The organism is Streptomyces sp. NPDC057099 (assembly GCF_042671245.1).
GTDB classification, from domain to species: domain Bacteria; phylum Actinomycetota; class Actinomycetes; order Streptomycetales; family Streptomycetaceae; genus Streptomyces; species Streptomyces purpurascens.
In genome coordinates this window covers 1-56,704 of the sequence record NZ_JBHUTX010000031.1, presented here as the reverse complement: position 1 = coordinate 56,704, position 56,704 = coordinate 1, and the positions used below count along the sequence as shown (strand labels likewise).

At 72.3% G+C, this 56,704-nt stretch carries 48 protein-coding genes, 2 pseudogenes and 1 riboswitch (1 of these 51 cut by a window edge); of the genes and pseudogenes, 21 read left to right on the top strand and 29 right to left on the bottom strand.

The window, feature by feature from the left end:
- The 3 genes in view from ACFT4A_RS29330 to ACFT4A_RS29320 are tightly spaced (at most 32 nt apart) and all read left to right on the top strand, a layout consistent with a single transcriptional unit that may run on beyond the window.
- Positions 1-71, top strand: the end of a protein-coding gene (locus tag ACFT4A_RS29330; protein ID WP_215119183.1) for a hypothetical protein. The gene continues 337 nt to the left of window position 1, outside the view; 71 of the gene's 408 nt are visible here — the last part of the coding sequence; the start codon falls outside the window, past its left edge; its stop codon occupies positions 69-71.
- A gap of 12 nt (positions 72-83) precedes the next feature.
- The gene (locus ACFT4A_RS29325; protein ID WP_382835717.1) at positions 84-563 is read left to right on the top strand and encodes a thiol-disulfide oxidoreductase DCC family protein; all 480 of its coding nucleotides are present in this window, start codon (positions 84-86) and stop codon (positions 561-563) included.
- Between the two features lie 32 nt (positions 564-595).
- The gene (locus ACFT4A_RS29320) at positions 596-1,339 is read left to right on the top strand and encodes a TetR/AcrR family transcriptional regulator (RefSeq protein ID WP_382835714.1); all 744 of its coding nucleotides are present in this window, start codon (positions 596-598) and stop codon (positions 1,337-1,339) included.
- 25 nt (positions 1,340-1,364) lie between these two features.
- Here the strand turns inward: ACFT4A_RS29320 and ACFT4A_RS29315 are convergent, their stop codons facing one another.
- The 3 genes from ACFT4A_RS29315 to ACFT4A_RS29305 all read right to left on the bottom strand — a co-directional run bounded on the left by ACFT4A_RS29315 (position 1,365) and on the right by ACFT4A_RS29305 (position 4,786).
- Complete coding sequence (locus ACFT4A_RS29315) at positions 1,365-2,906, bottom strand: ABC transporter substrate-binding protein (RefSeq protein ID WP_382835711.1); 1,542 nt, start codon at positions 2,904-2,906, stop codon at positions 1,365-1,367.
- A gap of 162 nt (positions 2,907-3,068) precedes the next feature.
- Positions 3,069-4,523, bottom strand: coding sequence for a metallophosphoesterase (locus ACFT4A_RS29310; protein WP_382835708.1), 1,455 nt, complete (start codon positions 4,521-4,523; stop codon positions 3,069-3,071).
- Between the two features lie 23 nt (positions 4,524-4,546).
- On the bottom strand, positions 4,547-4,786 hold the full coding sequence (locus ACFT4A_RS29305; protein WP_184591218.1) for an SCO4848 family membrane protein: 240 nt from the start codon (positions 4,784-4,786) through the stop codon (positions 4,547-4,549).
- Between the two features lie 91 nt (positions 4,787-4,877).
- Here ACFT4A_RS29305 and ACFT4A_RS29300 point away from each other — a divergent pair, with 91 nt between their 5' ends.
- A complete protein-coding gene (locus ACFT4A_RS29300) occupies positions 4,878-6,200 on the top strand; it encodes a D-alanyl-D-alanine carboxypeptidase family protein (RefSeq protein WP_382835704.1) in 1,323 nt (440 codons plus the stop codon).
- 843 nt (positions 6,201-7,043) lie between these two features.
- Here ACFT4A_RS29300 and ACFT4A_RS29295 read toward each other — a convergent pair.
- The 4 genes from ACFT4A_RS29295 to ACFT4A_RS29280 are packed head-to-tail and all read right to left on the bottom strand — an operon-like array spanning position 7,044 to position 9,871.
- Positions 7,044-7,973 (bottom strand): YihY/virulence factor BrkB family protein, encoded by a 930-nt coding sequence (locus ACFT4A_RS29295; RefSeq protein ID WP_382835701.1) that lies wholly within the window; start codon positions 7,971-7,973, stop codon positions 7,044-7,046.
- Entirely contained in the window at positions 7,961-8,416 is a 456-nt protein-coding gene (locus ACFT4A_RS29290) for a GtrA family protein (RefSeq protein WP_382835698.1), read from the bottom strand. The genes ACFT4A_RS29295 and ACFT4A_RS29290 overlap by 13 nt, the downstream gene beginning before the upstream one ends.
- A complete protein-coding gene (locus ACFT4A_RS29285; RefSeq protein WP_382835695.1) occupies positions 8,413-9,357 on the bottom strand; it encodes a decaprenyl-phosphate phosphoribosyltransferase in 945 nt (314 codons plus the stop codon). Before ACFT4A_RS29285 ends, ACFT4A_RS29290 begins: the two co-directional genes overlap by 4 nt.
- Positions 9,350-9,871 carry a phosphatase PAP2 family protein gene (locus tag ACFT4A_RS29280; protein ID WP_382835692.1) on the bottom strand — a complete coding sequence of 174 codons (522 nt, stop codon included), beginning with the start codon at positions 9,869-9,871 and terminating at the stop codon, positions 9,350-9,352. The genes ACFT4A_RS29285 and ACFT4A_RS29280 overlap by 8 nt, the downstream gene beginning before the upstream one ends.
- Before the next feature lie 133 nt (positions 9,872-10,004).
- Between ACFT4A_RS29280 and ACFT4A_RS29275 the strand changes: the two genes are divergently transcribed.
- On the top strand, positions 10,005-11,387 hold the full coding sequence (locus ACFT4A_RS29275; RefSeq protein WP_382835689.1) for an FAD-binding protein: 1,383 nt from the start codon (positions 10,005-10,007) through the stop codon (positions 11,385-11,387).
- Positions 11,388-11,413: 26 nt separating this feature from the next.
- Positions 11,414-12,169 carry a decaprenylphospho-beta-D-erythro-pentofuranosid-2-ulose 2-reductase gene (locus tag ACFT4A_RS29270; protein WP_382835686.1) on the top strand — a complete coding sequence of 252 codons (756 nt, stop codon included), beginning with the start codon at positions 11,414-11,416 and terminating at the stop codon, positions 12,167-12,169.
- 24 nt (positions 12,170-12,193) lie between these two features.
- Here ACFT4A_RS29270 and ACFT4A_RS29265 read toward each other — a convergent pair whose 3' ends face one another.
- The 5 genes from ACFT4A_RS29265 to ACFT4A_RS29245 all read right to left on the bottom strand — a co-directional run bounded on the left by ACFT4A_RS29265 (position 12,194) and on the right by ACFT4A_RS29245 (position 17,269).
- Positions 12,194-12,772: a 2'-5' RNA ligase family protein gene (locus ACFT4A_RS29265; protein WP_382835683.1), complete on the bottom strand. Its 579-nt coding sequence runs from the start codon at positions 12,770-12,772 to the stop codon at positions 12,194-12,196.
- Positions 12,773-12,913: 141 nt separating this feature from the next.
- The gene (trpS, locus tag ACFT4A_RS29260) at positions 12,914-13,927 is read right to left on the bottom strand and encodes a tryptophan--tRNA ligase (RefSeq protein WP_382835680.1); all 1,014 of its coding nucleotides are present in this window, start codon (positions 13,925-13,927) and stop codon (positions 12,914-12,916) included.
- 127 nt (positions 13,928-14,054) lie between these two features.
- The gene (locus ACFT4A_RS29255; protein ID WP_382835677.1) at positions 14,055-15,551 is read right to left on the bottom strand and encodes a glycine hydroxymethyltransferase; all 1,497 of its coding nucleotides are present in this window, start codon (positions 15,549-15,551) and stop codon (positions 14,055-14,057) included.
- A riboswitch (ZMP/ZTP riboswitch) is annotated at positions 15,533-15,618 on the bottom strand. It overlaps the preceding gene by 19 nt.
- An 86-nt stretch (positions 15,619-15,704) precedes the next feature.
- Entirely contained in the window at positions 15,705-16,886 is a 1,182-nt protein-coding gene (locus ACFT4A_RS29250; protein WP_382835674.1) for a glutathionylspermidine synthase family protein, read from the bottom strand.
- Between the two features lie 14 nt (positions 16,887-16,900).
- Positions 16,901-17,269 (bottom strand): hypothetical protein, encoded by a 369-nt coding sequence (locus tag ACFT4A_RS29245; protein WP_382835672.1) that lies wholly within the window; start codon positions 17,267-17,269, stop codon positions 16,901-16,903.
- 163 nt (positions 17,270-17,432) lie between these two features.
- Between ACFT4A_RS29245 and ACFT4A_RS29240 the strand changes: the two genes are divergently transcribed.
- The 7 genes from ACFT4A_RS29240 to ACFT4A_RS29210 all read left to right on the top strand — a co-directional run bounded on the left by ACFT4A_RS29240 (position 17,433) and on the right by ACFT4A_RS29210 (position 27,152).
- Entirely contained in the window at positions 17,433-18,278 is an 846-nt protein-coding gene (locus ACFT4A_RS29240; protein ID WP_382835799.1) for a DMT family transporter, read from the top strand.
- 134 nt (positions 18,279-18,412) lie between these two features.
- The gene (locus tag ACFT4A_RS29235; protein ID WP_382835669.1) at positions 18,413-18,991 is read left to right on the top strand and encodes an antibiotic biosynthesis monooxygenase; all 579 of its coding nucleotides are present in this window, start codon (positions 18,413-18,415) and stop codon (positions 18,989-18,991) included.
- A 30-nt stretch (positions 18,992-19,021) separates the two neighbouring features.
- On the top strand, positions 19,022-21,853 hold the full coding sequence (gene pabB / locus ACFT4A_RS29230) for an aminodeoxychorismate synthase component I (protein ID WP_382835666.1): 2,832 nt from the start codon (positions 19,022-19,024) through the stop codon (positions 21,851-21,853).
- Between the two features lie 218 nt (positions 21,854-22,071).
- A complete protein-coding gene (locus ACFT4A_RS29225) occupies positions 22,072-23,541 on the top strand; it encodes an AMP-binding protein (RefSeq protein WP_382835796.1) in 1,470 nt (489 codons plus the stop codon).
- Between the two features lie 23 nt (positions 23,542-23,564).
- The gene (locus tag ACFT4A_RS29220; RefSeq protein ID WP_382835663.1) at positions 23,565-25,166 is read left to right on the top strand and encodes a class I adenylate-forming enzyme family protein; all 1,602 of its coding nucleotides are present in this window, start codon (positions 23,565-23,567) and stop codon (positions 25,164-25,166) included.
- Positions 25,163-26,341, top strand: coding sequence for an FAD-dependent monooxygenase (locus tag ACFT4A_RS29215; protein ID WP_382835660.1), 1,179 nt, complete (start codon positions 25,163-25,165; stop codon positions 26,339-26,341). The genes ACFT4A_RS29220 and ACFT4A_RS29215 overlap by 4 nt, the downstream gene beginning before the upstream one ends.
- Positions 26,342-26,354: 13 nt before the next feature.
- On the top strand, positions 26,355-27,152 hold the full coding sequence (locus ACFT4A_RS29210) for an aminotransferase class IV (RefSeq protein WP_382835795.1): 798 nt from the start codon (positions 26,355-26,357) through the stop codon (positions 27,150-27,152).
- 65 nt (positions 27,153-27,217) lie between these two features.
- Here the strand turns inward: ACFT4A_RS29210 and ACFT4A_RS29205 are convergent, their stop codons facing one another.
- The 3 genes and pseudogenes from ACFT4A_RS29205 to ACFT4A_RS29195 form a co-directional block, all read right to left on the bottom strand.
- Positions 27,218-27,685 (bottom strand): carboxymuconolactone decarboxylase family protein, encoded by a 468-nt coding sequence (locus ACFT4A_RS29205; protein ID WP_382835657.1) that lies wholly within the window; start codon positions 27,683-27,685, stop codon positions 27,218-27,220.
- Positions 27,686-27,734: 49 nt separating this feature from the next.
- Positions 27,735-28,049, bottom strand: a pseudogene (locus ACFT4A_RS29200) (PLP-dependent aminotransferase family protein); the annotation flags it as partial.
- Between the two features lie 221 nt (positions 28,050-28,270).
- A complete protein-coding gene (locus ACFT4A_RS29195; protein WP_382835654.1) occupies positions 28,271-29,491 on the bottom strand; it encodes an RNA-guided endonuclease InsQ/TnpB family protein in 1,221 nt (406 codons plus the stop codon).
- Positions 29,492-29,748: 257 nt separating this feature from the next.
- Here ACFT4A_RS29195 and ACFT4A_RS29190 point away from each other — a divergent pair.
- A pseudogene (locus ACFT4A_RS29190) lies at positions 29,749-30,093 on the top strand (carboxymuconolactone decarboxylase family protein); the annotation flags it as partial.
- Positions 30,090-30,806, top strand: coding sequence for an isocitrate lyase/phosphoenolpyruvate mutase family protein (locus ACFT4A_RS29185; RefSeq protein ID WP_382835651.1), 717 nt, complete (start codon positions 30,090-30,092; stop codon positions 30,804-30,806). The pseudogene ACFT4A_RS29190 and the gene ACFT4A_RS29185, both read left to right, overlap by 4 nt.
- Before the next feature lie 6 nt (positions 30,807-30,812).
- Here the strand turns inward: ACFT4A_RS29185 and ACFT4A_RS29180 are convergent, their stop codons facing one another.
- The 9 genes from ACFT4A_RS29180 to ACFT4A_RS29140 form a co-directional block, all read right to left on the bottom strand.
- Positions 30,813-31,769, bottom strand: a complete 957-nt coding sequence (locus tag ACFT4A_RS29180) for an ABC transporter substrate-binding protein (protein WP_382835648.1) — start codon at positions 31,767-31,769, stop codon at positions 30,813-30,815.
- Between the two features lies 1 nt (position 31,770).
- Complete coding sequence (locus ACFT4A_RS29175) at positions 31,771-33,720, bottom strand: ABC transporter permease (protein WP_382835645.1); 1,950 nt, start codon at positions 33,718-33,720, stop codon at positions 31,771-31,773.
- The gene (locus ACFT4A_RS29170; protein ID WP_382835792.1) at positions 33,720-34,832 is read right to left on the bottom strand and encodes a glycine betaine/L-proline ABC transporter ATP-binding protein; all 1,113 of its coding nucleotides are present in this window, start codon (positions 34,830-34,832) and stop codon (positions 33,720-33,722) included. The genes ACFT4A_RS29175 and ACFT4A_RS29170 overlap by 1 nt, the downstream gene beginning before the upstream one ends.
- A 5-nt stretch (positions 34,833-34,837) precedes the next feature.
- Entirely contained in the window at positions 34,838-36,370 is a 1,533-nt protein-coding gene (locus tag ACFT4A_RS29165) for a GMC family oxidoreductase (protein WP_382835642.1), read from the bottom strand.
- Positions 36,371-36,437: 67 nt separating this feature from the next.
- Entirely contained in the window at positions 36,438-37,958 is a 1,521-nt protein-coding gene (locus tag ACFT4A_RS29160; RefSeq protein ID WP_382835639.1) for an aldehyde dehydrogenase family protein, read from the bottom strand.
- Between the two features lie 219 nt (positions 37,959-38,177).
- The gene (locus tag ACFT4A_RS29155) at positions 38,178-39,167 is read right to left on the bottom strand and encodes a malate dehydrogenase (RefSeq protein WP_261683108.1); all 990 of its coding nucleotides are present in this window, start codon (positions 39,165-39,167) and stop codon (positions 38,178-38,180) included.
- A gap of 1,077 nt (positions 39,168-40,244) precedes the next feature.
- The gene (locus tag ACFT4A_RS29150; protein WP_382835637.1) at positions 40,245-41,546 is read right to left on the bottom strand and encodes a DUF2690 domain-containing protein; all 1,302 of its coding nucleotides are present in this window, start codon (positions 41,544-41,546) and stop codon (positions 40,245-40,247) included.
- 385 nt (positions 41,547-41,931) lie between these two features.
- Positions 41,932-42,483, bottom strand: a complete 552-nt coding sequence (locus ACFT4A_RS29145) for a DUF3017 domain-containing protein (RefSeq protein WP_382835634.1) — start codon at positions 42,481-42,483, stop codon at positions 41,932-41,934.
- 412 nt (positions 42,484-42,895) lie between these two features.
- Positions 42,896-43,750, bottom strand: coding sequence for a bifunctional methylenetetrahydrofolate dehydrogenase/methenyltetrahydrofolate cyclohydrolase (locus tag ACFT4A_RS29140; RefSeq protein WP_382835631.1), 855 nt, complete (start codon positions 43,748-43,750; stop codon positions 42,896-42,898).
- A 278-nt stretch (positions 43,751-44,028) separates the two neighbouring features.
- Here ACFT4A_RS29140 and ACFT4A_RS29135 point away from each other — a divergent pair, with 278 nt between their 5' ends.
- From ACFT4A_RS29135 to ACFT4A_RS29120, 4 genes are all read left to right on the top strand, one after another.
- Positions 44,029-44,610: a hypothetical protein gene (locus tag ACFT4A_RS29135; protein WP_382835628.1), complete on the top strand. Its 582-nt coding sequence runs from the start codon at positions 44,029-44,031 to the stop codon at positions 44,608-44,610.
- 133 nt (positions 44,611-44,743) lie between these two features.
- A complete protein-coding gene (locus ACFT4A_RS29130) occupies positions 44,744-45,490 on the top strand; it encodes an FHA domain-containing protein (protein WP_382835626.1) in 747 nt (248 codons plus the stop codon).
- On the top strand, positions 45,487-47,043 hold the full coding sequence (locus tag ACFT4A_RS29125) for a protein kinase (protein WP_382835623.1): 1,557 nt from the start codon (positions 45,487-45,489) through the stop codon (positions 47,041-47,043). The genes ACFT4A_RS29130 and ACFT4A_RS29125 overlap by 4 nt, the downstream gene beginning before the upstream one ends.
- A gap of 104 nt (positions 47,044-47,147) precedes the next feature.
- Complete coding sequence (locus tag ACFT4A_RS29120; protein WP_382835620.1) at positions 47,148-47,888, top strand: ALF repeat-containing protein; 741 nt, start codon at positions 47,148-47,150, stop codon at positions 47,886-47,888.
- A 49-nt stretch (positions 47,889-47,937) separates the two neighbouring features.
- Here ACFT4A_RS29120 and purH read toward each other — a convergent pair whose 3' ends face one another.
- Together purH and purN are read right to left on the bottom strand one after the other, a co-directional pair.
- Complete coding sequence (gene purH, locus ACFT4A_RS29115; protein ID WP_382835617.1) at positions 47,938-49,503, bottom strand: bifunctional phosphoribosylaminoimidazolecarboxamide formyltransferase/IMP cyclohydrolase; 1,566 nt, start codon at positions 49,501-49,503, stop codon at positions 47,938-47,940.
- Complete coding sequence (purN, locus tag ACFT4A_RS29110) at positions 49,500-50,138, bottom strand: phosphoribosylglycinamide formyltransferase (protein ID WP_382835614.1); 639 nt, start codon at positions 50,136-50,138, stop codon at positions 49,500-49,502. Before purN ends, purH begins: the two co-directional genes overlap by 4 nt.
- A 333-nt stretch (positions 50,139-50,471) precedes the next feature.
- Here purN and ACFT4A_RS29105 point away from each other — a divergent pair, with 333 nt between their 5' ends.
- On the top strand, positions 50,472-51,248 hold the full coding sequence (locus tag ACFT4A_RS29105) for a hypothetical protein (RefSeq protein WP_382835611.1): 777 nt from the start codon (positions 50,472-50,474) through the stop codon (positions 51,246-51,248).
- Positions 51,249-51,348: 100 nt separating this feature from the next.
- On the opposite strand, the gene ACFT4A_RS29100 is transcribed toward ACFT4A_RS29105, so the two are convergent.
- Positions 51,349-53,394, bottom strand: coding sequence for a DUF6350 family protein (locus tag ACFT4A_RS29100; protein ID WP_382835789.1), 2,046 nt, complete (start codon positions 53,392-53,394; stop codon positions 51,349-51,351).
- Positions 53,395-53,508: 114 nt separating this feature from the next.
- Here ACFT4A_RS29100 and ACFT4A_RS29095 point away from each other — a divergent pair, with 114 nt between their 5' ends.
- Positions 53,509-54,747: a helix-turn-helix domain-containing protein gene (locus ACFT4A_RS29095; RefSeq protein ID WP_382835608.1), complete on the top strand. Its 1,239-nt coding sequence runs from the start codon at positions 53,509-53,511 to the stop codon at positions 54,745-54,747.
- A 75-nt stretch (positions 54,748-54,822) separates the two neighbouring features.
- Here the strand turns inward: ACFT4A_RS29095 and sucD are convergent, their stop codons facing one another.
- Together sucD and sucC are read right to left on the bottom strand one after the other, a co-directional pair.
- Positions 54,823-55,707, bottom strand: a complete 885-nt coding sequence (gene sucD, locus ACFT4A_RS29090; protein WP_359887117.1) for a succinate--CoA ligase subunit alpha — start codon at positions 55,705-55,707, stop codon at positions 54,823-54,825.
- A gap of 21 nt (positions 55,708-55,728) precedes the next feature.
- Positions 55,729-56,704: ADP-forming succinate--CoA ligase subunit beta (sucC, locus tag ACFT4A_RS29085; RefSeq protein WP_382835604.1), on the bottom strand; the 976-nt coding region annotated here is incomplete at its 5' end.

Genomic DNA, 56,704 nt, shown 5'->3' with positions numbered 1-56,704 from the left:
GTGTGATGGAGCGGGAGCAGGTGCCGCCCGTGCCGCCGCAGGGCTGGGCGGCTCCGTCGGCCCGGGCCTGAGCGGAGGACCGGGTGAACGCCACCGCACCGGTCCGCCGGCTCACCGTCCTGTACGACGCCGAGTGCTCCCTGTGCGCGTTCGTGCGCGACTGGCTCCTGCGGCAGCCGCAGCTGGTGCCGCTGGAGCTGGTCCCGGCCGCTTCCGAGGAGGCCCGGCGGCGGTTTCCCGGACTCGATCACGGCGCCACCCTCGACGAGATCACCGTCGTCGGCGACGCCGGGCAGGTCTACCGGGGGCCCGCCGCCTGGATCGTCACCCTGTGGGCGCTGCGCGAGCACCGGCCGCTCGCCCACCGGCTGAGCACCCCGTCCGGCGCCGTGCTCGCCAAGGGCGCGGTGCTGGCCGCCGCGAAATGGCGCGGGACGCAGTGGGGCGGGACGCGGTGGGGCGGCCGGGTGTACCGGCGGGCGGACGGGTGGGCGTACGCCCCGGATGCCGGCTGGACCTACAGCGCGCCGGGCTGCGCCGACGGCACCTGCGCCCCTCGGTAGCCGCACCGGTGCTGACGTTAGGCTCTCTTCCCGTGCCCGCGAAGAACGACGGCCCCGACGACGGCGCCACCCCCACGAAGTCCGAGCAGACCCGCGCCCTGATCCTGGAGACGGCCATGCGGCTGTTCCAGGAGCGCGGCTACGACAAGACGACGATGCGGGCCATCGCCCAGGAGGCCGGGGTCTCCGTCGGCAACGCGTACTACTACTTCGCGGGCAAGGAGCACCTGATCCAGGGCTTCTACGACCGGATCGCCGCCGAGCACCAGGTGGCGGTCCGGGAGATCCTGGACCGGGAGACCGATCTGGAGACGCGTCTGGCGGGTGTGCTGCGGACCTGGCTGGACATCGCCGCGCCCTACCACGAGTTCGCGGTGCAGTTCTTCAAGAACGCCGCCGACCCGGACAGCCCGCTCAGCCCCTTCTCCCCCGAGTCGGAGCACGCGCGCGTGGAGGCCATCAGCGTCCACAAGGAGGTGCTGGCCGGGGCGACGAAGACGAAGGTGCCCGAGGAACTGCGCGACATCCTTCCCGAGTTGATGTGGCTGTCCCAGATGGGGCTCGTCCTGTACTGGATCTTCGACCGTACGGAGGGACGGGAGCGCAGTTACCGGCTCGCCGAGCGCGGTGCCCGGCTCACCTCCAGGGGCGTCGCCCTGGCCCGCTTCCGGGTGCTGCGGCCCCTGGTGCGGGAGGTGCACGAGCTGTTCACGGACTTCCTGCCGGGGATGACCCGGGCGATCCCCGACCCGGCGGCGCGGCGCACCGAGTCCTAGGGCCACGCGGGGCGCCTCGGAGCCTTCAGAGCCTTGTGAGGCTCCAGAGGCGGAACACGCCCGTGCCGTCCGAGAGGTACTGGCCGCCGCCGATGTCCTCGGTGGTGACGACGTACTCCTTCGCCTGCCACAGCGGGAGCACCGGCACGTCCCGCGCGACGGTCTGCTGCACCTCGCGGAAGTCCCGGTCGGCCTCGCCGCGGTCGGCGTAGCGCTGGCTGTCCTTGATGAGCCGGTCCACGGTCTTGCTGCTGTAGCCGGTGTTCATGGCGCTGCCGGTGCCGACGAGCGCGGCGCCGAAGGTGTCCGGGTCGGGGAAGTCGGCGACCCAGCCGACGGCGTACGCGTCGAGCTTGCCGTCCGCCCACCGCTTCTGGAAGGCGGTCCACTCGTAGCCCTGGAGGGTGACCTTGAAGAGTCCGCTCGCCTCCAGCTCCCGTTTGATCTCGGCGCCCTCCTGGGCCCCGGCGCCGCGGCCCTTGGCGTAGCCGTAGGTGATGCGGACCGGCAGGGTGACACCGGCCTTGGTGAGCAACTGCCGTGCCTTCTTCGCGTCCTGCGCGGGATAGTCGTCGAAGAACGAGGCGGTGTGGCCGGTGAGGCCCGCCGGGATCAGGGAGTACAAGGGGTCCACGGTGCCGTCGTAGACGGTGGCGGCCAGCCGTTCGCGGTCGATCAGCCACGCCATGGCCTGGCGGACCTTGGCGTTGTGCAGGGGCTTGCCCGCACGGGTGTTGAAGTACAGGTTGCGGGTCTCGGAGCCGTCCGCCTCGAAGACGCGCTGGGCCGGGTCGCTGGGGTTCAGGCCGGCGAGGACCTCGGGCGGCAGCCGGCGGGTCGCGACCTCGACCTGTCTGTCCTTCCAGGCGGTGTCGAGGGCGCCGGGGCTGTCGTAGTAGCGCAGCTCGACGGGGCGGTCCGCGCCGCCCTTGACGGCGCCCTCATAGCCGGTGTCGGGCGTGAGGACCGCCTTGTCGTTCTTCGTGTAGGAGGTGAGGGTGTACGGGCCGGTGCCGTCGACACCGTTGTCGGTACGCAGGCCTGCGGCCGGGTACGCGGTGTGGTCGACGATCGAGCCGGCGCCGGTGGCGACCTTGAACGGGAAGGTCGCGTCGGGCGAGGACAGGTGGAAGGTGACGGTCAGCCGGTCGGCGCTCACGGAACCGAGGGTGTCGAACAGGGGTGCCGGGCCGACGGGCGACTTGATCCTCAGAATCCGGTCGAAGGAGTACTTCACGTCCTCGGCGGTCATCGTCCGGCCGCTCGGGAAGGTGAGGCCGGAGCGCAGGTCGCAGCGGTACGTCGTCAGGTCGCCGCCGGTGAACGCGCAGCTCTTCGCCGCGTCCGGCACGGGTGCGGTGCCGCCGGGCGTGAAGGTGAGCAGCGACTGGAAGACGTTGCTGAACAGCGCCCAGGAGCCGGCGTCGTAGGCTCCGGCCGGGTCGAGTGAGGTGACGGCGTCCGTCGTACCCACCGTGACGGTCCTGCCGTCGCTCCTCGACGGCAGGAACTGCCAGGCGCCCACGCCCACGGCGGCCAGCACGAGCAGCCCCGCGAGTATCCGCATGCGAACCGATCGCATCGGCCTTGCCCTCCCCAGGCCCTTTGGGCCCTTGTGCCGGTGCCACACCCCTTCGTGGCGGCCTCACACAATCACAGGCTTTTGAGCCCGGGGAAGGGAGATCTGACGACTTGGGAAAGAACTTACCGATGGGCGGATCGGTCCGGATCAGGCCTGCTTCGACGCCAGCTCGATCAGCGTGATGTCCGACGGTGCGCCGACCCGGGTGGGCGGGCCCCAGGCGCCCGCGCCGCGCGAGACGTAGAGCTGGGTGTCGCCGTAGCGCTCCAGGCCCGCGAGGGTCGGGTTGGCGGCGGAGGCGATGAGGTTGCCGGGCCAGAGCTGGCCGCCGTGGGTGTGGCCGGAGAGCTGGAGGTCCACGCCGTGCTCGACGGCGTCGTGGATCTGGACGGGCTGATGGGCGAGCAGTACGCAGGCGCGTGCGGTGTCCCGGTCGCCGAGCGCCCGGGCGAAGTCGGGGCCCTGGCCCTCCTCCTCGCCGGCAATGTCGTTGACTCCGGCCAGGTCGAAGTACGGGAGTTCCCTGCGAGCGTTCTCCAGGGGGTTGATGCCGAGGCTCCGGACCTCCTCGACCCACTGTTCGGCGCCGGAGAAGTACTCGTGGTTGCCGGTGACGAAGTAGGACCCGTGACGGGCCCTCAGCCGGGCCAGCGGGGCTGCGGCGGGGCCGAGGTCCTTGACGCTGCCGTCGACCAGGTCGCCGACGACCGCGATCAGGTCGGGCTGGGTCGTGTTGATCGTGTCGACGACCGTCTGCGCGAAGCCGCGGCCCAGGACCGGGCCGAGGTGGACGTCGCTGACCACCGCGATCCGGAACCCGTGCGCCGCGCGCGGCAGCTTGGCCAGGGGGACGGTGACCCGCCTGACCTTCGGCCCGCGCAGCACGCCGTACGTGCCGTACCCCACGGTCCCGACAGCGGCGGCCGCGGCGGCTCCGGCGACGACCCGGGAGACGAAGAGGCGGCGGGAGGGGCCGGTGGGGGGAGCGGGGGTGGTGTCAGTGGTGCCGGTGGGGGTGAGGGGCTGGGGGGTGACTTCCGGGGTGTCCGGGGTGGGGTCCGTCCGGGGGTGGGACTCGGTGGCGGAGGCGGTCGCCCCGCCGCGGGAGGCGGCCTGTGCGGCGGCTGCCGCCGCTACGCCGGGTGCGGCGGCGCCGACGCCCGTCTGCGGCGGGGCGGTCGCTTCGTCGGGGGTGGCGGGGGTGTGCGGGGTCTTCTCGGTGTTCAGGGGTGCCGCGGTCGGGGCGGTCGGGGTCGTCCCGGGGTCGGTCCTCGATCTGTCCCGGCGTTCCAGGAACCGTCGCAGCAGGGGGCGTACGACCTCGCCCGCCACGACCGCCAGCAGCAGGTATATCGACAGGGCCAGCCACAGGAAGCCCGGCCAGGCGAGGGTCTGCTGGAGCCAGAAGGGGGCGCCGGAGCGTTCGGCGACCAGGGCCGCGATCGCCAGGATCCAGCCGCCGGCGATCAGGACCGCGCCCGCGCGGCGGGTGAGGCCCGGGCCGCGGGTCGTGTCGCGGAACAGGCGGCGCCACACGTACCAGTTGGCCGTCACGATGACGGCCAGGACCAGCAGTGCGACGAGTACGAAGACGATGGCCACGGTGTCGTGTCTCCTGATTGCCGTTATGACGTCCGGCGCAGTGCGCGCAGACCACGCAACCCGATGGCCCCGACGACCGTCCCCAATACGAAGGACACGACGGCGAGCAACAGGTGCACCCAGAAGTACGCCGTGGGATGACCGTCGTCGAAGGCGAGCCCGCTGCCGTCCTTGACAAGGTTTTTGACGAAAGTGATCCAGATGACCCAGCTCCACACCCCGAAGGCGAGCAGGAACCAGGAGACGGGGCGGCTGAGCTTCATGAGTCCAGTATCGCCAGAGCGTGTCCTGTTCCGTTCCCGGGGTGGGGGTGGAAGCGGGACTTCCCTGCGTACGGCATGTACGTTTCCGACCGTGCCCGCACCGAAGAAGACCACCAGGGGATCCCTGCTGGTCACCGCCGCCGTCCTGTCGTCCCTCGCCCTGGCCGCGCCCGTCGCCGTCGCGGCCCCGAAGGCCCCGAAGCCCTCGGGCAGTCCGTCGGCGAGCCCCTCGGCCACTCCCCCGGCCTCGATGTCGTCCGTGGGCGGCGCCCGGCTCGGGCGGCCGGGTACGCAGGTGAACCTGGCGAGCGGTGTGCCGGTGCTGCCGAAGGACCTGAGCGCCCGCTCCTGGATCGTCTCGGACGCCGAGACCGGTGACGTCCTCGCCGCGCACAACGCGCACTGGCGGCTGGCCCCGGCGAGCACGCTGAAGATGCTGTTCGCGGACACGCTGCTGCCGAAGTTCCCGAGTACGACGGAGCACAAGGTCGTGCCCTCCGACCTGGCGGGTATCGGCGCGGGGTCCAGCATGGTCGGGATAAAGGAGGAGGAGACGTACACCGTCCACGATCTGTGGCTCGGGGTCTTCCTGCAGTCCGGCAACGACGCGGTGCATGTGCTGTCCGCGATGAACAAGGGCGTCGAGAACACCGTCAAGGAGATGAACGCGCACGCCGAGGAGCTCCAGGCCCTCGACACGTACGTCGTCAGCCCGGACGGCTACGACGCCGAGAGGCAGGTGTCGTCGGCGTACGACCTGACGCTGATCGCCCGCTCGGGGCTGCAGAAGAAGGACTTCCGGGAGTACAGCTCGACGGTCAGCGCGAAGTTCCCCGGCGAGACGAAGAAGGACAAGAAGGGGAAGTCCGTCCGCAAGTCCTTCGAGATCCGCAACACCAACCGGCTGCTGAGCGGTGACTCGGACGTGCCCGTCTACGAGGGCATCGCGGGCGTGAAGAACGGCAACACCACCAACGCGGGTGCCACCTTCACCGGGGTCGCCGAGCGGAACGGCAAGGTGCTGCTGGTGACGGTGATGAACCCGGAGAAGCCCGAGCACAACGAGGTCTACAAGGAGACCGCCCGGCTGTTCGACTGGGGGTTCAAGGCGGCCGGGAAGGTGCAGCCGGTCGGTGAGCTGGTGCCGCCGAAGAGCGCCGCGCAGGGCAAAGACCGGCCCGGCGCGAACCCCTCCGGCGAGGCCGGTGGCTCAGGCGACGGCGGCAAGGCCGGAACCGGCTCGAAGCCGGTGGCCAGCGCCTCCGCCGCGGACGGCACCAGCGGCATCGGAACCGCACTCGGCATCACCGGCGGGGTGCTGGTCCTCCTCGCGGCCGGCGCCTTCCTCATCAACCGCCGCTGGCCCCTGCCGGACCTGGTCCGCCGCCGGACCCGCTCGACCGACGACAGCTGACGCCCACACCCCGGACGGGCATCACTGCACGGCTACCGGGGCCGGTCGGGCGGCGCCTTCCAAGCCAACCGCCCCCGGCCACTAGCGGACCTCGCACACCGCCGAGCCCACCCCGGCGACCACGCCCGACACCCAAGAACCACCACCGCGCCAGGGCGCCACGGCACGACCACCCGGGGGGGCCGGTCCGGCAGCCCCTCCCAGGCCAACCGCCCCCGGCCGAGGGACCCGGTATGCCCGGGCGACGACGACTTATGCTCAGGAGCCACCACCGCGCTCGGGGGTGGGGGCGGCACGACACCGAGGCCGGTCGGGCAGCGCCTTCCAGGCGAACCGCCCCCGGCCACGACCACGCCTCGCACACCACCCGAGCCGACCCGGGCGACGACAGCCGACGCCCAGGGGCCGACTCCGCCCTCGGGCGTCAGCGCAACCACCAGGCCCGACCCGGCAGCCCCTTCCAGGCCAACCGCCCCCGGCCACGGACCCGGTAGGCCACCCGGCCCGCCCGGGCGACGACCACTGACGCCCAGAAGCCACCACCGCGCCGGGTGCCACGGCACGACCACCGGAGCCCGTCCGGCAGCGCCTCCCAGGCCGACCGCCCCCGGCCACGACCACGCCTCGCACACCGCCCGAGCCGACCCGGGCGACGACAGCCGACGCCCAGGGGCCGACTCCGCCCTCGGGCGTCAGCGCAACCACCAGGCCCGGCCCGGCAGCCCCTTCCAGGCCAACCGCCTCCGACCACCCGCCGGATCGCTAGCGGACCTGGTAGGCCGCCCGACCGGCCCCGGGGCGCCTGTCCGCCAAGAGCCCGCAGCGCTGTCGGCGCTCGCGCCGTCAGCCGCCTCCCGCCACCGCCGCGTCCGCCGCGCCGCCCGAGCTCTCCGGGCGGCCACCGCCCGTGGCCGGGAGTTCGTCCTGCTTGCTCTGTGTTGCCGTCCAGGACGCGCAGAACAGGACCAGCTTCGAGGTGAAGTTGATCCACAGGAGCAGGGCCACGGGTACGCCGAACGCGCCGTACATGCTCTTCGCGGCGACGCCCTGGAGGTAGCCGCTGAGGAGGAGCTTCAGGAGTTCGAAGCCGACCGCGCCGGTCAGTGCGGCGACGAACAGGCGGTGGCGGGTGGGCTCTACGCCGGGCAGGAGTGTCAGGACGTAGAGGAGGAGCAGGAAGTCGGCGAGGACGGCGACGAGGAACGCGGCGATCCGCAACAGCACCCCGCCCCAGCCGCCCTCGTCGATGCCGAGCTGCCGGATGATCCAGCCGACCATCGCGGAGGCGACCGCGGAGGCGGCGAGCGTGACGAGGATGGCGCCGCCGAGGCCGACCAGGACGCCCGCGTCCTTGGCCTTGCGCAGGACCGGGTTCTCGTCCTCCTCGGGCAGCTCCCACACCGCGCGCAGACACTCGCGCATGGAGCCGGCCCAGCTGATGCCGGTGAAGAACAGCAGCGCGCCCGCGATGAGGCCGATGGCGCCGGCATTGTCCACCAGGCCGGAGATGTCGAGCTGGTCGGAGATGCCGGGCACCTGCTCGGCGATCTTGTCCTGCAGCTTGTCCTGCTGGTCCGTGCTGAGCGTGGCGGCGGCGATCGCGGCGGCCACGGTCAGCAGCGGGAACAGCGCGACGAAGCTGATGAAGGTCATCGCGGCGGCCAGCCGCGTCCACGCCACGCGGTCCAGCCGCTCGTACGACCGCCACGCGTGCGTGATCATCAGCCGTGTTACCCATGGCCCGACGACCGGGAGCTTTTTCAGCCAGTCCATGATCCGCTTCTGCCCTCCGCCCGGAACACCCATGTACGGGTACCCCAGAACCGCAGAATCGTGGCCAGGGCCATGCCGACGACCGCACCGGAGACCGTGTCGGCGCGCTGGGAGGTGAGCCCGAGGCCGTAGTGGCTGACGATGAGGCAGAGGAGTTGGACGGCGGCACCCGCGAGGTTCACCGCGCAGAAGACGGCGTACGGCCGCCAGCCCCGGCCCCGCGCGGATCTGTAGGTGCCGAGGGCATTGCCCGCGTAGGCCACCGAGCAGGCGGCCACGAAGGACAGGGCCTTGGCGGTGAGCGGGCCGAGTCCGGCGGGGCCGCGCAGGCAGGTGAACAGGGCCAGGTCGACGGCGTAGGCGAGGAGCCCGGCGGTGGCGAAGCCGGTCAGTTCCCGGCGCGAGGGGAGGGCTGACCGGCTTCGCCACGCGCGCGTGGTCACCAATTGGCCACCGCCAGGCCGTACATCGCCATCCACACCAGGCCGATGAGGGCGAGCGCCCGGTCGCGCAGGACGACGTCCTCGGGTTCGCCGGCCGTGCCGCGGTCGGCGAAGACGGCGTATCTGAGGATGGCGAGGATGAAGGCGACCATGGACAGCTGCCGCCAGGGCAGCACGCTGGTGTGCGGGACGCCGCCCTCCTCCATGGCCCACAGGCAGTAGCCGAGGACGGCGACCCCGGCCGCGAGCTGCCAGACGAAGCGGAGGTAGTCGCTGGTGTACTCGGTGAGCAACGCGCGCGTGGCGCCCGCCTTCCCGGCCATCTGCACGGCTTCGGAGTAGCGCTTGGCCGAGACCATGAACAGCGCGCCGAAGCCGGTGGTGATCAGGAACCAGCGGGACAGCGGGATGCCGAGGGCGAGGCCGCCGATCATCGCCCGCATCAGGAAGCCGGTCGTGACGACGGCGAGGTCGACGACGAGGACGTGCTTGAGGCTGATGCAGTAGGCCAGTTGCATGCCGAGGTAGGCGGCCAGCAGGGCGGCGACGGCCGGGGAGCAGAGCCAGGACGCGGCGGCGGGCGCGAGGACGGCCAGGACGCCGCCGACGGCGTAGGCGACGGGTACGGGGACCTGTCCGGCGGCGACGGGGCGGTGCCGTTTGGTGGGGTGGGCCCGGTCGGCTTCGGCGTCGCGGGCGTCGTTGACGAGGTAGACGGCGGCGGCGCAGGCGGTGAAGAGGGCGAAGACGAGGGCGAGTTGCACGACAGCGTGCCGGGAGAAGAGCTCGCCCGCGGCCGCCGGGGCGGCGACCACCAGGATGTTCTTGATCCACTGCCGGGGGCGCGCGGTCCTGAGGAGACCGGCAAGGAGACCGCCCTCGCGGGGTGGCGCGGGCCGCTCCTCACCGGCGCGCTGCCGCAGTACGGCCGTCTCAGTCATGTCGGGCGCCTCCCTTGACCCAGCGGGCGCCGAGCCGGGCGGTGAGCGCTCCGAGGGCGGCGCCGGCCGCGACGTCCGAGGGGTAGTGGACGCCGGCCACCAGCCGCGAGACGCACACGGCGGCGGCGAGGGGCGGTACCGCGCGCGCTCCCAGGGCGCCGAAGGCGACGGCGGCGGCCGTGGCGGAGGCGGCGTGCGAGCTGGGGAAGGAGTGCCGGCCGACGGTGCGCACCAGGGGCTCGACATGCGCGGGGCGCGGTCGGCGCACGACCCGTTTCACGCCCATGCTCACGAGATGCGCCCCCGCGGTCAGCGCCGTGCCGCGCAGCCAGGCGCCGCGCCGCCCGCCGTCCACGGCGGCTCCGGCGAGCCCCGCCGCCAGCCACAGCGCCGCGTGCTCCCCGGCCCAGGACAGGGCACGCGCGGCGCCTGCCACGCGCGGGTCGGTGCCGCACGCCCTGAGCGCCGAAACGATCCGGTGGTCCATGTCGTGGAGATCGTCGAGGTCGTCCATGTGGACTCACTGTTCACGCCCGTGTGGCCCGAACTCCGGCAATATTGAGCGACATCCCATTAATCACCCATTTCGGGGAGGGATGCCATGTTCCCTAACTAATCGCCCACAAGAGGGCGATACGGTCAAGGACATGTCTGCCGACACCGATTCCGCCCCGGACGTCATGGGCCCGGACCACACCACCGTCACCGGCTGGGGCCGCACCGCTCCCACCGCGGGCTGGCTGATCCGTCCGAGGACGTACGAGGAGGCCGCGGCGGCCGTCCGGGAGTGCGGGGCGCGGGGCGGGATCCCCCGGGGCCTGGGGCGGGCGTACGGGGACGCGGCGCAGAACGCGGGCGGGTCCGTGCTCGACATGACGGGCCTGGACCGCGTCCACGCGATCGACGCCGCCGGCGGGACCGTGCTGTGCGACGCGGGCGTCTCCCTGCACCGGCTGATGCAGGTGCTGCTGCCGCTCGGCTGGTTCGTGCCGGTCACCCCCGGCACGCGCTACGTCACCGTCGGCGGGGCGATCGGCGCCGACATCCACGGCAAGAACCACCATGTCTCGGGCTCGTTCGCGCGGCACGTGCTGTCCTTCGAACTGCTCACCGCCGACGGCGAGATCCGTACGGTGGTCCCCGGCACGCCCCTGTTCGACGCCACCGCGGGCGGCATGGGGCTGACCGGCGTGATCCTCACCGCGACGATCCGCCTCCAGCCGGTCGAGACCTCGCTGATGTCGGTCGACACCGAACGGGCGGCGGACCTCGACGACCTGATGGCCCGGCTGGCGGCGACCGACCACCGCTACCGCTACTCGGTCGCCTGGATCGATCTGCTGGCCCGCGGCGCCGCCACCGGCCGGGCGGTCCTCACCCGCGGCGACCACGCGCCGCTGGACGCGCTGCCCGCCCGGCTGCGCACGGACCCGCTCGCCTTCCGCACCGCCCGCCTCCCGGCCGCCCCGGCCGTCGTCCCCGAGGGCCTGCTCAGCCGGACCACCGTGGGCCTCTTCAACGAGCTCTGGTACCGCAAGTCCCCCCGCGCGCGGATCGGCCGACTCCAGCGCCTCTCCGCGTTCTTCCACCCCCTGGACGGCGTGCCCCACTGGAACCGGGTCTACGGCCGCGGCGGCTTCGTGCAGTACCAGTTCGTCGTCGGCCACGGCCGGGAGGACGCGCTGCGCCGCATCGTGCGCCGTATCTCGGAGCGCCGCTGCCCGTCCTTCCTGGCCGTCCTCAAGCGGTTCGGGGAGTCCGACCCGGGCTGGCTGTCGTTCCCCGTGCCGGGCTGGACGCTGGCGCTGGACATCCCGGCGGGGCTGCCCGGCCTCGGGGCGTTCCTCGACGAACTCGACGCGGAGGTCGCCGACGCGGGCGGGCGCGTCTACCTCGCCAAGGACGCCCGGCTGCGTCCGGAGCTGCTCGCGGCCATGTACCCGCGCCTGGACGACTTCCGCGCACTGCGCGCCGAACTGGACCCGCACGGGGTGTTCGTGTCCGACCTGGCCCGCCGCCTCCATCTCTAGAAGCCCTCTAGGCACTAGGAGCTGTCATGAAGGACGCCTTCGGTCTCCCCCAGTCCCTGCTCGTCCTCGGCGGTACGTCGGAGATCGCGCTGGCGACCGCCCGCCGTCTGATCGCCCGCCGCACCCGCACGGTCTGGCTCGCGGGCCGCCCCTCGGCCGCCCTGGAGGAGGCCGCCGGGCGGCTGCGCGGGCTCGGGGCCGATGTGCACACCATCGCGTTCGACGCGCTCGACCCCGGCTCGCACGAGGCCGTGCTCGGCAAGGTCTTCGCCGAGGGCGACATCGACATGGTGCTGCTCGCCTTCGGCCTGCTCGGCGACCAGGCCCGTGACGAGCGGGAGCCGGAGGCGGCGGTGCGGGTCGCGCAGACCAACTACACCGGCGCGGTCTCGGCGAGCCTGGTGTGCGCCCGCGCGCTCCAGGCCCAGGGGCACGGCTCCCTGGTCGTCATGTCCTCCGTCGCGGGGGAGCGGGCCCGCCGGGCGAACTTCATCTACGGCTCCAGCAAGGCCGGCCTCGACGCCTTCGCACAGGGCCTGGGCGACGCGCTGCACGGCACGGGCGTGCACGTCATGGTCGTACGCCCCGGCTTCGTGCGTACGCGGATGACCGCCGGTCTGCCCGAGGCGCCCCTGGCGACCACGCCCGAGGCGGTCGCGACAGCGGTGGAGCTGGGTCTGCGCCGCCGCTCGGAGACGGTGTGGGTGCCGGGCGCCCTGCGCGTGGTGATGGCGGCACTGCGCCACCTGCCGCGCGGGGTGTTCCGGCGGCTGCCGATCTGATGCGGCCGCCGATCTGAGTCCGTGTCAGCGCGTGGGGACCGAGCCGCGTTCCGCGGGGCCCGCCTGGGTCGGGACGACCGCGCCGCCGAAGGGGAAGTCGCGGAGCTTGCGCCAGACGCCGTCGGCGCCCTGTTCGTAGAGGGCGAAGCCGGTGCAGGGCCACTCGGCGTCGTAGCCGGCGAGTTCCTCGAAGGCGCGGTCCATCGCCGCCTCGTCGATGCCGTGCGCCACCGTGACATGCGGGTGGTACGGGAACTGCAGTTCGCGCGGGACCGGCCCGGCGGGGTCGCGGACCTGCTGCTGGAGCCCTGTGCAGGCCTCCGCTCCCGAGGCGACCTGGACGAAGACGACCGGCGACACGGGCCGGAACGTGCCCGTGCCGGACAGCCGCATGGGGAACGGCCGACCGGCCGCGGCGACCTCGGTCAGATGCGCCTCGACGGCCGGCAGGGCGTCCTCGTCGATCTCCGTCGGCGGCAGCAGGGTGACGTGGGTGGGGATGCCGTGAGCCGAGGCGTCGCCGAAGCCCGCGCGCAGCTGCTGGAGCTCGCTGCCGTGAGGCTCCGGGACCGCGATCGAGACACCGATCGTTACGGTCCCCACGTCGTCTCCTGTCGTTCAGTTGGCGGGTCGCTGATACGACCACCCGGTTATCGACTGTACGGCCATGACCGGGTTACGGGCAGGCGCAACCAGAGTGATGTACAGCGCTGTCGGGTGGTACGGCTGTGCGCGGGGGCGGGTTCAGTGCTTGGCGGGCAGGAAACCGACCCTGTCGTACGCCTGGGAAAGGGTCTCCGCGGCGACCGCGCGTGCCTTCTCGGCGCCCTTGGCGAGGATCGAGTCGAGCGTCTCGGGGTCGTCCAGGTACTGCTGGGTGCGCTCCCGGAACGGCGTCACGAAATCGACCATGACCTCCGCGAGGTCCGTCTTGAGCGCGCCGTAGCCCTTGCCCTCGTACTTCTGCTCCAGCTCGGCGACGGTCTCGCCGGTGAGGGTCGAGTAGATGCCGAGGAGGTTGCTGATGCCGGGCTTCTCCGCCGCGTCGAAGCGGATGACGGTGTCGGTGTCCGTGACCGCGCTCTTGACCTTCTTCGCGGTGGCCTTCGGCTCGTCGAGCAGGTTGATGAGGCCCTTCGGCGTGGACGCCGACTTGCTCATCTTGATCGACGGGTCCTGAAGATCGTAGATCTTCGCCGTCTCCTTGAGGATGTACGGCTTCGGCACGGTGAAGGTCGGGCCGAAACGGCCGTTGAAGCGCTCGGCGAGGTCGCGGGTGAGCTCGATGTGCTGGCGCTGGTCCTCGCCGACCGGGACCTCGTGGGCCTGGTAGAGCAGGATGTCCGCGACCTGGAGGATCGGGTACGTGAACAGGCCGACGGACGCGCGCTCGGCGCCCTGCTTGGCGGACTTGTCCTTGAACTGGGTCATCCGGCCGGCCTCGCCGAAGCCGGTGAGGCAGTTCATGATCCAGGCGAGCTGGGCGTGCTCGGGGACGTGGCTCTGGACGAAGAGCGTGCAGCGGTCCGGGTCGAGACCGGCCGCGAGGAGCTGGGCTGCGGCCAGGCGCGTGTTCGCGCGCAGGTCCTTCGGGTCCTGCGGGATGGTGATCGCGTGCAGGTCGACGACCATGTAGAACGCGTCGTGGGTCTCCTGGAGGGCCACCCACTGGCGGACGGCGCCGAGGTAGTTGCCGAGGTGGAACGAGCCGGCGGTGGGCTGGATGCCGGAGAGCACGCGGGGTCGGTCAGAGGCCATGTTCTTTATTGTCTCAGAGGGGTGTGGGTGGTTTCGGCGGGTGGGGAACTGCGGACCGTTTGTGGTTGATCGCGCCCCGCGGCGGAGCCGCACATCAATGCGGCCCCGCGCCCCTTGCGGGGCGCTTTCAGCCGAGGTCGATCTCCGGGTACAGCGGGAAGCCCGCGACCAGGTCCGTGGCCCTCTGGGAGATCTCGTCGGCGATCTTGGCGTCCAGGACGTGCTGGGCCTTGGAGGGGGCGCCCGACTTGGTCGTGCCCGCTTCCGTGCTGGTGAGGACGCGGTCGATCAGGGCGGCGACCTCGTCCATCTCCGCCGTGCCGAGGCCGCGGGTGGTCAGGGCCGGGGTGCCGATGCGGATGCCGGAGGTGTACCAGGCGCCGTTCGGGTCGGCGGGGATCGCGTTGCGGTTGGTGACGATGCCCGAGTCGAGCAGGGCGGCCTCGGCCTGGCGGCCGGTGAGGCCGTAGGAGGAGGCGACGTCGATCAGGTTCAGGTGGTTGTCCGTGCCGCCCGTGACCAGCGTGGCGCCGCGGCGCATCAGGCCCTCGGCGAGGGCGCGGGAGTTGTCGACGATGCGCTGGGCGTAGTCGCGGAAGGAGTCCTGGCGGGCCTCCGCGAGGGCGACGGCCTTGGCGGCCATGACGTGCGGGAGCGGGCCGCCGAGGACCATCGGGCAGCCGCGGTCGACCTGGTCCTTGAGCGAGTCGTCGCACAGGACCATGCCGCCGCGCGGGCCGCGCAGGGACTTGTGGGTGGTCGTCGTCACGATCTGGGCGTGCGGGACCGGGTCGAAGTCGCCGGTCAGGACCTTGCCCGCGACCAGGCCGGCGAAGTGCGCCATGTCGACCATCAGCGTCGCGCCGACCTCGTCGGCGATCTCGCGCATGATCCGGAAGTTCACCAGGCGGGGGTAGGCCGAGTAGCCCGCGACGATGATCAGCGGCTTGAACTCGCGGGCGGTGGCGCGCACGGCCTCGTAGTCCAGCAGGCCCGTGGCCGAGTCCGTGCCGTAGGCGCGCTGGTCGAACATCTTGCCGGAGATGTTGGGGCGGAAGCCGTGGGTGAGGTGGCCGCCGGCGTCCAGGGACATGCCCAGCATGCGCTGGTTGCCGAAGGCCTGGCGCAGCTCGGCCCAGTCGGCGTCCGTGAGGTCGTTGATCTGGCGGACGCCGGTCTTCTCCAGGAAGGGCACCTCGACGCGGGCGCCGAGGACGGCCCAGAAGGCGACGAGGTTGGCGTCGATGCCGGAGTGCGGCTGGACGTAGGCGTGGCGGGCGCCGAAGAGCTCCTTGGCGTGCTCGGCGGCCAGCGACTCGACGGTGTCGACGTTGCGGCAGCCGGCGTAGAAGCGGCGGCCGATGGTGCCCTCGGCGTACTTGTCGCTGAACCAGTTGCCCATGGTCAGGAGCGTGGCCGGGGAGGCGTAGTTCTCGGAGGCGATCAGCTTGAGCATCTCGCGCTGGTCGGCGACCTCCTGGCCGATGGCGTCCGCCACGCGGGGTTCCACGGTGCGGATGACGTCCAGCGCGGCGCGGTAGGCGGTGGAAGCGGGGGAGAGTTGCTCGGGCATGGGGGACCTCCGGACGTTGCGTTCAGCGTTCACGGTACGGCCCAGGCGCACGGCTCTTGTCGTTCGGGCCGCTCCCCGATGGTTTGTCCATCCCAGCGCGCCAGTCACGGCCCGTGGGCAGCCTACCGGACGGCGTCTGCGGGTCTCGTTGTGGTTGATCGCGCAGTTCCCCGCGCCCCTGAGGGACATGCCCCTGACCCCCGTCTAAAGGATCACGTGGGGCAGGAAGCGGGCGTACTCGTCTGTGATCAAGCCCGAGGACTCTCTGATGCCCAGGCCCGCCGATTCGTTCTCCACCACCCACGCGCCCAGGACCACCCGGTTGCCGTCGAAGTCGGGCAGGGGGGCCAGTTGCTGGTAGACGCAGGGTTCGTCGCGGAGGGTGGGTTCGGAGCCCGGGGTGTGGATCGTGACGCCCGCGCCCTCTCGGCCGAGGAGGGGCTTGGCGACCCAGCCCTGGGCGGGCAGGTCGCGGGGGCCGTCCAGGTGGGCCGGGAGGAGGTTGAGGTGGCCGGGGTAGAGCTCCCAGAGGATGGCGAGCAGGGCCTTGTTGCTGAGGAGCATCTTCCAGGCCGGTTCGATCCACAGGGTGGAGCCCGTGCCGCCGCCGTTGTCGAGGGTGTCCAGGACGTGGCCGGCGAAGCGGTCGGTGGTGAGCCACTCCCAGGGGTAGAGCTTGAAGGCGCTGCGGATGAAGCGCAGGCGCTGGTCGACGAAGCGGCCGGAGAGGCGGTCCCAGCCGATCTCCTCCATGGAGATCCAGTCGGTCTCCAGACCCGCCTGCTCGGCCGTCTCCTTGAGGTAGGCGACCGTCATCATGTCCTCGCCGAGTTCATCGGCGGAGGAGTACGCGAAGTACAGGGGGCTGCCGGGCGGGAGGAGGGTCGCCTGCTTCTTCCAGGCGTCGATCAGGCGTTCGTGGAGGGAGTTCCACTGGTCGGCGCCGGGGAAGCGCTCCTCCATCCAGAACCACTGGGGTGACGCGGCCTCCACCAGCGAGGTGGGGGTGTCGGCGTTGTACTCCAGGAGCTTGGCCGGGCCGGTGCCGTCGTAGCGGAGGTCGAAACGGCCGTAGAGGGAGGGGAGTTCGGCGCGGCGGCGCCAGGACTCGGCGACCGCCTCGGCGACGCGGGGGTCGGTGATGCCCAGGTCGGCGAAACGGTCCTCGGCGACGATGTGGGCGGCCGCCTCCAGGCACATGCGGTGGAGTTCCTCGACGACCTCTTCCAGGGCCTCGATCTCCGGCAGGCCGAAGACGTAGTACGCGCTCTCGTCCCAGTAGGGGCGCAGGGAGTCGTCGGGGTAGCGGGTGAGGGGGTAGATCAGGCCCTGTTCCTCGACGGTCTGCTGCCAGCCGGGGCGGGGCTCCATGGTGCGGCGTTCCATCTGCCCGGGCCCGTTCAGCCGCCGCCGCTGCCGGAGCCCGAGCAGCCGAAGCCGCCCCGGTCGACGGCCTCGCTGCGGCTGAAGGTGCCGTAGTCGGCGTAGCCGCCGCTGACGTCGGCGTCGTAGTACCAGTCGGCGTCCGTGGTCGTGGTCTTGCCGGTCTTCTTGCCGCCCTTGCCCTTGCCGTAGGAGGAGCCGGACGAGGAGGACGCGCTGCAGTTCTTGTCGGCGACGATCTTGTAGCCGTTGATGTAGTCGTAGCTGTCCCGGTCCACACAACGGCGGTCCGGTTCGGAGCCGCAGGCGGACAGGGCCGCCGCGAGGACACCCATGCCGCCCAGCACCACCGTGCTGGAGCGCAGCCGTCGACGAGTTTCGGCCATCTTCGTCTCTCCCCCGTGTTCTTCGTGTCGTGCACGGCGTCGGGTACCGCTTCGTGTACCGCGCCGTGTGCTGCCGAGCGGTCAGCCTAGAGAGGGGGGTGAGCGGGCGCGCATGCCCCCCTGCCCGCACCCCCTCCCCTACTGTCGTTTTGTGATCTTTGGAATGGTGTGCGCCCTTGGTGCGGCCGTCTGTTTCGGTACGGCGACGGTGTTGCAGGCGATGGCCGCGCGGTCGGTCGCGGCGACCGGCCCGGTCGGGGACGTGGCGCTGCTGTGGCGGGCGCTGCGGCAGTGGCGGTATCTGGTGGGGCTCGCGCTGGACGGGCTCGGCTTCCTGCTGCAGATCGTGGCGCTGCGGTCGGTGCCGATCTATGCCGTGGGAGCGGCGCTGGCCGCGAGCCTCGCGGTGACGGCCGTGGTCGCGGCGCGGCTGCTCAAGGTGCGGCTGAGCCGTATGGAGTGGGGCGCGGTGGGGGTGGTGTGCGCCGGGCTCGCGCTCCTGGGTCTCGCGGCCAGGGCGGAGGGCGACGAGTCCGGGCCGGCCTGGCTGAAGTGGGCGATGCTCGGGGCGGCGGGCGGGGTGCTGCTGCTCGGGGCGGTGGGCGGGCGGCTGCCGGAGCGGGGGCGGGCGCTCGCGCTCGGTCTGGGGGCCGGCTGCGGGTTCGGGGTGGTGGAGGTGGCGGTCCGGCTCATCGACGGGCTGTCGCCCGGGGAGCTCTTCACGAACCCGGCGGCGTACGCGCTGGTGCTCGGGGGCGGGGCCGCGTTCCTGCTGCTGACCTCGGCCCTGCAGCGCGGGTCCGTGACCACGGCGACCGCCGGTCTGGTGCTCGGGGAGACGGTCGCGCCCGCGCTGATCGGCGTGGTGTGGCTCGGGGACCGTACGCGGGAGGGGCTGGGCTGGCTTGCGGTGCTCGGTTTCGCGGTGGCGGTGGCAGGGGCGCTGGCGCTGTCGCGGTTCGGGGAGGCGCCGGTGGAGTCCGGGGAGGACGCCGTCACGCCGAAGTGAGCTGGGCTTTTATGCAGGGGGCGCGCGTGCGGTAAGGCGTCACGCTCCGGACGACATCCGGGCGGCATCCGGGCGGCCGGAAAATTGTTTGTTGAAACTTGAACGCGCGGGAACCGCTTTCCGTATGGGACGGCGTGACCAGTAATCCCGTCACGGTCACCGTGGCCTATCGCGTGACGCCGGGCCGTGCGGCCGACTTCCACTCCTGGGGGTGGGCCATGCTGGGCGCGACCGCGCGGCAGCCGGGTTTTCTGGGGGGTGGGGTACTTGTCGACGGAGGGGCGGAGTGGCATGTCGTCTATCGCTTCGCCAGCGAGGGGTCGGCCCTGGCCTGGGAGCAATCGCTTTCCCGGACACAATGGGACGCCCGGCTTGAGGGGGTCGCCCGGGAGGCGGAGCGCCGGAGGGTGCCGGGCGCCCGGGCCTGGTTCGAAGCGCAGACTCTGACGCCCGCGCCGCCGGCCCCGCCGAAGAAATGGAAACTGTGGTTCGTGAATATGAGCGCGGTTTTCCCGCCGGTGCTCCTGTTCAATCTGACGGTGCTTCCGTATCTCGGTGATCTCAATGCACTGATACGCACGCTGTTGTTATGTCTGTGTGTGACCGCCCTTGTCACCTGGATTCTCATGCCGCGCCTGCAGCGTTTCTTCAAGAAATGGCTGTACCCGTCGCTCCAGGCGCTTCGTGGGCGGCACAAACGCCGGGCCACGTAGGTCCGCGAACGAACAGAGGGAGGTGGGCGGGTGAAGACCCTGCTCATCGACAATTACGACTCGTACACGTACAACCTGTTCCAGCTGATCGCCGAGGTCAATGGCGAGGAGCCGGTGGTGGTGCGTAACGACGCCCCCGTCGACGGGATTCCGGATCTCCGGGAGTTCGACAATCTGGTGGTGTCCCCGGGCCCCGGGCACCCGGGCGACGCGCGTGATTTCGGCATCGGGACCAGGCTGCTCGCGACCTCCCCGGTTCCCGTGCTCGGCGTGTGCCTCGGCCATCAGGGCATCGCGCTCGGGGAGCGGGGTCTGGTGGGGCCGGCTCCGGAGCCGCGGCACGGGCACCTCTCCACGGTCCGGCATGACGAACGGGATCTGTTCCAGGGCCTGCCGCAGCATTTCACCGCCGTCCGCTATCACTCGCTGGCCGTGCGCGAGCCGTTGCCTCCGGCGCTCGAGGCCACGGCCTGGGCGGAGGACGGCGTCCTCATGGGCCTGCGGCACCGCAGCCGGCCGCTGTGGGGCGTGCAGTTCCACCCGGAGTCCGTCCTCACGGAGTACGGCCACCGCATGCTCGTGAACTTCCGCAACCTGACCGCCGAGCGCGCCGGCAAACTGCGCACGAAGAACACGGCGGTGCCGTCACATCAGGTGTCCTCTCGACGCCGGCCGGTAGTGCCGGAGTGCGACGCGGGGGTGCGGCGGGCGACGGCGAGGGGCAGGGGAGCGGCTGCCGCCGGGGCTGGCTCCCGGACTGCGGCGGGTTCCGGGGCCGGGGCGGGTTCCGGGGCCGGGGCGGGTTCCGGGGCCGGGGCGGGTTCCGGGGCCGGGGCGGGTTCCGGGGCCGGGGCGGGTTTCGGAGCCGGGGCGGCTCCCAAGGCAGGAGCGGCTTTCGAAGCCTCAGCTCCTTCCGACACCGGGGCAGCTTCCAGGCCCACGGCCGCTTCCGAACCCACGGCTGCTGCCAGGGCCGGAGCGGCTTCCGGGCCCACGGCTGCTTCCGGGGCCGGAGCGGCTTCCGGAGCCGGAGCGGCTTTGGAAGCCTCAGCTCCTTCCGACGCCGGGACAGCTTCCAGGCCCACGGCCGCTTCCGAACCCACGGCTGCTGCCAGGGCCGGAGCGGCTTTCGAAGCCTCGGCCGCTTCCAAGGCCGGAGCGGCTTCCGGGCCCACGGCCGCTTCCGACGCCGGGGCCGCTTCTCGGCCCGCTGCCGTCTTTCAGGTTGAGGCGGTCTCCCGGGCTGGGGGCAACCCGGGCGGGAAGGCCGGAGCGGTCGGTGATGGCGTTGCTGCCGGTGGCGGGGTGGTCGTGGGGAGCGCGTCGTCCGGCGTCGCCATTCCCCGGCCACGGCGGCCCGGAAGGGTGGGATATCGGCTGCACACGCGCCGGGTCACCGGGGCGGTCGACACCGAGGCGGCCTTCACCCGGATGTTCGCCGGGTCGGCCCGGTCGTTCTGGCTGGACAGTTCGCTGGTCGAGCCCGGGCGGTCGCGGTTCTCGTTTCTGGGGGACGACAGCGGGCCGCTCGCCGAGTTCGTGCGGTACGACGTCACCACCGGGCGCTGTGAGATCGAGCGGGCCGGGCGGCCGGTGCGGAAGGTCGCGGCGAGTGTCTTCGACTATCTGAAGCGGCAGTTGACGAACCGGCGGGTGGACGCGACCGGGTTGCCGTTCGACTTCACCGGGGGCTACGTCGGCTACCTCGGCTACGAGGTGAAGGCCGACTGCGGGTCGCCCAACCGGCACCGCTCCCCCGCCCCGGACGCCGCCTGGCTGTTCGCCGACCGGGTGATCGCGGTGGACCACGAGGAGGGCTTCACCTACGCCGTATGCCTGGCGGAGGACACCCCGCACGCGGCCCGGGAGGCCGCCGACTGGCTGGAGAGCGCGCTGGCGGACCTCAGCTGCGTGGCGACGGAGCGGGCACCCCTGCCCGGGTCGTCCGCCCCGGCCGACCCCGGCGCCGCCGAGCCGTGGCTCGTACGCGACCGGGCGACGTATCTCGCGGACATCGAGGCGTGTCAACGGGAGCTGCGGGCCGGTACCAGCTACGAGGTCTGCCTCACGAACGCCGCCCGTTTACCCGCTCCGCCCGATGCGCTCGAGTTCTACCGGACGCTGCGCCGCGACAACCCGGCCCCGTACGCGGCGTTCCTGAGATTCGGGGAGCTGGAGGTGGCCGGCTCCTCGCCCGAGCGGTTCCTGAGGATCGGCCGGGACGGTACCGCCGAGGCCAGGCCCATCAAGGGGACCGCGCCCCGGGGCGACGGACCGGAGGAGGACGCCCGGCTGCGGGACGCGCTCGCGTCGGACGACAAGACCCGGGCCGAGAACCTGATGATCGTCGATCTGCTCCGCAACGACCTGGGGCAGGTCTGCCGGACCGGGTCGGTGCGGGTGTCGAAGCTGATGGCCACGGAGACGTACGCCACGGTGCACCAGCTCGTCTCGACCGTGGTGGGACGGCTGCGGCCGGGCACGGACGCGGTGGACTGCGTCCGGGCCTGTTTCCCCGGCGGGTCGATGACCGGCGCGCCGAAGCTGCGCACGCTGGAGATCATCGACTCGCTGGAGACCGAGGCCCGGGGCGTGTACTCCGGCGCCCTCGGCTACTTCGGGTGCGGCGGCGGCGCGGATCTCAGCATCGTCATCCGTACCGCCGTGTTCGCCGACGGCCAGATGCATCTGGGGGCGGGCGGCGCGATCGTGCTCGGCTCCGATCCGGAGGCGGAGTACGACGAGATGCTGCTGAAGACCGCGGCCCCGATGCGCGCCCTGCACCAGCACACGGCCGACCGGATACGCCGGCAGGCCCCGCCGGGGGACAGAGCCGGGGCGGCCGGGGAGGCCCTGCGATGACCGGTTCCCAGGTCGAGATGACCAGTGCTCAGCCCGAGACGACCAGGCCGCAGGCCGACGTGACCGGTGCTCAGGCCGCGATGACCAGGTCTCATGCCGAAGTGCCCAGGCCCCAGGCCGAAACGACCAGGCCCCAGACCGATACGGCCGGCGCACACGCCGAGTCGACCACGCCTCAGGCCGAGTTCAGCCCGGCCGAGACCGAGGTGCCCGGGAACATGGCGGCCCAGCTCGCGGAGCTCGCCGAGCGGCGCGGGTGGGGCGGGCGGACCGCGTTTCACCAGGGGCACCGGGCCTGGACCCACGGGGAGGTGCACGACCTCGCGGCCCGTGCGGCCACCGTGCTCGCCGAGCACGGGGTGCGCCCCGGGGACCGTGTGCTGCTGGCGCTGCCCGACTCGCTCGCCTGGGTGACGGCGTTCCTCGCCACCGCCCGGCTCGGCGCCGTCGCGGTCCTGGTCAACCCCGAACTCCCCGCGGCCGACCATGTGTTCCTGGCCGAGGACACCGGGGCCCTGCTGTGCGTGACGGGGCCGGGCCTTGAGGAGCGGTTCGCCCGCCGGTCCTGCCTGGGAGCGGATCAGCTGATGGCGCTCGCCCCCGCCGCCGAGCCCGCGCCCGCCCACCAGGTCGACGCGCACGCCCCGCTCTACGTCCAGTACACCTCCGGCACCACGGGCCGCCCCAAGGGCGTCGTGCACACGCACGGCGATCCGCGGACGTACCACGACCTGGTCGGCCGGCGGGTGCTGCGGATCACCGCGGACGACGTCACCCTGTCGGTGTCGAAGCTGTACTTCGCCTACGGCTTCGGCAACGCCTTCGTCTTCCCGCTGTTCTCCGGTTCGTCCGCGGTGCTGGTGGACCGGCGTCCGACCCCGGCCGGCATCGACGAGCTGGTCGCCCGGCACCGGGTGACGCTGCTCTACTCGGTGCCGTCCGCGTACGCGGCGCTGGTCGCCGAGCGGGGCCACGGGCACGAGGGCTGCTTCGCCTCGGTGCGGGCCGCGGTGTCGGCCGGCGAGGGGCTGCCGGACGGGCTCGCACGGCAGCTGACCGCGCTGCTCGGGGCGCCGGTGCTGGAGCAGATCGGCTCCACCGAGGCCGGTCACGCCTTCTGCGCCAACGGCTTCGCCCACGACCACCCGGGCACCGTCGGTCGTCCCGTGCCCGGCTTCGAGGTGGAGCTGCGGGACCGCGACGGGCACCCGGTGCCGGACGGCGAGGAGGGCGAGATGTGGGTGCGCGGGCCGACGGTCACACCGGGCTACCTGAACCGGCCCGAGGAGACCGCGCGGACCCTGGTCGGCGGCTGGCTGGCCACCCACGACCGGGCGTGCCGCGAACCGGACGGCTCCTACCGGCATCTGGGCCGCGCCGACGACATGGAGATGGTGGGCGGCATCACCGTCTCCCCGCTGGAGGTGGAGGCCGTGCTGCGCGGCCATCCGGCGGTGCGGGAGGTGGCCGTCGCGGCGGTCGCGGACGGGCGGGGCGCGAGCCGGCTGCGGGCTTTCGTGGTGCCGGTCGCGGCCGTACGGGACGGCCTGTCGGACGAGCTGATCGGTCTGGCGCGGGAGAGCCTCGCCGCCTTCAAGGTCCCCCGCAGCGTCAGCTTCGTCCCGTCGCTGCCGCGCACCCCGACCGGGAAGCTCCGCCGCCATCTGGTGCGCGGGGGCGCCTGGTGAACACCACGGAAAGGAACGGCCTCATGCGACCGTCGCAGGCCCAGCCCTTGTCCCTGCCCTTGCCCTCGCTCGCCGATCGCGGCTTCTGTCTGGGACCGCTCTTCCGGCGTGCCGCCGACCGCCACGGGGCCGTCTTCGTCACCCTGGACCGGCCGCTGGACGTCAACCCCTCCCTCGGGGTCGACCTGAGCTACACCGTGCTCGCGGACGTGGTCGAGGAACTGTCCGGCCGGCTGTGGGAGGCCGGGGTGCGGCCCTCGGAGCAGGTCGTCGTGCACAAGGCCGACAACGTCGACATCATGCTGCTGACCTGCGCCGCCGCCAGGATCGGCGCCGTGCCCGTGCTGCTGTCGCCCGCACTGGCCCCGCAGGTCGCCGGTCAGCTCCTCGCCCGGCTGCGCCGCCCCTGGCTGATCACCGACAGCGCCACCCTGGACGGGCTGAAGGACCTCGCCCTGTCCGAACTGGTGCGGCGGACGCTCTGCGTGGACGACGCGTCCGGGGCGGAGCCCCTGGCGAAGTACGCCGGAGCCGAGCCGCCCCCGCCGGTCCGGCTCCACCCCCGCGAACCCGCCCTGATCACCCACAGCTCGGGCACCACCGGGGTGCCGAAGCTGGCCGTGCACTGCGCGCAGACCATGTGGAACCGGCTCGTGCCGCAGCAGGCGATGGGCTGGCCCACCCGGGGCGAGCCGGCGGCGCTGCACATGTCGTTCGTGCACTCGCGCTTCTACCATCTGCTCGGCGTGCTGCTGCACTTCGGCAGCCCGCTCGTGCTGATCACCGACCCGGACCCGGCCGCGGTGGGACCGCTGCTGGTCCGGCACCGGCCCGGGATCGTGGAGACGCATCCCAACACGTTCGTGCTGTGGGAGGAGCTGGCCGACGCGCCCGGGGCCCCGCTGTCCCGGGTCCGGTCGTACGGCTCCACGTTCGACGCGATCCATCCGCGCACCGTACGGCGGCTGCTGGGCGCGTCCCGGCGCCGTACGCCCTGGCTGATCCAGTTGTACGGGCAGAGCGAGACGGGCCCGGTGGCGTTCCAGGTGGTGACCCGGCGCGGTGCCGCCCGGGTGGACGGGCGCCGGGTCGGGATCGGGATACCCGGCTTCACCCGGGTCCGTGTCACCGACGCCGAGGGCAGACGGGTCGCGCCCGGGACGCCCGGCCGGATCGAGGCCCGCACCCGGGGCCGCATCCTCACCTATCTGGGCATGCCGGAGCGCTACGACCGTCAGCTCACCGACGGCTGGTGGGAGATGGGCGACATGGGCTACCGGAGCCGCCTGGGCGCGCTGTACCTGATCGACCGTGAGGTGGACCAGATCGACGCCGTGCACAGCAATCTTGAGGTCGAGGACACGCTGATGTCCCGTCTCGAGGAGCTGCGCGAGGTCGTCATCGTGCCGGGCGCGGACCGCGAGCCGGTGCCGGTGGTGTGCGTGCGCGGCGAGCGGCCCCTGGACCCGGAGCGCTGGCGGCAGGCGACGGCTGGGCTGCCGGCGATGGCCGAGCCGCGGCAGTGGCGGTTCGAGGAGCTGCCGATGACCGCGACGTGGAAGGTGAAGCGCGTGGAGATCGCCCGGATGCTGGCCGGGGCCAGAGCCGAAGGCGCCCGGGCATGACCCCGGTCGTGGTCGTGGGCGCCGGACCCGTCGGCCTGTCGGCGGCCCTGGCGCTGCGCGGGCACGGACTCCCGGTCGTGCTGCTGGAGGCCGACCCCGAGGACCGGGAACGGCCCGGCAGCCGGGCCCTGTTCGTGCACCGGGAGACCCTGGGCCTGCTGGACGCGATGCTGCCCGGCCTCGCCGCCGAGATCACCTCGTACGGGCGGACCTGGCACACCCGGCGCACCCTCTACCGAGGCCGTGAGGTCTATGCCCGCACGTTCCCGCCGCCGTCCGGCCCGCCGCCCTTCACCAGCCTGCGCCAGACGGACACCGAACGGTTCCTGCGCGCGGCCTGCGAGGGCGCCGGGGTGGAGTTCGTGTGGGGCGCGCGGGTGGCGGGCGTGAGCACCTGGGAGACGGGGGTCCGGCTGACGGGCGAGGACGGGCGGGTGTGGACGGGCGCGTACGCCGTGGCCGCCGACGGCGCCCGCTCCGCCGTACGCCGCGAGCTGGGCATCCCCCTGGAGGGCACGCACGGCGAGGGCTTCCACGTCGTGGTGGACGTCGCCGACGTGCCCGGCGCGGAGCTGCCGCTGGAGCGGGTCTTCCACTACGAACATCCCGGGGTCGGCGGACGCAGTGTGATGCGGGTGCCGTTCACGGGGGGCTTCCAGGTCGACCTGCAGTGCCGGGACGACGACGCCCAGGAGGAGTACGGCACCGAGGAGGCCGTACGCCGCTGGCTGCCCGCGATCGTCGGGGACGGCTACGGCGAGCGGATCCTGTGGGTGTCGACGTACCGCTTCCTGCGCAAGGTGGCGGCCTCGTTCACCGATCCGCACGGGCGGGTGCTGCTGGCCGGGGAGGCGGCGCATCTCTTCCCGCCGTTCGGGGCACGCGGCATGAACAGCGGGATCGCGGACGCGGCGGCCGCCGCCGAGGCGATCGCCGCGGGGACCGGCGAGGCGGTCGCGCACTTCGCCGAGGTGCGGCGGGCGGCGGGCCTGTTCAACAGCGCCGCCGCCGGTACGGCCCTGGACCATCTGCGGCCGCACCGCCGTACCGTCCGGGTCAGACAGCGGGCGGCGGCGGCCCTGGCGCCGGTGCTGCCGTGGTGCGGATCGTGGCTGGAGCACGCGCCGTACGGACCCCGGCACGGGGCGCCGGCCGTCGCGGGCCGCAAGTACTGAGGAGGAGCGGGTGGTGACACGACCGGCGGTGGCGGAAGGCATGTGGACGTGGACGCCCGGCCGTGGCCTTGCCCCCGCCCCGGACCAGGAGGCCGGGGGGCGGCTGCTCGTCGCGGACTCGTGGCTGCTGCGCGAGGGCCGGGTGCGGGCCTATGCCCGGCACCGGGAGCGGTTCTCGCGGTCCTGCGTCGAGTGCGGCGGGCCGGAGCCGCGCCGGCTCGTCGCGTTCTGGCAGGACGTGACCGCCGCGCTGCCGCGCACGGGTGAGTGGTTCCCACGGGTGGAACTCGCGGCGGGCTCCCTGGAGTTGCGGCTGCTGGTGCGGCCCGCCCCGCCGCTCGGCTCCGAGATCCGGCTGTGGGCGGCGGGCCAGCCCGACCCGCGGACCCTGCCCCGGCGCAAGGGCCCGGACCTGGAGACCCTGGCCCGGGTGCGCAACCGGGCCGTCGGCGAGGGCGCGGAGGAGGCCGTGCTGATCGCGCCCTCGGGCACGGTGCTGGAGTCGGCCACCGCCAGCGTGCTGTGGTGGGAGGACGACACCCTGTGCCTGCCCCCGCCCGGGCTGCCCGTCCTGCCGGGTGTGACGGCCGGGCTGATCCAGGAGCGGGCCCTGCGGTCCGGGATCGAGGTCGCGCACCACGAGCGGACCGTGGCCGAGCTGGACGGCCGTGAGGTGTGGCTGGTGAACGCGCTGCACGGGATCCGGCCCGTGACGGGCTGGACGGGACGCCCGATGCGGGTGCCTCCGGCGGAGCGGGCCGGGGAATGGCGGACCTGGCTTGACGGTCTTATGGAGCCGCTGCCGAGCTGAAATCAACAGGCCATGACGGCGCCGGGCCGAAGAATTCGACCCGGCGTTGTTTTCGCTGCTCTATTTCAGTTCTTCGGCACCATGCGCGTGGCTATCGCGATGCGGTTGTAGGCATTGATGACGGTGGCCGCCCAGATCAATGCCGCGATCTGGTTCTCGTCGAACACCTCGGCCGCCTCGGCGTACACCGCGTCCGGGACACGACCGTCGTGGACCAGGGTCACGGCCTCGGTCAGCGCCAGCGCGGCGCGCTCCCGCTCGGTGAAGAAAGGCGTCTCCCGCCAGGCGTTCAGCGTGTACAGGCGCTGTTCGGTCTCGCCCTGGGCGCGGGCGTCCTTGGTGTGCATGTCGAGGCAGAACGCGCAGCCGTTGATCTGCGAGGCGCGGATCCTGACCAGTTCGAGCAGTTCCGGTTCGACCTTGGCGTCCTGCGCCGCGGAAACGGCGGCGGCGTGCAGGGAACCCATGGCGGCGGAGACGTCCGGGGTGATTTTCTTCAGCGCGACGCGGGATATGGAAGGGCTTTCACTCATGAGGTGACCATATCCTCACGAGCGCATTATGGATGGGGAATTCGCGCGATTATCCGGGCAGTACCGCGCACAGCGCGTCCAGCGCCCCGGACCAGGCGTGGTCCGGCGGGGTCCCGTAGCCGACGACCAGGGCGTCGACCGGGGCGGCCCACGCGGCGGGGTGGGTGTAGCGGGCGAGTCCGTGGAGCGCGAGCCCCCGCCAGTGGGCCGCCTGGACCACCGACTGCTCGGTGCCCGGCGGCAGCCGCAGCAGGACGTGCAGACCGGCCGCGATGCCGGTGACCCGGGCCCCGGGAGCGCGGGCCGTGACGGCGGCGACCAGGGCGTCACGGCGGCGGCGGTAGCGCAGGCGGGTCGCGCGCACTCCTGGGCTGCTTCTTTCTTAGGGGCGCGGGCATGAGGACGCATCCCGATGACACGAAGACCCCGATGACCGCGGAGTCTACTGCCGATCGGCCCGCCGGGGTACGCACCCGACGTCTACAAGGCGATGGTCCGGCTCGACACCGCCGCCCGGCAGGGCCTGGACCACACGCTGTACGAGCTGTTGAATCCTCCCCTCCCTGAAGGGAGGGGATTCCTGGCTCAGGCTGCCTCCTGGAGCAGCGCTCCAGGAGGTCTTGCGCCATCGGCACCAGCCGGGTTGAGACCAGCCCGGACGAGCATCACGCGTGCGGAGTTTTTGTCCCGAGGGGAGGTGTTTCCGCACGCGGTGCAGGTGTAGATGCGCTCACCCAGCGGCAGGCGATGCTTGGCTCTCGCATCGCACTGCGCGCAGTCCATCGTGGTGTGCGCGGGGTGGACCAGGCGGACGTCCCGCCCGTGCTTGCGGCCCATCTCGACCAGAGAGGCCTTGGTGGCGCCGATGGCGGCGTCCGCGGCCTTACAGGCCATCGTGGTCTTGGCCAGGAACTTGGGACGGAAGTCCTCCACCGCGACCGTGTCGTGGTCGCGGACCACCTTCTTGGCCCACTTACGGCCCGTGTCCTGGCGCTGCCGGGCGACCTTCTTGTACGCCTTCGCCCGCAGCTTCCTCGCCTCGCGGTAGCCCCTTGACGCCGGTTGTCCCTTCTTCGGCTTGCGGCGGGCCATCATCCGGTCGTAACCGGTCAGCTTCGCCTGGGCCTTCTTGCCGTGCTCGGCGTGGGGGAGGTCGTGCGTGTCGGAGGTGGTGGTCGCGGTCTCCTTCACGCCCCAGTCGACACCCAGCGCGCGGCCGGTTGGAGGCAGCGGCTCCACCTGGGCGGGCACGACGAACGAGGCGTACCAGTGCCCGAGGCTGTCCTGATACACGCGCACCGAGGACGGTTCAGCCGGCAGTCCCCGCGACCACACCACCCTCACCACGATGCCCCCGGCCAGGTGCAGCCGACCATCCTTCAGGCGGAACCCGCGCCGGGTGTAGTTCAGGGTCGCCAGCGCCTCGCGCTTCTTCTTGTGCGTGGGCATCCCGGCCCGGCGTGCCATGGGCAGGCGCTCTGTGATGTCCTTGTGCGCCCTGGCGCGGGAGCGGCCGAAGTCGCGAATGACCTGCTGCTGGACCACGGACGAGCCCTCACGCAGCCACGGCGTCGTCCGCCGGGCCTCGGTCAGCATCCGGTCCAGCTGCGCCGGGCCGCACGTGGTCTTCTGCCCGCTCGCTTTGTTGTGCAGGTGCACGGCCATGGACTTGGCGACACACTCATTCCACACCCACCGGCACCGGTCCCACTCCCCCGCCAGCGCCGTACGGGCAGTGGACGACACACGCAACCGGTAGCTGTAGCGGGCATGCCCAACCTCCGCAGCCACCCCCACCCGCTCCATCTCGCCCCCTCGCAGCCCCGGCTATGACACCGCCGTCCCGAACCCTCCGAAGGACCATACGTACGACCGCCGCACACACGTGCCCAGACCCCACAGCTATCACCCCGACCGGCGATCGTGGGCACACGCGTTCGCATCATCCCGGCGGTCCCTGGCCGCGCTACCGGCGCTCCGCGCCCAGAACCAGACGCTGCGCGTCGCGACACCCCGGATGCCATTCCTCCCCGGTGTGAACGCCGGGGCCTCCTCGCAAGAAACAGGTGAAGATCCGTGCCTCCCAGATCAACCACTGCGCCTTCTGCATCGACATGCACACCAAGGACGCCCTCGTGGCGGGCGAGCGCGTCGAGCGGATCGTCCAGCTCGACGCGTGGGACGAGTCGCGGCATTTCTACACCGAGAAGGAACTCGCGGCGCTGAGGCTGACGGAGGCCGTGACCGTGCTGACGGAGGCCTCCGTGCCCGACGAGGTGTACGAGAACTCCGCCAAGCACTTCGACGAGGCCCGGCTGGCCCATCTGATCGGGCTGGTCGTCGCCATCAACAACTGGAACCGGGTGATGGTGAGCCGCCGGATCCCGCCGGGGGGTTACACGCCATGAGCAAGGCCGATGTGTTCCGCGCCCTGCACCACCACCGGGTGCCCGGTGATCCGCTCGTGCTGCCCGGTCCCTGGGACGCGGCCAGTGCGCGGGTGTTCGTGGAGGCGGGCTTCCCGGCACTCGCCACGCCCAGCGCCGGGGTCGCCGCATCCCTCGGGTACGAGGACGGGCGGACCCCGGCCGACGAGATGTTCGCCGCGGTCGCCCGGATCGTCCGGGCCGTCGACGTGCCGGTGTCGGCGGACGTCGAGGGCGGCTACGGACTCGCGCCGAAGGAACTGGTCGAGCGGCTGCTGGAGACGGGGGCGGTGGGCTGCAATCTGGAGGACTCCGAGGACGGGGTGCTCAAGGACCCGCGCGCACACGCCGACTGGCTGGCCGAGGTGCGGGCCGCGGCCGGCGACGGGCTCTTCGTGAACGCCCGTGTGGACACCTTCTCCTGCGGGGTCGCCGATCCCGGACGGGCCATCGAGCGGGCCGCGTTGTACGTCGCCGCGGGCGCCGACTGCGTTTATCCGATCGGGGCCCCGCCCGAGGTGCTGCCGCTGCTGCGGGCCGGGACGCAGGGGCCGATCAACATCGGGGCACAGACGGACGAAGGCCCCTCGCCCGCCGAACTCGGCGCGCGAGGGGCCACCCGGATCACCTTCGGGCCGGGACTCCAGCGGCGGGCCGCCCGGGCCCTGCGGGAGATCGCCGGTCAGTTGACATAGAGCAGGTCAGGACAGCCACTTCTTCCAGGTGGACTTGTGGCTGTCCACCCACTTCTTCGCCGCCTCCTCCGGGGTCATCTTCTTGTCTGCGATCAGCAGGGAGACCTCGTTCTGGTCCTCGGTCGTCCACTTGAACTTCTTCAGGAACGCCGCCGCCTTGCCGCCGTTCTTGGCGAAGTCCGCGTTGAGGTACTTCTGCAGCGGCGTGTGCGGGTAGGCGCAGGCGACCTTCTCCAGGTCGGCGTCGCAGCCCTCCTTGTACTCCGGCAGCTTCACCTCGGTCATCGGGACCTTCTTGAACAGCCACTGCGGGGAGTACCAGTAGGTGAGGAAGGGCTTCTTCTCCTTGGCGAACTGCCTCATCTGGGTGATCTGCGCCGCCTCGGAGCCGGCGAACACCACCTGGTAGTCCAGCTTCAGGTTCTTCACCAGCGCCTTGTCATTGGTGACATAGGACGGCGAACCGTCCATCAGCTGGCCCTTGCTGCCGCTCTCCGGGGTGCGGAACTGATCGGCGTACTTGTTGAGGTTCTTCCAGTTCGTGATGTCCGGGTGCTTCTTGGCGAAGTACGTCGGGACGAACCAGCCGATGTGCCCGGTGACACCGAGTCCGCCGCCGGGCGCGATCGTCTTCTTGTCCTTGACGTACCGCTGCTCCTGCTCGGGGTGGCCCCAGTCCTCCAGGAGCGCGTCGACACGGCCCTGGCTGAGGGCGTCCCAGGCGGGCACCTCGTCGACCTGGACGGTGTCGACGCGGTAGCCCAGCTCGTTCTCCAGGAGGTACTGGGCGACGGCCACATTGGCCTGCGCGCCCACCCAGGACTGCACGGACAGGGTCACGGACTTGGCGCCCTGCGCGTTGGCGAAGGGCGAGGCCTGCTTGGTCATGTCGGCGGCGCCGCAGCCGGTGAGCAGCGCCAGGGAACTCACGGCGGCGATCAGGGCAGTCGTACGGACTCGCATGTCACGCTCCCTTCTTCGCGCGCCGCTCGGTGGGCTGGGTCACCCGGTCGAGCATCAGGCCGAGGCAGACGATCGCCGCGCCGGCCACCAGACCGGTCGCCAGGTCGCCCTGGGCGAGGCCGAAGACCACGTCGTAGCCGAGGGCGCCACCGCCGACCAGGCCGCCGATGACGACGACGGCGAGGACCAGGACGAGGCCCTGGTTGACGGCGAGCAGCAGCGCCGGGCGGGCCAGCGGGAGCTGGACCTGACGCAGCTGCTGCCAGCTGGTCGCGCCGAGCGAACTGGAGGACTCCAGCGCGGCCGGGTCGACCTGGCGCAGGCCCTGAGTGGTGATGCGGACGACGGCCGGCAGCGCGTACACGATCGCGGCCGCGACGGCCGGGGCGCGGCCGACGCCGAACAGGGCGACGACCGGGATCAGGTACACGAACTGCGGCATCGTCTGGAACACGTCGAGGACGGGGCGCAGCAGCCGCTCCAGACGGTCGCTGCGGGCCGCCGCGATGCCGGTGGCGAAGCCGAGGACGAGGGTGACGGCGACGGCGGCGAGGACCTGCGACAGGGTGTCGAGGGAGGGCTTCCAGACGCCGAGCACGCCGATCGCGGCCATGGCGAGGACGGCGGTGAGCGCGGTGCGCCAGGTGCCGATCACCCAGGCCAGGGCGGCGACGATCAGCAGGACCGACCACCAGGGCAGCCCCTGGAGGCCGTCGCGCATCGGGTCGAGGACCCAGGTGGTGAAGTGGCCGGCCCAGTCGGCGGTGCCGCCGATGACGGGGACGCCGGAGTAGAGGTGCGCGGTCATCCAGTCGACCGCGCGGTTGACGGGCTCGGCGATGCCGACGACCCACGACTCGGGCCAGTCGAGCCGGCCGACGAGGCGCCCGGCGACCGCCACGGCGGCGAAGGCGACCAGGGCGTACAGCCAGCCGAGTCCCTGCCGGGGCTCCGGTTCGGCGCCGAGCCGCTCCCCCGCCGCGCCCGTGACGCGGTCCAGGACGACGGCCAGCAGCACGATCGGGATACCGGCGGCGAGCGCGGCACCGACGTCGACCGAGGCCAGCGCCTGGTAGACGCGGTCACCGAGACCGCCCGCGCCGATGACGGCCGCGATGACGGCCATCGACAGCGCCATCATGATCGTCTGGTTGAGGCCGAGCAGGAGTTCCTTGCGGGCCAGCGGGATACGGGCCGTCAGCAGCCGCTGGCGCGCGGTGGAGCCGAGCGACTCGACCGCCTCCAGCACCTCCTTGTCGGCGCCGCGCAGACCGAGCGAGGTGAGCCGGGCCATGGGCGGGGCGGCGTAGATGACGGTGGCCAGGACGGCCGCCGGGACGCCGATGCCGAAGACCAGCACGACGGGCAGCAGATAGGCGAAGGCCGGGAGCACCTGCATGGTGTCCAGGACCGGCCGCAGGACGCGGTCCATCCGGTCGGACAGCCCGGCGGCGAGCCCGAGCAGCGCGCCCACGAGGACCGACGCGAGGACCGCGACGACCATCAGGGCGAGCGTCTGCATGGTCGGCACCCACATGCCGAGCAGACCGCAGGCCAGGAACGCGACGCCCGTGCCGAGCGCGAGCCGGATGCCCGCGACGCGCCAGGCGACCAGCGCGCCCAGGGCCGTGACGCCCGCCCAGCCGACGGCCAGGAGGCCGAGGTAGACGGCTCGTACGGCGATGACGACGATGTTGCTGACGTGGCCGAAGAAGTACAGGAACAGCGGGTGGCTGTCACGGTTGTCGATGATCCAGTCGCTGGCCTTGGCGAGCGGCTCGGAGAAGTCGACGGTCAGTGCGGTCGGCCAGCTGCCGCTCGCCCAGCGGGCGTTCGCCAGGGGGACGAGGATCGCGGCGGCCAGGGCGAGGAGCAGCAGCTTGCGGACGGCGGGGCTCTTGAGGAGGCCGGGCAGGCCCACGCGGGGCGGGGACGCGGTGATGGTCGCCATCACACCGCCTCCTTGGACTGCTCCGTCCCGGCCGGAGCTGGCTGCTCCGTGCCGGCGACGACACCGAGCAGCGTGTCGGAGTCGACCATGCCCACGCAGCGGCCCTCGTCCACGACCCTGGCCGGGGCGCCGGCGCGGGCGACCGCCTCGATCGCCTCGGAGACCGTGGCGTCGGGCCGGACGGCCGGTCCGCTGCCGTCCAGGTCCGCCGACGGGTTGCGCATGGCCGTGCGGACGGTGAGGACCTGCTCGCGCGGGACGTCCCGGACGAACTCGCGGACGTAGTCGTCGGCGGGCGAGCCCACGATCTCCTCGGGCGTGCCGAGCTGGACGACCCGGCCGTCGCGCATCAGGGCGATGCGGTCGCCCAGCTTGAGGGCCTCCTGGAGGTCATGGGTGATGAAGACCATCGTGCGGCCCTCCTCGCGGTGCAGCCGGACGACCTCCTCCTGCATCTCGCGCCGGATGAGGGGGTCGAGGGCGCTGAACGGCTCGTCGAAGAGCAGGACCGCGGGGTCGACGGCGAGCGCGCGGGCGAGGCCGACGCGCTGCCGCTGGCCGCCGGAGAGCTGGCTGGGGCGGCGGTGCTCCATGCCTTCCAGACCGACCTTGGCGACGACCTCGGCGGCGCGCTCACGCCGCTCGGCCTTGCCCATGCCCTGGATCTCCAGGCCGTAGGCGACGTTGTCGAGGACCGTGCGGTGCGGCAGCAGGCCGAAGTGCTGGAAGACCATGGCGGCGCGGTGGCGGCGCAGTTCGCGCAGCCGGGAGCGGTCCATGGCGCGGACGTCCTCGCCGTCGATGGCGATGGTGCCGGCCGTCGGCTCGATGAGCCGGGTCAGACAGCGCACCAGCGTGGACTTGCCGGAGCCGGACAGGCCCATGACGACGAAGACCTCGCCCTTGCGCACATCGAAGCTGACGTCGCGGACGGCGGCCGTGCAGCCGGTGCGGGAGCGCAGCTCGGCGGGGTCGAGGGCGGTCAGCTCGGGGTCGGCGGGAACGCGCTCGGCCTTGGGGCCGAACACCTTCCACAGGCCCTCCACCGAGAAGACGGGGGTGGTGTCCATGGTCTGCTCCGTGGGGGGTTCGAGGGTCGGGATCTCGGTCATGTCGGTCACCGGTCACCACCACCGATCAGCTCGGCGGCCTTCTCGCCGACCATGAGCACGCCGATCATCGGGTTCACGGTGGTCATGGTCGGGAACACGGAGGCGTCCGCGATGCGGATGCCCTCCAGGCCGCGGATGCGCAGCTCGGGGTCGACGACGGCGAGCCGGTCGTCGGCGTCGCCCATCTTGCAGGTGCCGGCGGGGTGGTAGACGGTGTGCGCGACCTTGCGGGCGTACTCGCTGATCTCCGCGTCGTCGGTCACCTGCGGGCCCGGCGCCACCTCGCGCTTGAGCCAGCCGGCCAGCGGCTCGGTCTTCGCGATCTCACGCGCGATCTTGATGCCGTCGACGAGCGTCTGACCGTCGTAGTCGTCCTCGTCGGTGAAGTACCTGAAGTCCAGGGCCGGCTTGACCTCGGGGTCGGCGCTGGTCAGGTAGAGCCGGCCGCGGCTCTTGGGCTTGGGGATGTTCGGGGTCATCGAGACGCCGAACTCGGGCCGCTGGTAGCCGAGGCGCTCCGGGTTGTCCGTGAAGGGGATCTGGTAGAAGTGGAACATCAGATCGGGGTGCGGCTGTTCGGGGTCCCGGCGCACGAACAGGCCCGCGTCGGAGTCCATCGCGGAGTTCTCGGGTATGGGGCCGTTCGTCTCCCACACGATCACCGACTCGGGGTGGTCGAGCAGGTTCTCGCCGATGCCCGGCAGGTCGTGCGTCACGGGTATGCCGAGCTTTTCCAGGTCCGCCTTCGGGCCGATGCCGGAGTGCATCAGCAGCCGGGGCGAGTCGACGGCGCCGGCACAGAGCAGGACCTCGTTGCGGGCCTTGACGAGGATCTCCTCGCCGTCCTTGGTGCGGACGTGCACGCCCTCGGCGCGGTTGCCGTCCAGCTCCAGCTTGTACGCCCAGGTCTCCAGCAGGATCGTCAGGTTGGGCCGCTCGTCCATCACCGGGTGCAGATACGCCACCGATGCCGAGGAGCGCTTGTTGTTCTCGGGGTGGTAGGCGAGGTCGAAGAAGCCGACGCCCTCGGTGAACGGCTTCTTGTTGAAGCCCTCCACGCGCGGCACGTTCAGCGCCGCCTGGGCCGCGTCGACGAAGTCGCGGGCGATGGCGTTCCGGTCCTTCTCGTCGACCGGGACGACGTTGTTGAGGAGCCGCGCGAAGTACGCCTCCATCTGTACCGCGCCCCAGCCCTTGGCGCCGGCGGCCTCCCACTCGTCCCAGTCGGCCGGCAGCGGCTTGAAGGCGATCAGGGTGTTGTGCGAGGAGCAGCCGCCCAGGACCCGGGCGCGGCTGTGCCGGATATGCGAGTTTCCGCGTGGCTGCTCGGTGGTCGGGTAGTCGTAGTCGAGCTCGCCGCCCAGCAGCCCCATCCAGCGGCGCAGGGTCAGCACGTCGTCGCGGCCGACGTCGCTGGGGCCGCCCTCGATGACGGCGACGGTCACGTCGGGGTTCTCGGTCAGGCGGGAGGCAATGACGGAACCTGCGGTTCCGCCGCCTATCACGACATAGTCGTACTCATGACTGGTGTGGGACATGGCGTACTTGCTCCAGAGGGGATGAACCAGCGGGGACGAAGAGGTCGGGTCCGAAGGGTGAGGGAGGTCAGCCCGCGAACCAGCGCACCGGCTTCGGAGCGAGGTTCTGGTAGACGTGCTTGGTCTCTCGGTACTCGGCGAGTCCGGCCGGGCCGAGCTCCCGGCCCACTCCGCTCTTGCCGAAACCGCCCCACTCCGCCTGCGGCAGGTAGGGGTGGAAGTCGTTGATCCAGATCGTGCCGTGACGCAGCCGGCCGGCCACGCGCCGGGCGCGGCCCGCGTCGGAGGTCCAGACACCGCCGGCGAGGCCGTACTCGGTGTCGTTGGCGAGGGTGACGGCCTCGTCCTCGGTGCGGAAGGTCTCGACGGTGAGGACCGGTCCGAAGACCTCCTCCCGGATGACGCGCATCTCGCGGTGGCAGTGGTCGAGGACGGTCGGCTCGTAGAAGTAGCCGTTCTCGGGGCGCTGCGGGGACGGCTCGGGGCGCTTGCCGCCGGAGCGCAGCACCGCGCCCTCCTTGAGGGCGGACTCGACGTACATCTCGACCTTGGCGCGCTGCTGCTCGGAGACGAGCGGGCCGCACTCGACCCCGTCCTCGGTGCCGCGGCCGAGCCGGATCTTCTCGGCGCGGCGGGCGAGTTCGGCGACGAAGCGGTCCCGGATCGACTCCTCGATGATGAGGCGGGCGCCGGCCGAGCAGACCTGGCCGCTGTGGATGAAGGCGGCGTTGAGGGCCTGGTCGACGGCGGTGTCGAAGCCCTCCTCGGTGGCGCAGGCGTCGGCGAAGACCACGTTGGGGTTCTTGCCGCCGAGTTCGAGGGCGACCTTCTTGACGCCGGGCGCGGCGGCCTGGGCGACCTTGGTGCCGCTGACCAGACCGCCGGTGAAGGAGACCAGGTCGACGTCGGGGTGCTCGGACAGGCGCGCGCCGACCGAGTGGCCGGGGCCGGTGACGATGTTGGCGACGCCGGCGGGCAGCCCGGCCTCGACCAGCAGCTCGATGACCGCGATGGTCGTCATCGGGGTGATCTCGCTCGGCTTGATGACGAAGGTGTTGCCGGCCGCGAGCGCCGGGGCGATCTTCCAGCTGGCCTGCAGCAGCGGGTAGTTCCAGGGCGTGATCATCGCGCAGACGCCGATGGGCTCGTGCACGACGACGCTGTGGATGTCGGGCGAGCCCGCGTCCACGACCCGGCCGGGGGCCTCGCCGGCGACCAGGTCGGCGAAGTAGCGGAAGGCGTCGGCGACGCAGTCGATGTCGACGCGGCCCTCCTCGACGGTCTTGCCCGCGTCCTGGGCCTCCAGCCGCCCGAGCTCCTCGCGGTCGCGGACCAGCAGGTCGGCGACGCGCCTCAGCAGCGCCGCGCGCTCGGCGACGGGCGTGCGGGGCCAGTCGCCCTCGTCGAAGGCGCGCCGGGCGGCGGCGATCGCCAGATCGGTGTCTTTCTCGTCGCCCTCCGCGACCACGGCGAACGGCAGCGCGTTCGCGGGGTCGAGGATCTCCCGGGTGGAGCCGGAGACGGCCGCACGCCACTCCCCTCCCGCGTGGATGGTGCTGCGCGCCTGAAGTACGTTGCTTTCCGCCATGACCGCTTTCGCCTTCCGTTCCTGATCAGCGCCCTTGTGTCACACACGTGTCACTAAGAGACCGAGTGCGCCTGCCCTCACCCCTCGGATGCATGCACGATCCGTGGCTGAAAGTGCGCTGCGTCACTGAAGATGCGGTCAAACGGGGACGAAAGCGCGCAGGCCCCGCACCGGAATCAACCGGTACGGGGCCTGCGCGGAAGCGCGGAGAGGCTCCGGTCAGATGAGGCCGAGGCCGCGGACCGCCTCGCGCTCCTCCTCGAGCTCCTTGACGGAGGCGTCGATCCGGGCGCGGGAGAACTCGTTGATGTCCAGGCCCTGGACGATGTCGTACTTGCCGTCCTTGGTGGTGACGGGGAAGGAGGAGATGAGGCCCTCCGGCACGCCGTACGAGCCGTCCGACGGGATGCCCATGGAGACCCAGTCGCCGTCGGCGGTGCCGTTGACCCACGAGTGGACGTGGTCGATGGCGGCGTTCGCGGCGGAGGCGGCCGACGAGGCGCCACGGGCTTCGATGATGGCGGCGCCGCGCTTGGCGACGGTCGGGATGAAGTCCTCGGCCAGCCACTTCTCGTCGTTCACGACCTCGGCGGCGTTCTTGCCGGCGACCGTGGCGTGGAAGATGTCCGGGTACTGGGTGGCGGAGTGGTTGCCCCAGATGGTGAGCCGCTTGATGTCGGCGACCGTCGAGCCGGTCTTCTTCGCGAGCTGGGTCAGCGCGCGGTTGTGGTCGAGGCGGGTCATGGCCGTGAACCGCTCGGCCGGTACGTCCGGCGCGGCGGCCTGGGCGATCAGGGCGTTGGTGTTGGCCGGGTTGCCGACGACCAGGACCTTGATGTCGTCCGCGGCGTGGGCGTTGATGGCCTGGCCCTGCGGCTTGAAGATGCCGCCGTTGGCCTCGAGGAGGTCACCGCGCTCCATGCCCTTGGTGCGGGGGCGGGCGCCGACGAGCAGCGCGACGTTGGCGCCGTCGAAGGCGACGTTCGGGTCGTCCGAGATCTCGATGCCCTGCAGGAGCGGGAACGCGCAGTCGTCCAGCTCCATGGCCGTGCCCTCGGCGGCCTTGAGCGCCGGGGTGATCTCGAGGAGCCGCAGCTTGACCGGCACGTCCGGGCCGAGCAGCTGACCGGAGGCGATGCGGAAGAGCAGGGCGTAACCGATCTGGCCGGCCGCGCCGGTGACGGTGACGTTCACGGGAGTGCGGGTCATGGCGTTCTCCGTATGACAGCTGGCGGTGGGGCGGTCCCTGCCCCGGACGTCTGATCGATCTCTTGGTATCAAGAGATCCACCAGCGGTCAGGCTATCGCGCATCCGGTATCTCGCACGGCCGGGTCGGTGTGGCCCACCCCACAACCCGCCAGGCGCCCACGCAAAAGGCGGCCGCCCGTCCGGGAGAGGTGGACTGGGGCGGCCGCCGGGGGAACCGACCGTGCCGGACTCCCGTGGGGGTACGTGTCGCGTGCCCCCGATTCCCCCGACCATGCCTACGCTTCTGAAATTCGTCCGGCCCGGCCCGACGCCCTGCCCGAGGACCGGGGTACCCGGCCCCGGTCCGGCCACGCCGACACCGCGACACGGCCCGCGCCGACCCCACCAGACGCTGGCCACGAGGCGCCCCGTGGCACGCCTGCGGGCCCCGCCCCTGCTAGGTGCGCAGGGCGGCCCCCGGGCGTCCGGACCGGTCCTGCCACGCCGACACCGCGACACGGCCCGCGCCGACCCCACCAGACGCCGGTCGCGAGGTGCCCCGGTGGCACGCCTGCAGGCCCCGCCCCTGCTAGGTGCGCAGGTCGGCCCCCGGGCGTCCGGACCGGTCCGACGACCGGGTCACGCCGACACCGCAAAACGGCCCAAGCCGACGCCACGACACGGCCCGTGCCGACCCACCAGACGCCAGCCGCGAGGCGCCCCGTGGCGCGCCCGCGGGCCCCACGCCCCTACGAGGTGCCCGCAAGGCCCCGGGCGTTCGGACCGGTCCGACGCCCCGCCCGACGACCGGGTCGCCCGGCACCGGTCCGGCCCACGCCGACACCACGACACGGCCCGAGCCGACCCACCAGACGCCGACCGCAAGGCGCCCCGGTGGCACGCCTGCAGGCCCCGCCCCCTACGAGGTGCCCGCAGGGCCCCCGGAGCAGCCGACGGGCAGCCAGGAGTCAGGCTCCCTCCGTATGCCAGGCGCCTCGCCAAGTCCCGTGAGCCCGGCCGGAGGGCAGGCGGCGGCAGCCCTGCGACGCGCCCGCCGCGGGCGATGGTCTGCCGTATCCGCCCGCGCCCCTGGCGGGCTACTCCGTGCAGCCCTGCTGGCCCGATGCCAAGGTCGCGCAGGCCTTGGCGTCGGTGGCGTTCTTCACCGCCACCATCGGGGTGTACGCGATCGCGTCGCCGGCGACGGTGATGCTTCCGGTCTGCTTCGCCTTGCCCACGCTGATCTGGACCTCGTCGCCCTGTGTCGCCTGGGTGACACGGCCCCAGGCCGCCTTGCAGGTCTCGCTGTAGCGGACCTCCACGACGGTGTTGCCGACGGTCGCGGTCTGCGCCGTGGTGACCAGGTCACCACTGCACCCCATGCTCTCCGCGTCCTTGCCGGTGCAGCTGTCGCCGCTGCACTTCACACCGGGCGGCAGGTCCGGGTTCGTGGTGGCGCGCGGCGTGGGCGACTTGGTGCCGCCCTTGGCCTCGTCGTCGCCACCGCCACCGGTGAGATAGAACGCGCCGGCGATCACCACGAGCACGCCCACGACACCGGCGAGGAACGTCACGGTCCGCCGCTTGCCCCCGGCGGAGGCCTTCGCCCGGCCCCGGGAGCCATCCCGCGGCGACCGGTCGTACGAGCCGCCGTCCGAACCCGGCGTCCGGGCGGGCCCGTCGGGCGCCCCGGCGGGAGTGCCGCCCGCCGCACCGGGCCGGGAACCGCTGCCGATGCCACTGCCAGTACCCGTGGAGCGTCCGCCCGACGGCGACGGCCCCTGGTACCCGGCTATCCCCCACGAGTTGACGCCGGCCGCACCGCCCCGGCCGCCGTCCTCCCGCACACCACCGCTGGTGGAGGAGTCCTGGACCTCGGGCGCCGTCGGCTGCGGCGGCACGGTCGGGGCCACTCCGGCCGGCCCCGCGATGCCCGGCGTGACCGTGGTGCTGCCACTCCTGCGGGCGGGCTTGTCGTCACCCCCGGACGCCGACTTGCCCGAGGCGGACTTGCCGCCGGAGGCCGTCGTACCGCCGCTCTTGGAACCGGCCGAGGGGTCGCCGAAGTCCTGCCCGCCGAACTCCCCCAGCGCCGCGCGCGCCTGGGAGATCCGGATGGCCTCCATCGTCATGTCGTGCCGCATCTCCGAGCGGCTCCACGCGCGCTCGGCCAGCTCCCACATGGTGGTCAGGTGCAGCGGGTTGGTCCCGGTGACCTCCGCCAGCGCCACGATCGCGCCCTTGGGCGCGAGCAGCCGGCCGTTCAGATAACGCTCCCACGACGTCTTGCTGTAGCCCGTGCGGTCCGCCACCGACGCGATGCTCAGACCACTGCGGTCCACGAGCCTGCGCAGCTGGCTGGTGAACTCCCTGATCTGTGGATCGAGCTCATCCGGCAAGGCCCTCCAACGAGGCATTGCTTCCCCCCTCTTCCCCCCGGTCGTGCTGATATTTCTCGCGCTGTTCGCCCCGCGCGTTGGCGGCCTTGGCCGAGTCCCCGTTCTGGTTACCCACAGGGATGCGCACACTCAGGATCTCAGTTCCCTGACTGGGGGCGCACAGAAGCACGGTGACCGCGCGCGATACACCCCGGACCGTCCCGATTGTCCACGCCAACCGCGTTGCCGCACCACTTCGTGCGGAATCCGCCAGAGGAAGTACCGGAACGGTCACTTCCGTGCCACAGCGCGCTGACAGCCGTTGAACAGGCCGTTCGCCGTGCAGGAGGGTGGTTCATGGCGGCGGCCCGTCCTTCCTCGGGGGAGAGGACGGACCGCCGTCCGGTCATCCGCTGGTGACCGTGAAGTGCAGCGTGTCCTTCAGGAACGGGATCTGCAGCCACGGTTCCGGCTGTGCCATCAGCGCCAGCAGGACGATCACCAGGCCCAGCAGGCCGTAGGTGACCATGTCCGTGAAGCGGGAGCGGACGGCGAGCATGCCGACGTCCGGCAGCAGCCAGCGCATCACGCCACTGCCCAGCAGGGCGACGCCGATCAGCAGCGTCCCGAGCCGGAACTGGTCGAAGGCCGTCACCAGCAGCCCGAGCCCCACCAGCCCCAGCACGGCGAGAACGGGCCACTGCCGCACCGGCGCGGGCGCGTCCCCGGACACGGCCCGGCCGCCGCCCTCGGGCCGCGCGGTGTCCTTGGTGAACAGCGGGAACCGCCGAGTGACCCGCCGCGGCCGCCCCTCGACGTCGGGCGCGCTGACCGGATCCCGGACGGTGAGGCCGTCTTCGTCCGCCTCCGACTCACCCGATTCGCCCGATCCGTCCCGCTTAACGGGAGCACTCGGACCGACCCGCGCATCCGACTCACCCGAAGCACTCCGGCGCACACGCCCGTCCGGCTCGCCCGAAGCGCGCGGACCGGCCTTCCCAGCCGACTCTGCCGAAGGGGCAGGACCGACCCGCGCATCCCTCTCATCCGAAGCGCTCAGGCGCACACGCCCGTCGGGCTCGCCCGAAGCGCGCGGACCGGACTTCCCGTCCGGCTCAGCTGAGGCGCTGGGAGCGACCTGCTCATCCGACTCGACCGAAGCGCTCGAAGCGACCTGCCCGTCCGGCTCGGCCGAAGCACTCAGGCCTGCCTGCCCGGCCTCGGTACCCCGCCCGGCCCGCGCACCGCGGCCCGCCGTCTCGGCGCCCTCCGCGTTCCGTCCGCCCGGGGCGTTCTCCGTACCCAGGCCGCTCCGTGGGGCCCGGGTGCCTTCCACGCTCCCGCCGCCCGCCGCGCTGCGCGCGCTCCGCTCAGCCGACACTGCGCTCCGCCGCCTCGACCACGTTGACGAGCAGCTGGGCACGGGTCATCGGGCCGACTCCGCCGGGGTTCGGGGAGATCCAGCCGGCGACCTCGGCCACGTCGGGGTGGACGTCACCCACGATCTTGCCCTCGGCGCTGCGGGAGACACCGACGTCGAGGACGGCCGCCCCCGGCTTGACGTCCTCGGCGCGGATCAGATGGGCGGAACCGGCCGCGGCGACGATGATGTCCGCGCGCTTGAGGTGCGCCGACAGATCACGCGTGCCGGTGTGGCACTGGGTCACCGTCGCGTTCTCGCTGCGCCGCGTCAGCAGCAGCGGCATCGGGCGGCCGATGGTCACGCCCCGGCCGATCACCACGACCTCCGCGCCCTTGATCTCCACGCCGTAGCGGCGCAGCAGGGTCAGCACGCCGTTCGGGGTGCAGGGCAGCGGGGCCGGCTCGTTCAGGACCAGGCGGCCGAGGTTCATGGGGTGGAGCCCGTCCGCGTCCTTGTCCGGGTCCATCAGTTCGAGGATGCGGTTCTCGTCGATGCCCTTGGGGAGCGGCAGTTGCACGATGTACCCGGTGCAGGCCGGGTCCTCGTTCAGTTCGCGAACGGCCGCCTCGATCTCCTCCTGCGTGGCCGTCGCGGGCAGCTCACGCTGGATGGAGGCGATACCGACCTGCGCACAGTCACGGTGCTTGCCGGCGACGTACTTCTGGCTGCCGGGGTCGTCCCCGACCAGGATCGTGCCGAGGCCGGGCGTGACGCCCTTCTCCTTCAGCGCCGCCACGCGGGCGGTCAGATCGGACTTGATCGCGGCTGCGGTGGCCTTGCCATCGAGAATCTGGGCGGTCATGCCCCCATCCTCGCGGATGACCCGCCCACGGTTCCAATCCGGCCACAATCCGGGCACCGAGGGCCCCTCCTCCCGTATCCGCCCATGATCAGCGATGTTGCACTTGCACAACACATCGGGAATGCGGCTGGACAAGCCCGTCACCGGTGCAGAACGATGACATGACAAGTGCCGCGGGCAGTTCAACGGGGGGACGGTCGCAATACGAAGTACTTCTCCTCCGTGCGGATGACCCGCGTCGTCCCCGCACTCGAAACATCAACGGAGGAAAGTCAGCCATGAGCTACGGCGACCCGAACAACCCCTACGGCGCTCCCCAGGGGCAGCAGCCGCAGCAGCCGGGCTACGGCTACCCGCAGCAGCAGGGCCAGGCGCCCGGCTACGGCTACCCGCAGGCCCCTCCGGTCTCCCCCTACGGCGGCGGCCCCGCCGCGCCGACCACGATGCCGGGTTCGGTGAGCGCGGCCCGCGCGATGATGTGGGTGATCGTCGGTCTGCAGGTCGTCGGCGTGGCAATCATGGTCTTCGCCGCCGCGGCCCTCAACGCCGCGAAGGACGACGAGTCCCTCCAGGACAACACCGCCTTCCAGGACCTGGTCGGCCAGTCGACCGGCGTGATCTGGGGCTACGCGGTGTTCGGCCTGGCCTGGCTGGTGTTCGGCGCGGTCCTGGCGACGAAGTTCAAGTCCGGCGGCAACAGCGCCCGGATCACCATCCTGGTCTTCGCCATCATCACGGCCGTCCTGGGCATCTACCCGTTCGTCATCATCGGCCTGGTGCACACCATCCTGGCCGTCCTGGTCGCCGTGTTCGTCGGCAACGCCAACGGCAAGGCCTGGTTCAACCGCCCCAAGTACTGAACGGGCCCGGTCGACCGGGCCAGTTCACGCCAATCACATCCAAGGGCCGTGTCTCACCCGTACGAGGGGGGCACGGCCCTGGTGCGTCGCCCTAGTCTGACGGTGGTAGCTGTGCAGGCACGGGGAGAGCACCTTGTTCAGCATCATCGTGGTACCTCCGCCGACCACGGAGGACGAGCGAAACCGCACCCAACGCAGACTCGCGCCCGGCGAACGCCTCACCTTCGGCCGGTCCGCGCACGACAACGACCTGCCCATCGCCCACGACGGGGTCTCCCGCCGGGCCGGTGAGATCACCGCGCAGGGCGCCTTCTGGATCCTGAGCAACCTCAGCCGCGAACAGACGTATGTGGTGGAGAACCCGGAGGGCGCGGGCGAACACGTCAAGCTGGCGCCGGGGCGGCTGGACGCGCCGATCCCCTTCGAGTTCTCGCGGATCGTGCTGCCCGCCGCGGGCGACCTGCTGGCGCTGGAGGTGTGGGCGCCGCGCCACGACTACCTCAGCGGCACGGGCGGCCTCGACGGCGCCACGACCGCGCCCGCCTTCTCGGTCGACCGCACCAAGCGCTACTTCGCGGTCCTGGCGGCCCTGTGCGAACCGCGCCTGCGCGGCACCCCGCACGCCCCGCTGCCCACCGTCGACCAGGTCGCCGAGCGCCTGCGCCCCGCCTGGCCGGCCGCGTCCCGCACGGCCGTGCAGTGGAACATCGACTACCTCGCCGTGAAGCTGCGCCTCAAACCGGGCCCGGACAGCGCGGACACGGGCCCGCGGCTCAACGGCAAGAAGGAGTCCCTGGTCTCCCTCGCGCTCCGCTTCGACCTGGTCCGGGAGGACGACCTGGTCGTCCTGGCCGCCCCGTCGGGCCGGGTGACGCGGTGAACGAGCCCTACGCCGTGCCGGTGCCGAAGGGGTACCGGGTCGGCGTCTGGGAGGTGCGCGAGCCGATCGCGACCGGCGCCTTCGGCAGTGTGTACGCCGCCCGGCGCGTCGGTGAGAGCGCGGAGCTGCCCCGGACCGCCGCCCTGAAGTTCCTGCCCACCGGTACGGCCACGCCCCGCCGGCTCGCCCACCTGCGCGAGCTGATCGAGCGGGAGGTCGCGCTGTACCGGCGGCTGAAACACCCGCGGCTGGTGCGGATGTACGAGACGCTGACCGTCGACGACCCGGGCCGCCCGGAGCTGGACGGCGCCACCGTCCTCGTCCTGGAGCAGGCGAAGGGCTCCCTGTCCGCCCTGCTCTCGGCGACGCCCCGGCCCGAGGCGGGTCCCGCGCTGCTCGCGCAGATCTGCGAGGGCCTGGCCCAGTTGCACGACGCGGGCTGGGTGCACGGCGACCTGAAGCCGGCCAACGTGCTGCTGATGGAGGACGGTTCGGTCCGGCTGGCCGACTTCAACATGGCGGCCGAGCTGGAGGGCACCCACGCCTACACCCCGGCCTTCTCGACCCCCGACTACACGCCGCCCGAGCTCCTGTGGACCGAGATCGGCGAACGGGGCCGCCGGATCCGCCCGTCCGCCGACGTGTGGGCCTTCGGCGTCCTCGCCCACCTGGTCCTCACCGACAGCTTCCCGCTGCCCGGCGCCACTCCGACGGCCCGCCGCGACGCGGCGGCGGCCTACGCCCGCGGCACCGACGAGCTGCGTCTGTCGCCCGGACTGGCCGACGACTGGCGGGAGATCGTACGCGCCTGTCTGACCCGCTCGTACCAGGAACGCATCACCGGCCAGGCACTGCTGCGCCGCGTCCGCGCGGCTGCCGGGACGGCTCCGCGTCCCTTCCGGCTGCCCCGGCTGGGCCCGGCCCGGCACCGCGTGCGCCGTACGTCCGTCGCTGCGGCCGTGGCCGCCTGCGTCCTCGCCGCCCTTGCCTACGGCATCGGCGTCTGGGCCGACGGCGGCCCCGGCGGCAGCGGCTCCGGCGCCACCGCGAACGTCTCGGCCGCCACGTACGGCGCCTCCGACCTGCGCACCGACCGGGGCATCCCGCCCGCCTACCGGCTGCTGATCGTGGAGACGGCGCACGACTGCGACCAGAAGGAGGTCACCCCGGCCCTGATCGCCGCCATGCTGAAGGTGGAGAGCGACTTCGACCCGGACCTCTCCGACCCCGCCAACGACGAGTACGGCATCGCCCGCTGGACCCCGCGCGTCCTGCGCTGGTGGATGAACGAGGACGGCACTCCCGGCGAGGCCGTCCCCCAACCCCCGTTCCCGCCTGCCGAGTCCATCCCGGCGATGGGCCGCTACCTGTGCTGGATCGCCCCGCGCCTGGAGCCCGGGCTGCGCGGCGAGCGGCGAGTGCTGGTCGCCGCCGCGTACCGGACGTCGTACAAGACGGTGAACGACGCGGGCGGCGTTCCCCCGGACACCCGCACCTACGCCGACCGCGTCGCGCACCACCTCAAGGAGTACAGCCCGCCGGGGAGGAAGTGACCCTGGGGATTCTCAGGTACCGCCCCGAAAACACGCTGCTCCGCGCGTAGGGGGATGTGAGGATGGCCGCTCCGAACTACTGTGCCCTGAAAGCAGGTTCACGCATGAGACGCACCCGTGGTGCCCTGGCCGTCGCCGCCGCCCTGACACCCGTCCTCCTGCTCGCCACCCCGGCCGTGGCCGCCGGCCCGGCCCCGGCGGCACCCGCCGTGACGGCCACGGTGCCGGTGGACGGCACACCGGTGGACGAGATGTCGGAGGAAGAGCTCCGGATGGCGATCCTCCGCATCATGGCCGACGAGGACAGCGGCCGAGGCGTCGACAGGGAGGCGAACAAGGCCCTCGACGGCACCGTGGAGGACATGCGCACGTTCCTCAAGACCGGCTACCGCCTCGCCCAGGCCGAGGACGACGCCGTCGCCATCGCCCGCATCCTGGCCGACCCGAACTCCGGACGCGGCGTCATACGGGAAGCCAACAAGGCCCTCGACACCTTCACCCCCGAAGCCCTGCGCGCCTTCCTGGAAACGGGCTACCGCCTCGCCCGGGCCGAGGACGACCGTGTCGCCATCACCCGCATCATCGGCGACCCGAAATCCGGACGAGGCGTCAAGCGCGAAGCCGGCAAGGCCCTCGACACGAACACCCCCGAAGCCCTGCGCGCCTTCCTGGAGACCGGCTACCGCCTCGCCCAAGCCGAGGACGACCGTGTCGCAGTCGCCCGCATCCTGGCCGACCCGAAGATCAGCCCGGCGCTCCGCGCCGCCGCCGAGAAGGCGATCGAGGGTACGCCGGAGGAGCTGCGCTACTTCCTGGAGACCGGGCAGTACGAAGTGGACGGCTGAGTCGTCCGAGGCGGGTCGGCCGTGCAGCCGACCCGCTCCGCCGCCACCGTCAGTGGAAGAAGTGCCGCGTCCCGGTGAAGTACATCGTGACGCCCGCCTTGCGCGCGGCCTCGACGACCAGCTCGTCACGGACCGAACCGCCGGGCTGGACCACGGCCTTCACGCCGGCCTCGGTAAGGATCTCCAGGCCGTCCGGGAAGGGGAAGAACGCGTCGGAGGCGGCGTAGGAGCCCTCCGCGCGCTCGGCACCGGCCCGCTCGACGGCCAGCTTCGCGGAGTCCACGCGGTTGACCTGCCCCATGCCGACACCGACGGAGGCACCGTCCTTGGCGAGCAGGATCGCGTTGGACTTCACCGCGCGACAGGCCTTCCAGGCGAAGGCCAGCGCGGCCAGCTCGTCGGCGCTCAGGGCCTCGCCGGTCGCCAGCGTCCAGTCGGCCGGGTCGTCGCCGTCGGCCTGGAGCCGGTCGGTCACCTGGAGCAGCGCGCCGCCGTCGATCGGCTTGACCTCGACGGGGGCGGCGGGGCCGTCGGCGCAGCGCAGCACACGGATGTTCTTCTTCTTGGTGAGGGCCTCCAGGGCCCCCTCCTCGTAGCCGGGCGCGACGATGACCTCGGTGAAGATCTCGGCGACCTGCTCCGCCAGCTCCTTGCTGACCGGGCGGTTGACCGCGATCACGCCGCCGAACGCCGACAGCGGGTCACAGGCGTGCGCCTTGCGGTGCGCCTCGGCGACATCCGCGCCGACCGCGATCCCGCAGGGGTTGGCGTGCTTGATGATCGCGACGCACGGCTCGGCGTGGTCGTACGCGGCACGGCGGGCGGCGTCCGTGTCCGTGTAGTTGTTGTACGACATCTCCTTGCCGTGCAGCTGCTCGGCCTGGGCGAGGCCGCCGCCCTCCGGGGAGACGTAGAGCGCGGCCGGCTGGTGCGGGTTCTCGCCGTAGCGCAGGGTGTGCTCGCGCTCCCAGGTGGCGCCGAGGAAGTCGGGGAACCGCGACTCGTCGACGGGCGCGTAGGAGGACGCGAACCAGGAGGCGACGGCGACGTCGTAGGCGGCCGTGTGCTGGAAGGCCTCGGCGGCGAGCCGCTTGCGGGTGGCGAGGTCGAAGCCGCCGCCCTGGACGGCCTTGAGCACGTCGGCGTAGCGGCCCGGGCTGGTGACGACCGCGACGGAGGGGTGGTTCTTGGCGGCGGCGCGGACCATCGAGGGACCGCCGATGTCGATCTGCTCGACGCACTCGTCGGGCGAGGCACCCGAGGCGACGGTCTCGCGGAACGGGTAGAGGTTGACGACGACCAGGTCGAACGGCTCGACGCCCAGCTCGGCGAGCTGCCGCCGGTGGTCCTCCAGGCGCAGGTCGGCGAGGATGCCCGCGTGCACGCGCGGGTGCAGGGTCTTGACGCGGCCGTCCAGGCACTCGGGGAAGCCGGTCAGCTCCTCGACCTTGGTGACGGGGACGCCGGCAGCGGCGATCTTCGCGGCCGTGGAGCCGGTGGAGACGAGCTCGACCCCGGCCTCGTGGAGCCCGCGCGCGAGCTCCTCGAGCCCGGTCTTGTCGTAGACGCTGACGAGCGCCCGGCGAAGGGGCCGCTTGTTGCTCTCGGCGGTCACTGGATAACTACCTTTCGTCCCTCAATGCGATGGCCGTTGCGGGCGAGCCGCCCCACGACCTCGACGAGCAGCCTTCGCTCGACGTCCTTGATGCGCTCGTGCAGAGCGCTCTCGTCGTCCTCGTCCCGGATCTCCACCACGCCCTGCGCGATGATCGGCCCGGTGTCGACGCCGTCGTCGACGAAGTGGACGGTGCAGCCGGTGACCTTGGCGCCGTACGCGAGCGCGTCCCGCACGCCGTGGGTTCCCGGGAAACTGGGCAGCAGGGCGGGGTGCGTGTTGACGAACCGCCCGCCGAACCGCGCGAGGAACTCCTTGCCGACGATCTTCATGAAGCCGGCGGAGACGACGAGGTCGGGCTCGAAGGCGGCGACGGCCTCGGCGAGGGCGGTGTCCCACTCCTCGCGGCTCCCGTGGTCCTTGACCTTGCGGACGAAGGTCGGCAGCCCGGCACGCTCGGCGCGCGCCAGCCCCTCGATGCCCTCGCGGTCGGCGCCGACGGCCACGATCTCGGCTCCGTACGCCTGCGCACCGGTGGCGGCGATCTCGTCGAGGAGCGCCTGCAGATTGGTGCCGGATCCGGAGACCAACACGACAAGGCGCTTGGCGCGCGGGGCCACGGGCTTGGCGGCCACGGTGGGGGCCTTTCTCGGGGAAGCGTCTGTCCAGGCGGCCGAACCGTGGCGTTTGTACATTCATACGAATGCTTCGGGCTCCCGGATACGGGGAAGCCTACGAACCGGCCGACCGTCAGCAACGATACCGGCACTCCGGACGGCCCCCACGGGACGGGGGCGTGGCCGGAAGGTAGCGTCTGGGCGGAGCCGGTTCGGGAACGCCGTCCGGGCGTGGTGCGTTCAGGAGGGTGACGGAGCCGGTCCCGACGCCGCACCGACTTCTGTTCGTCCAGTCCAGATGCCCGCTCTCCTCCACACCGCCCCACTCACCAACGGGAAGACGCTCACTTGATGCCGGACCGCAGCCTGCGACTCCTCACGTTCCCCCCGCTTTCGGCACAGGGAGGGGAGCGCGGCGCCGTGCTGCTGCGGGAGCGCCCCAGCTCACCGCCCGACGCGCCGTCGGACGGCTCCGGCGGAGACGGGCGGGAGCGCGGTTCCCAGGAGGACAACCCCTTCGCCCCGCCCCCCGAGGGCACCCCGGACCGGCCCTGGCAGCCGCGCCGCCCGTCGGGCGACGACTCCCAGGACGGCGGCGAGGGCGACCGTGCGCCGTGGGGCAGCCAGTGGAGCGACCGGCAGCCCGGCCGCTCCCCCGACGGCTTCGGCGACCGCCCCCGCGGCGGGCCCGAGGGCCAGGGCCCCCAGGGCGGCCCGAACCTGCGCTGGGACCCGACGGACCCCTCCCAGCGCCGTGCGCGCTATGCCCTGCTGTCGGGCATGTGGGCCTTCTTCTTCGCGCTGTTCAGCTGGCCGTACGTGGCACTGCTGCTCGGCGCGCTCGCCCTCTACTGGGGCATCAGCGCGCTGCGCGCCAAGCCCCGCAGGTCCGACCCGGACTCCCCGGCCCCCGCCGAGCAGCCGGGCCGCCCCCAGACGACCGCCGCGGTCAGCGGCCTGGTCACGGCGTCCCTGGCGATCGCCCTGGTCGCCGCGTCCTTCGCGGCGCAGCTGGTCTACCGCGACTACTACACGTGCACCAACGACGCCCTCACCAACAAGGCCGAGCAGTCCTGCACGAAGCTGCTCCCGGAGGAGCTGCGGGGTCTGCTGGGCACGAAGGGCTGACGCGCTCCGGGCCCCGTCAGGCGCCATCAGACCCCCGAGCCGGGGTCGGAGGAACTGCGGAGGCTGCTGGGCACGAAAGACTGACGCGCTCCGGCCCCCGTCAGGTGCCGTCGGCCCCCCGAGCCGGGTCGGCGGGCAGGAAGTCGTAGGGCTCGTAGCCGGCGTCGTCGTCCTCGTCTCGCAGGCCGTACGGGACGTCGTCGTACTCGAAGGGGGCGTAGGGCAGGTCCGGGGTGCGTGGTGTCCCGGCCTCGTCCCACGACGAGGCGTCACGTCCGGTGCCCGGGGTGTCCTTGGCGTTCTCGGCAGCCCGGGCGCCTCCGGCTCCCCCGGCGATTCCGGCACTCTTGACGTTGTTGCTGCCCCAGACGGCTCCGGGTTCCCCGGCTACTCCCGACCCCTTGGCGGCCCAGGGGGCTCCGGCATCCCCGGCTGGTCCGGCGCCCTCGGCGCCCCAGGCGGCTCCGGAATCCCCGGCGGATCCAACGCCCCTGGCGGCCCCGGCATCCCAGGCGGCGCCGGATTGGTCAGCGGCTCCGGTCCTCTTGGTGCCCCGGGCAGCTCCGGCTCCGCCGGCTTTCCCGGCGGTGTCCGTACCCCCGGCGCCTGCTGCGCGTCCGGCCCGCTCCGTGCGGCCGGCGCGCCCCGTGCGTGCGGCGGACCCCGTGGTCCGGGTGGCTCTCCCGCGTGCGAACCAACCGCCCCGGCGGCGCGTCCTCCCGGCCTTGTGGGCGCCCTCGGCAGGCTCCTCACGCTGTCTGCCGATCGCCGGCTCCCCCTCGCGGGGTGACCGGCACCGCCAGATCCCCACCCCCACCGCCGTCGGGACCGCCACCAGCGTCAGCCACGCCAGGGTCGCGGCGCCCACCTGCCACCACACCGGCCCGAAACGGGCCAGTACGGAGACCCCGAGCGGCCCGCCCGCAAGCGCGGCGAGTCCTGCCAGCACGGCCGCGCACAGCAGGGCCGCCAGAGCGGCGGCACGGGCGCCGCGCCACGGTGACCAGCCGACACCCCGCCCACCGCCCGGCTTCGTCCCGCCCCGCCCTCCGGGAGCCGCACCCTTCACCACCGTCCGGCCCACCACCACCCCGGCGACCACCGGCACGGCCCCGGCCGCCCAGTGCACCCACGCCCCCTGCCCCGCCTCCGGCACCGCCGCCAGCAGCGGAAACGTCGGCAGGAACGGCGGCGGCGCCGAGGACAACGGCCCGACGACATGGCCGGCGCCGAGGACGAAGCCGGGGCCGAGGGCGTACGAGGCACCCCACACCGCCGCGTTCGGCACCAGGGCCGCGCACAGCAGCAGGACCGCGAACCGCCCCGACCACCCCTCGGTCAGCCGGAGCAACGACGTCTGGGCCTCCGTGCCGTGCACCACCAGCGACACCGCCACCAGCAGCGCGCCGCCCCCGAGCAGCACCGCCACTCCGGCCGCCGCGGCCCGGGCGGCGACACCCGGGCGCCCGTCCGGGCCGTAGACCAGCGGCCGCAGGCCCGTCGGCAGTACTCGCAGCAGCCGCCGCAGCGGACCGCCCGGACGGCCGTACGCCGACCACACGCCCACCCCCGCCGCCACGGCGGCGAACAGCGGCACATACACCGCCGTCCACAGCCACGACGGCCGCAGCACACCGCCGGCGGCGAACAGCGCGGCGGGCAGGGCGACGGCCAGATAGCCGAGGACGACGCCCGTCCACGCCGTGCGGGCGGCGACCAGCGGCGGTCCGGCACTCTCGCAGTCCTCGACATCCTCGATGTCCTCGAAGTCGTCGGGGTCGTCGTCCCCGTCCCCCGCCCCGCCGTCCGTGGCGTCGCGTGCCGCCCGGAGCAGCAGCCACACGGGCAGCGCGATCAGGAGCAGCGGCGAGACGCCCACGGGGGCGGGGACACCGGAGAGCGTGTCGACACGGACCAGCTCGGCCCCGTGGGCCAGCAGCCACAGCGCCGCCGTGACGTGCAGCACGCCGCCGGGCCCGCTGTCGGGGTACGGCGAGGTGATCCACAGCATCATCACCAGCACGGCGAACCACGCGAGCCCCAGGCCCGCCGCCACCGCACCACTCACAAGGGCGTCGCCCAGTCCGGGCGAACGGTCCCGCACCCGGGTGAGCAGGAGCGCCGGCAGACGTCGGCGAGCGGTCATCTTGATCACGCCCGCCATGCTCCCAACGACACGCGCTTTCCCGTCGTAACAGGCGAACCACCGTTGTGTCGCTCAATATACGTTTATGTACTTTTCCGTACTGAGGGGCGCCCTGTGACACAGAGCCCTGCCCTCCCGCTCCCTCCGCCCAAGGAACGCCGACGCCTGCGCGAGGCCGCCTCGCTGACGCGGGCTCAGCTGGCTTCCCGGGTGGGCGTCACCAGCGAGACGGTGCGCGGATGGGAGACCGGCCGCGCGACACCGCGCGGCCGGAAGGGGGAGAAGTACGCACGGCTGCTGAACTCACTGGGTCCGGAGCGGGAGGTGACGGAGCCTCATACGAGCGTCGCCACGAGCGACCGGGGCCGGGCCTCCGCCCCGGGCAGGAGTGCCAGGAGCCGCCCGCCGGCCAGGGACCGGGACCGCCCCCGTCTCGCCGAGCGGGGCCGCGCCCCCGCCCCCGACCGCGGCCGCACCACCGCCCGCGTCACCCTCGCCGACCGCAACCGGGCCCCCGACCGTACGAAGCCCCACCGGCCGGACGACGCGACCTCCGCTCTGGACCCCGAACAGGCCTTCGACGCGCTGTACGCCTTCTGCGCACCCGCGCTGGTCCGGCAGACCTATCTGCTGACCGGGCGCCGCGAGCTGGCCCGGGAGTCCGTCGAGCGGGCGTTCCAGACCGCCTGGCAGCGCTGGCCCGAGGTGGCCCGAGACCGGGACCCGGCGGGCTGGGTGCGCGCGGTGTCGTACGAGTGCGCGCTCTCCCCGTGGCACCGGCTCCGCCCCCGCTACCGGCACCCCGAGCCACCGCCGCCCGACGCGTTCGACCGCGCGCTGATGGACACCCTGCTGAGGCTCCCGCCCTCGTACCGCCGCACCCTGCTGCTCTACGACGGTGTCGGTCTCGGCCTGCCGGAGACGGCGGCGGAGACGGAGGCGAGCACCCGCGGCGCCGTGAACCGGCTGGCGCACGCGCGCGAGGCGGTCGCCGAGCGGCTGCCGGAGCTGGCGGACCCGGAGGTCCTGCACTGGCGGCTGGTCGAACTCGCCTCCACCGAGCGGCTGCGCGCCGCCAAGCCGCTGGTGGTGCGGCAGGCCGGGGAACGCCGGGCCCGCCTCTGGACCCGGGCCGCCATCGCCTTCACGGCCCTGCTGATCGGGACCACGGTGCTGACCGTGCGTACGGCCCCGACGCGCTACGAGCCACCCGTACCGCCGGGCGCGACCGTCCAGGGCGTGCCGCCTCCGGTCGCGCCCGGACCGCTGTCGGAGTCGGAGCGGGACCTGCGGTCCAAGCTCCGCAAGGAGCAGCAGAAGGGGCCGGACCGGCTGATGCCGCAGCCGCGGTGAGCGGCCCTGGTGAAACGGCGGTGGGCCCGCCCCCCGTGCGGGGAGCGGGCCCACCTGTGAGCCGTGAGGCGCTGCTCAGCCGGCGAGGATGGCGCGGGCCAGCTTCGCCGTCTCGGTCGGGGTCTTGCCGACCTTGACGCCGGCGGCCTCGAGGGCCTCCTTCTTCGCGGCGGCCGTGCCGGAGGAGCCGGAGACGATGGCGCCGGCGTGGCCCATGGTCTTGCCCTCGGGCGCGGTGAAGCCCGCGACGTAGCCGACGACCGGCTTCTTCACGTTCTCCTTGATGAAGGCCGCGGCCCGCTCCTCGGCGTCGCCGCCGATCTCACCGATCATCACGATCAGGTCGGTGTCGGGGTCGGCCTCGAACGCGGCGAGCGCGTCGATGTGCGTCGTGCCGATGACCGGGTCGCCACCGATGCCGACGGCGGACGAGAAGCCGATGTCGCGCAGCTCGTACATCATCTGGTACGTCAGCGTGCCGGACTTCGAGACCAGACCGATGCGGCCCGGCTTCGTGATGTCGCCCGGGATGATGCCGGCGTTCGACTGGCCCGGGGTGATGAGACCGGGGCAGTTCGGGCCGATGATGCGGGTCTTGTTGCCCTGCGACACGGCGTAGGCGTAGAACGCGGCCGAGTCGTGGACGGCGATGCCCTCGGTGATGACGACCGCGAGCGGGATCTCGGCGTCGATGGCCTCGACGACGGCGGCCTTGGCGAAGGCCGGCGGCACGAAGAGGACGGATACGTTGGCACCCGTCTTCTCGATCGCCTCGGCGACCGAGCCGAAGACCGGGATGTCGTTGCCGTCGATGTCGACGGACGTGCCCGCCTTGCGGGGGTTCACGCCACCGACGATGTTCGTGCCGTCGGCCAGCATGAGCTTGGTGTGCTTCATGCCCGTGGCACCGGTCATGCCCTGGACGATGACCTTGCTGTCCTTGTTGAGGAAGATAGCCATGGCTGTTTAGTCCCTCGTCCCTTACTTCGCAGCCGCGAGCTCGGCGGCCTTGTCGGCCGCTCCGTCCATGGTGTCCACGCGCTGCACCAGCGGGTGGTTGGCATCGGAGAGGATCTTGCGGCCCAGCTCCGCGTTGTTGCCGTCCAGACGGACGACCAGGGGCTTGGTGACTTCCTCGCCCTTGTCCTTGAGCAGCTGCAGCGCCTGGACGATGCCGTTGGCGACCTCGTCGCAGGCGGTGATGCCACCGAAGACGTTGACGAAGACGGACTTGACGTCCGGGTCGCCGAGGATGATCTCCAGGCCGTTCGCCATGACGGCGGCGGAGGCGCCGCCACCGATGTCGAGGAAGTTGGCGGGCTTGACGCCACCGTGCGCCTCGCCGGCGTACGCGACGACGTCCAGGGTGCTCATGACGAGACCCGCGCCGTTGCCGATGATGCCGACCTCACCGTCGAGCTTGACGTAGTTGAGGTTCTTCTCCTTGGCGGCGGCCTCGAGCGGGTTGGCCGCGTCCTTGTCCTGGAGGGCCTCGTGCTCCGGCTGACGGAACTCGGCGTTCTCGTCGAGGGAGACCTTGCCGTCCAGGGCGATGACGTCACCGGAGGCGACCTTGGCCAGCGGGTTGACCTCGACCAGGAGGGCGTCCTCCTCGACGAAGGTCTTCCACAGGGTGACGAGGATGTTCGCGACCTTGTCGGCGACCTCGGCCGGGAAGTTCGCGGCCTCGACGATCTGGCGCGCGACCTCGGGGGTCACACCCACGTTGGCGTCGATCGGCGTCTTGGCGACGGCCTCGGGGCGGGTCTCCGCCACCTCCTCGATCTCCATGCCGCCCTCGACGGACGCGATGGAGAGGAAGGTGCGGTTGGCACGGTCCAGGAGGAAGGAGACGTAGTACTCCTCCAGGATCTCCGGAGCCGTCTCGGCGATCATCACCTTGTGGACCGTGTGGCCCTTGATGTCCATGCCGAGGATGTTGGTCGCGTGCTCGACC

Excerpts from the sequence above, each read along its gene's own strand:
- ACFT4A_RS29315 (WP_382835711.1), bottom strand. The coding sequence starts at position 2,906 with ATGCGGATACTCGCGGGGCTGCTCGTGCTGGCCGCCGTGGGCGTGGGC.
- ACFT4A_RS29305 (WP_184591218.1), bottom strand. The coding sequence starts at position 4,786 with ATGAAGCTCAGCCGCCCCGTCTCCTGGTTCCTGCTCGCCTTCGGGGTG.
- ACFT4A_RS29295 (WP_382835701.1), bottom strand. The coding sequence starts at position 7,973 with ATGGACTGGCTGAAAAAGCTCCCGGTCGTCGGGCCATGGGTAACACGG.
- ACFT4A_RS29285 (WP_382835695.1), bottom strand. The coding sequence starts at position 9,357 with ATGACTGAGACGGCCGTACTGCGGCAGCGCGCCGGTGAGGAGCGGCCC.
- ACFT4A_RS29280 (WP_382835692.1), bottom strand. The coding sequence starts at position 9,871 with ATGGACGACCTCGACGATCTCCACGACATGGACCACCGGATCGTTTCG.
- ACFT4A_RS29275 (WP_382835689.1), top strand. The coding sequence starts at position 10,005 with ATGTCTGCCGACACCGATTCCGCCCCGGACGTCATGGGCCCGGACCAC.
- ACFT4A_RS29270 (WP_382835686.1), top strand. The coding sequence starts at position 11,414 with ATGAAGGACGCCTTCGGTCTCCCCCAGTCCCTGCTCGTCCTCGGCGGT.
- trpS (WP_382835680.1), bottom strand. The coding sequence starts at position 13,927 with ATGGCCTCTGACCGACCCCGCGTGCTCTCCGGCATCCAGCCCACCGCC.
- ACFT4A_RS29250 (WP_382835674.1), bottom strand. The coding sequence starts at position 16,886 with ATGGAACGCCGCACCATGGAGCCCCGCCCCGGCTGGCAGCAGACCGTC.
- ACFT4A_RS29245 (WP_382835672.1), bottom strand. The coding sequence starts at position 17,269 with ATGGCCGAAACTCGTCGACGGCTGCGCTCCAGCACGGTGGTGCTGGGC.
- ACFT4A_RS29240 (WP_382835799.1), top strand. The coding sequence starts at position 17,433 with ATGGTGTGCGCCCTTGGTGCGGCCGTCTGTTTCGGTACGGCGACGGTG.
- ACFT4A_RS29225 (WP_382835796.1), top strand. The coding sequence starts at position 22,072 with ATGGCGGCCCAGCTCGCGGAGCTCGCCGAGCGGCGCGGGTGGGGCGGG.
- ACFT4A_RS29220 (WP_382835663.1), top strand. The coding sequence starts at position 23,565 with ATGCGACCGTCGCAGGCCCAGCCCTTGTCCCTGCCCTTGCCCTCGCTC.
- ACFT4A_RS29215 (WP_382835660.1), top strand. The coding sequence starts at position 25,163 with ATGACCCCGGTCGTGGTCGTGGGCGCCGGACCCGTCGGCCTGTCGGCG.
- ACFT4A_RS29205 (WP_382835657.1), bottom strand. The coding sequence starts at position 27,685 with ATGAGTGAAAGCCCTTCCATATCCCGCGTCGCGCTGAAGAAAATCACC.
- ACFT4A_RS29195 (WP_382835654.1), bottom strand. The coding sequence starts at position 29,491 with ATGGAGCGGGTGGGGGTGGCTGCGGAGGTTGGGCATGCCCGCTACAGC.
- ACFT4A_RS29185 (WP_382835651.1), top strand. The coding sequence starts at position 30,090 with ATGAGCAAGGCCGATGTGTTCCGCGCCCTGCACCACCACCGGGTGCCC.
- ACFT4A_RS29180 (WP_382835648.1), bottom strand. The coding sequence starts at position 31,769 with ATGCGAGTCCGTACGACTGCCCTGATCGCCGCCGTGAGTTCCCTGGCG.
- ACFT4A_RS29175 (WP_382835645.1), bottom strand. The coding sequence starts at position 33,720 with ATGGCGACCATCACCGCGTCCCCGCCCCGCGTGGGCCTGCCCGGCCTC.
- ACFT4A_RS29170 (WP_382835792.1), bottom strand. The coding sequence starts at position 34,832 with ATGACCGAGATCCCGACCCTCGAACCCCCCACGGAGCAGACCATGGAC.
- ACFT4A_RS29165 (WP_382835642.1), bottom strand. The coding sequence starts at position 36,370 with ATGTCCCACACCAGTCATGAGTACGACTATGTCGTGATAGGCGGCGGA.
- ACFT4A_RS29160 (WP_382835639.1), bottom strand. The coding sequence starts at position 37,958 with ATGGCGGAAAGCAACGTACTTCAGGCGCGCAGCACCATCCACGCGGGA.
- ACFT4A_RS29155 (WP_261683108.1), bottom strand. The coding sequence starts at position 39,167 with ATGACCCGCACTCCCGTGAACGTCACCGTCACCGGCGCGGCCGGCCAG.
- ACFT4A_RS29140 (WP_382835631.1), bottom strand. The coding sequence starts at position 43,750 with ATGACCGCCCAGATTCTCGATGGCAAGGCCACCGCAGCCGCGATCAAG.
- ACFT4A_RS29135 (WP_382835628.1), top strand. The coding sequence starts at position 44,029 with ATGAGCTACGGCGACCCGAACAACCCCTACGGCGCTCCCCAGGGGCAG.
- ACFT4A_RS29120 (WP_382835620.1), top strand. The coding sequence starts at position 47,148 with ATGAGACGCACCCGTGGTGCCCTGGCCGTCGCCGCCGCCCTGACACCC.
- ACFT4A_RS29105 (WP_382835611.1), top strand. The coding sequence starts at position 50,472 with ATGCCGGACCGCAGCCTGCGACTCCTCACGTTCCCCCCGCTTTCGGCA.
- ACFT4A_RS29100 (WP_382835789.1), bottom strand. The coding sequence starts at position 53,394 with ATGACCGCTCGCCGACGTCTGCCGGCGCTCCTGCTCACCCGGGTGCGG.
- sucD (WP_359887117.1), bottom strand. The coding sequence starts at position 55,707 with ATGGCTATCTTCCTCAACAAGGACAGCAAGGTCATCGTCCAGGGCATG.